The following is a 46,975-nucleotide window of genomic DNA, read 5'->3' as shown; positions in this document are numbered from 1 at the left end:
GAAGGAAGTGCGCACTAAAGTAGCGTAAACAAGACACCGGTTTGAGGCCGGTGTCAGGTGATAACTAGATCTGTACACACCTGGAGTGGTTTGTAAGCCTGCAATATCTGGGAATACTGATTGCGCACCAGTATTGATGAAAATTTTCTCTCCATGCAGTTCCAACTCTCCATCATCTTTCACTACCCGCACTGTATGCGTATCAATAAACTCCGCTCGCCCGTTTATCACTTCAACATTGTCTAGGTCTGCGAGATTGTGGAAGTTTTTGTCGCGTAGAAAATCAACTACCGCTGATTTACGCTGCATTGCACTTGCGAAATCCAGTTTTTCATGCGCATCGTGCACCAGTGTTTTCGTAGGGATACAACCGACATTGATGCAGGTACCACCATACATGGTATTCGACTGCTCGATCATCGCCACGCGCCAGCCCACTTTCGCAAGCGTTGCCGCAAGGGTTTTTCCCGCCTTGCCAAAGCCAATAATAATTGCCTGATAGCTATTCATTCTCGTTGCCGCCTATCGCTGTAAGATCCTATTGGTGGCAATAAGTATGAACCAAATTCACCATTTCCCTCTTGTCCGCAATGCGATGTTTTTTGTCTTATCGTCTAATTTTGATATAGATAGCTCCCACACATTGACTCTATAGTTGTCCCTTACTGCGCCACGATGAACTGGAGTCTTTTATGGATGTGCTCAGTCGTCTACTGATGCTCAATACACCACAGGGATCAATTGATAAAAACTGTCTGCTCAACGGTGACTGGCATTTGCCACATGCAGCAGGCGAAATCTCGGTGATCCGCTGGCATAGCGTGACGCAAGGAGCTGCCTGGCTTGAAATGCCCTCCGGCGAACGACTGATGCTACACCCAGCAACGGTTGTTTTTTTACCGCAGAACTCAGCTCATCGTCTATGCCGGAAGGGAGATATTGATACCCATATCGTCTGCGGCAGACTGCGCCTTTCCGTCTCTTCACGCCATTTATTAACAACACTACCGGAAGCGTTGATGCTGGTTCCTGAGCTCAACAGTAAGCAATATCACTGGCTACTGAACACCATTACACTTTTACAAGATGATGCCTCAAGCGGTTTACCCGGCCTTACGGCACTTTGCAGCCTACAATGCGCAGCGATGATGACGCTGGCAATACGTAACTGGCTACATAATGCGCCGCAACAACAGCATCTGTTGAACCTGCTATTGCACCCGCGCCTCGGCGGAGTAATGCAGATAATGCTGTCAACCCCCGCCTTGCCATGGTCGGTGAAATCCCTCGCACAGGAGGCCAACATGTCACGCGCCAGCTTCGCCCATCTGTTCCGTGAAGTGTCTGGCAACACACCCGCGGCGGTACTGACATTGTTGCGCTTGCAAATGGCTGCCCAGCTGCTATCTCGCGAGCGAGTCGCGGTTGCAACGATTGCAGAAACTGCCGGATATTCAAGCGAGTCATCATTCCATAAAGCCTTCGTCCGGGAGTTTGGCTGCTCGCCGGGTGAATATCGCAGGCGTGTTCATGCTTTGGAACAGTAAAGGCCTTGTTACCTTGGTTGGGGAGCCATCATCAACTTCGGTAAGCCAAAGTTGTCGAGTCTCCGAAGGCATCAAATGAGCAAGCCCAAGATTTTATCCACTGGAAACCGGAAATGTGCAACCAAACCATAGCTAAGCGAGATTTGTTAGCCACATGTACATGTGGCTAGCTGACTATTAAGCAGTCACGCACAGGTTTTTTAGCAGCAAGCAATTGAAATTGATATAAAAAAGGCTTCTTTTGTGATCTGATTTTATCGCCAAACAAAATCAACTCATGCGAAGCCTATGACAATTATCAATACTAATCACTATCTGAGCACTACTGTGAAACATCAACCAGATTGTCCAACAGGGTACGAGATAGTTCCGTACTAGCCAACATCAATTGGCATAGTGGATGGCATAACAAAAATCACACATAAATAAAAATCCCAATCAATTCAATTGATTGGGATTTTTATTTGGCGGAGAGACAGGGATTCGAACCCTGGGTGGCATTGCTGCCACAATTGATTTCGAGTCAATCCCGTTCGGCCACTCCGGCATCTCTCCGTGGGGAGAGAGTTTTACCCAAGCTGGGCCGAGGATGCAACAAAAATTTCTTATATATCAAATGGCTGAATCAGATATCTGAGAGCAGGCTCACATTGCTTTACGCACGGCTTACGTTGCGAGGCCACTCTTGTATGGCCCTGTATCCACCCGCTCGCACACCCGGCCATTATCCACGTCGTGATATTGCCCCATTGCCATCAGGCGTCTCTTTTTCCTGCTTGGCGCTCAAATTTATGGGTGATGCCGATTTTGGCCGGTTTCCTATGTATCCCCACATCATTGCTTGTGCGCGACAAGCTGGTAATCATGGGCGGATTGAGGAACAATCGCGCCATTCTGGCGGCTGTGTTGATGATGTTCCGCCCCGATTGAACTGATGGATCTCCTTATGCGATTGCCGAAACTCAAGCCCCTACCCTTAACGCCCGCCCTTTCCATGCTACTGGCAGCGATCCTGCTCTGCGCCGCGCCGGCAGAGGCCAAACGCTACCCGCTGCCACCTGCCGGGAGTCGCCTTATCGGTGAGCTGGAGGATTACATCATCCAACAGAATGAACATCTGGAACTGGTTGGCAAAAATACGCAAATTGGATTTTTGGCGCTACTTGAGGCAAATCCGGGTGTAGATCCCTATTTACCCAATCCAGGTACCCGCTTGACGCTGCCCACCCAGATGCTGCTGCCTGATGTGCCTCGCGAGGGGATCGTCATCAATCTGCCCGAACTGCGCCTCTACTACTTCCCCAAAGGGAAGAACGAAGTCATCGTGCTGCCCATCGGGATTGGTGATATCGGCCGCGAGACTCCGGAGATGACCACCACCGTCATCGAGAAGAATCCCAACCCGACCTGGGTACCCGGCCCCATGGTGCGCAAATCCTGGCTGGAGCAAAAAGGGATCACCCTGCCCGCCGTGGTGCCCCCCGGCCCGGAGAATCCCCTCGGCAAGTTCGCCATGCGCCTTGGTTACGGCAAGCGTGACTACCTGATCCACGGCACCAACAAGGATTTTGGCGTTGGCCTGCGGGTAAGTGCAGGCTGCATCCGGCTGCGACCTGACGATATCGAGGCCCTGTTCAAGATTGTGCCGATCGGCACGCCGGTACGGGTCATCAATCAACCGGTCAAGGTAGCCATCGAACCGGATGGTCGCCGCTGGCTGGAGGTACACTCCCCGCTCTCCCGCACCGAAGAGGAGCTTGAAAATGGCGCCCCGCTGATGCTATCACCGGCCATAGAGAGCTTTATCAGCGCACCTGATGTGATGCAGGATGAGGTGACGGCGGCGCTGGAGAGCAAAAATGGCCTGCCCCGCCCCATCAGCAGCCAGCTTGTCAGTGGCTAAGTCAGCAGCGCCCGAGTCGCACCGGAGTCACCTTACCTCATGAAATACCTGCCTCTCCTACTCCTGTTGGCCTGTCACTCCTTGTGGGCCAAGGACATTCTCTGGATGAACAATGGCGATCGTCTGACCGGTACCATCGAAGAGATTGGCGAAGAGTCGGTACGCATCTCTTTGCCCTATACCGGTGCCGTTACCGTCAAGCGGGATGCCATCAAGCGCTGGCGGCTGGAGCATCAGGATAAACCCAAGGCGACCGCCAAAGGTGGATTCACCCTCTTCAAGGATGAGCAGGATGAACGCAAGGCCTGGCTCTGGACCGGTAGTGGCGATCTCAACATCAAGCTCAAACACAAGGACAAGCACACCAACAACGTCAACTTCAAGGGCAAGACCGAGTTGGCCAATCTGGACTGGCGCTACAGTTTCTCCGGAGAGTACTCCTACGAAACGTCTGACAGCGTCACCGATAACCACGACTACAAGCTGAACCCGACCATTGACTACTTTTTCGATCAGCAGTGGTTTGTGCGCAGCTCGCTCAATGCCGAATATGACATGCTGGAGAGCAACTACCTCAGCCTCGACTATGGTACCGGGCCGGGTTACCGCTTCTGGAACGAGAAGCGCCGTCGGCTGGAGTTCGTAGCACAAGGGGGTCTGCGCAAGGCCTACTTCAGGGAAGAGAGCGGGATTGGGTTGCTCTTCAAAGGTAACCGGATCATCGACTATCCCTTTGCCAGCATGAACTGGGATTATCGCCAACCCATCCCGATATGGCGGGAAAAACTGGAGCTGTTCAGTCAGGGGCGCTATCTGCTCTATCTGGATCAACCTTCCCCCTATATCACGCTGAATCGAGATGTGACCGGCAGCGTGGGCCTGCGCTACTACTTCAACGACCACCTGCGCCTCTCCTGGTCGAGCGAAATGGAGTGGGAAGATGGCGAAGTGCATTTCGTCGGTCTCGAGCAAAAGTACAAAGAGACCGAATTCAGGCATTTTCTCAATCTGGGTGCCAGTTTCTGAGTCGCTCGCAAACAGCATGCACGCTCTATCGCCTCAAAAAATAGAAAAATGCATTTTTCCACTAAAACTTGCATTGGTTTCCCCCACTCTTCAAGGAGGCGATAAGGCCCCCCGCCTCCAGCAAGCGAAAATCAGCAACTCCTTCACTGTCAGTTGGTAAAGAAATTGAGCGCGGTCATCTTTATCCGCACTTGTTCAGCTGATCCGCCCTTAATTTGTCCCCACGGCCTTCATCAGTGAGTTTCCCTTCCTATACTCTCAGAGCAAAAAGCCTTGCCAGCCATTGACTTGGCGATGCTCCATACGACACTCAGCCATAGGGAAAGGACGCCCATACCATGGAACAGAACAAGCCCGCCTTTCAGCTCAACCTGCTGCTATCCGTCATCACCCTGATCCTGCTGTCACTGGTGTTTTTCGCCTACAGCTGGGCGGGGAAACAACTGGAAGAGAGTTATCGACAACAATATGTCTCCTACCTGCTGGCCGATGAGCTGCGCCAATCCTCCGATGACCTGACCCGACTCGGGCGCACCTACGTCATCACCAAGGATCCAGCCTACGAACAGCAGTACATGCGGATCCTGGCCATTCGCAACGGCGAACAGCCGAGACCGGATGGCTACAACCGTATCTACTGGGACTTTGTCGCCGCCAACGGCCAGAATCCCCGCCCCGACAGCAATGTTCGCCGTGGCCTGATCGACCTGATGAAGGATGCCGGTTTCACCGACGGTGAGCTCGCCAAACTGAACGAGGCCAAAAACAACTCGGATGCGCTGGTCAACACCGAGGTCGCCGCCTTCAAGCTGGTGCAGCAGAGCGATGGCGATCCGGTTGCCAACCAGCAAAAAGCCATCGCCATGATGCATGACAAGGCCTATCACCAGAACAAGGGGCGCATCATGTCCCCCATCGATGATTTCTACGTGATGATGGAGCAGCGCAACCATGAGGCAGTCGAGAGCGCCATCGCCAATACCGACATGCTGCGCTATCTCTTTATCGCCCTCGGTCTGGTGTTGATGTTCTTCCTCTGGCGCACCTATCGCTCCCTGCTCGATCTGGTGGGCACCTCGGTCGAACAGCTCAAGACCGATCTCCATATGATGGCGGAAGGTGACTTCTCGCGCCCCATCAAGGTGCCGCCAGGATCGAAAGAGAGCCTGATCGGTCTGCTCGGCGGCATGCAGACCACCCTCAAAGGGATCATCGCCAAGGTCTCCCACTCCACCGAGGAGCTGTCCCACTCTGCCGACAGCATCGCCCAGATCGCCGAGCAGACTGCCCAGTTTGCCACCGATCAGCAAACCAGCACCCAGACCATGGCCGCCGCCATCGAGGAGCTGGTAGTGAGCATCAGCCACCTCTCCGACAACGCCACCCATGCCGACGAGCTGAGCAAGGTCTCCGCCAATACCCTGGAGGAGGGGTCAGGGGTCATTAAAGAGACTCTCGGCAGCATCGAGAATATCTCCACCACAGTGGGGGATGCAGCCGGCACCATCTCCGAGCTCAACGGCCATACCCAGCAGATTTCGGAGATCATCGGGGTGATCCGCGGCATCGCCGATCAGACCAACCTGCTGGCTCTCAACGCGGCCATCGAGGCGGCGCGGGCCGGTGAACAGGGTCGCGGCTTTGCGGTGGTGGCCGACGAGGTGCGCAATCTGGCCAGCCGCTCGGCGGCCTCAACCCAGCAGATCACCGGGATGATCAGCAAGATCCAGAGCGGGGCCGATGCCTCCATCCGCAGCATGGAGAACACGGTCAACAACGTCTCTCGCGGGGTCACGCTGGCCAACCAGACCGGCGAGGCGATCGCCAGCATCCAGAGCCACGCCTCCAACCTCACCGGCCTGATGGGGGAGATCAGCCACACCCTGCGCGAGCAGTCCACCGCCGCCAACGAGGTGGTCTCGACCGTCGGCAACATCACCTCTCTCTCCGAGCAATCGGGGGATGCCGCCCGCCATGTGTCGCAAGAGGCGGCCAAGCTCAAGCAGCTGTCACGGGTACTGCGCCAGGAGATGGGGCACTTCAAGCTTTAAAGAATGCTGCAAAGCAAAACGGCTGCTCGAAGGCAGCCGTTTTTTATTCGGGGTATCCCCGTCATTCAGTATCTATCAACCACGCAGGGCGGCGATACGCTGCTCGATGGGCGGGTGGCTCATGAACAGCTCGCTCATGGAGCGCTTGCCGTTGATGCCAAAGGCCATCATGGAGCCTTCCAGCTGCGGCTCGGCACCGCGGGAGAGGCGCTCAAGGGCGGCAATCATCTTGTCGCGACCGGCCAACTTGGCGGCACCGGCATCGGCACGAAACTCACGCTGACGGCTGAACCACATGACGATGATGGAGGCCAGAATGCCGAACAGCATCTCCAGCACGAACACGGTGATCATGTAGGCAAAACCGCCGGTGCTGCTGCTCTCTTCCTCGTTGTTGGAACTGAAGAAGTTGCTGATGACGCCAGCCACTATCCGGGCGAAGAACATCACGAAGGTGTTCACTACCCCCTGGATCAGGGTCAGGGTCACCATGTCGCCGTTGGCTACGTGGCTAACCTCGTGGGCCAGTACCGCTTCCGCCTCGTCACGGCTCATGCTGTAGAGCAGGCCGGAGGAGACAGCCACCAGCGAATCATCGCGGCGGGCGCCGGTCGCAAAGGCGTTCATCTCGGGAGAGTCGTAGATCCCCACTTCCGGCATCTTGATACCCGCTTCGCGGGCCTGACGGGCCACAGTGCTCACCAGCCAGTGCTCGGTCTCGTTACGGGGTTGCTCGATGACCTGGACGCCATAGCTGCGCTTGGCCATCCACTTGGACATCAGCAAGGAGATAAAGGAACCCCCAAAACCGAACACGGCACAGAACACCAACAGCCCGGAAATGCTGGACTTGTTGATCCCCAGAACCGAGAACAGGATATTGAGTACCACCCCCAGCACCAGCATGACGGCCAGGTTGGTCACCAGGAATAGCATAATTCGCTTCATATAGACTCCTTGTGAAGATAAGGGACATGACCGGGGATCACTCGGGATCCCCACCTGATCATGTTAATGTCGACATTCTAGGGAGATTCGATGAATGTTCGCTGAATATGCCGTCAAAGTAGCGGCGAGATATCGAGACGCCCCTGCAAATCGGCTTCAAGCGGATTGTTTATAAACGGAATTTCGCCGAGGAAGGGGGCAGGCAGCAAGCCCCTCAGGGTGTCCAGATTTTCCTGATAATGGCTCATGGAACCATGGAGCCGATTAATTACCCACCCCGCCACCGGCAGCTGATCATTGCGAATGGCGGCAAAGGTGAGCAGCGCATGGTTGAGGCAACCCAGCTTGGCCCCCACCACCATGATCACCGCCATGTTCTCCTGCTTGACCCAGTCCGACAGCAGATGCTTGCGATCGAGCGGCAGATACCAGCCCCCCGCCCCTTCCACTACCGCCAGTTCGGCCCCGGCCTGTTCAATCTTGCGTAGCCCCTCGCTCAACCCCTGCATGGTGATAGGCTGGCGTGCCTCACTGGCGGCGATGTGGGGCGCAATCGGCGGCTCATAGGCGAACGGATTGACCACCTCATAAGGCAGCGGCAGGCTCGCCGCCTCCTGCAACAGAACGGCATCCAGGTTGCGCAGCCCGTCCGGAGTGCGGGCACATCCGGCCGAGACCGGCTTGTAGCCCGCGCACTTGATTCCCTGTGCGCTGAATTCACGCAACAAGGTACGCGCCACCAGCGTCTTGCCCACATCGGTATCGGTGCCGGTGATAAAGAATGATTTCATACGGTTCTCTCCTTGGCAGGGCCCGTTGACTACCCTGCACACAATGCGATTCCCGGCGCTCAGCAAGGCTTGCTGAGACGGCCGAGGCACACCCGATAACTGGCGACCAGCCTGCCATCTGGCTGGCGAAACGCCTCATACGCCTGAGCCAGCTGCTGCAATCTGGCGCGACCACTCAGACCGGCCGGGGCGGCACTCCCCTGATTGTCATTGACCTGATTGGCCCCAATCCCCTTGAGATCGCGCAACAACTGCGGCAATTCAAGATAGGCGAGATCCCAGGTGATACAACGCAGCTCGGGAGCAGATACCCCGGCGCTCGCCAGCGCCTGCTCCAATTGTGGCAGGCTGAGGAAGCGATTGACATGGGCGCGACCATCAAGCTGCTGCCAGGCGGCTCGCAACTGCCAGAGCGACTCATCGAGCAGGGTCGAGAAAAAGATCTGGCCGCCCGGTTTGACCACCCGCAGCAGCTCGCCAAAAGCCTGGGCCGGACGCTCGCACCACTGCAGCGCCAGACTGGAGAAAACCCAGTCGAACGCGTTATCGGCGAAAGGAAGCTGCTCCGCATCGCCGCAGAGCAGGCGAGCACCGCTGCCACGCAAGGCGGCCTGCGCCAGCATGCCGGGGGCGAGATCCAGCCCCACCAGCTGGTGACAACAATTCGCCAGTTGGGGCAAGAAAAAGCCGGTGCCGCAGCCCAGATCCAGCCCGCTCACCGTCAGATCAGTGCCAACCAGCCTGTCTGGCATCCATTCCAGCAGCGCCTGACCCACCTCCTGCTGAAAGTGGGCATGGGCATCGTAATGACGAGCGGCGGCGCCGAAACGGCGAGCAAGCTGCGCCTTGTCGACCGTTTGAAAACGCTCAGCCATGGCAAGCCTCCCCAACCGTTGTCACAGCAGGGCAGACCCCCAAGGCATCGAGCAAGCGATCCACATCCTGCTCGCGGTGAGCCGCGCTCAGGGTAATGCGCAGCCGGGCCGTAGCGACCGGCACAGTGGGCGGGCGGATGGCGCTCACCCAGACGCCGCGCTCCCGCAGCCGTTCTGCCAGTTGCAGGGCAACACTGCTCTCCCCCACCAGCAGCGGCTGGATGGGGGTGTTGCTCGCGCCAAGCTGCCAACCCAACGCCTGTGCCCCTTGCCGGAAGCGAGCGATCAGCTGGCCAAGATGGGCGCGGGACTCATCAGCCGCGCGCACCAGTTCGATGCTCTTGCTGACCGCGCAAGCCTGCGCGGCGGGCATATGGGTGCTGTAGACATAGTGGCGAGCGAAGTTGACCAGATAATCCACCAGCTCGCGGCTGCCGCCGACAAAGGCGCCAGCGACGCCAAGCGCCTTGCCAAAAGTGCCCATCTGGATGTGTACGCTGGCAGAAGGAACCCCCTGCGCCGCCAGAGTGCCGCGCCCCTCGGCTCCCAGCACACCAAGACCGTGGGCATCGTCGATCATCAACCAGTTGCCGCTCTGGGCTGCGAGGGTTGCGAGCTCGCGCCAGGGGCCTTGATCCCCGTCCATACTGAACACCCCTTCCGAGACAATCAGTCCGCGATTTGGCTCAAGCTGCCGTTCAAGGGCCGCCATATCGTTGTGACCGAAGCGTTTCATCTTGCAGGGGAGCTGGCTGCCCATTTCCTGCAAAGAGGCGTGGTTGAGTTTGTCCTGCCACAGCAGGTGCTCCTTGCCGAGCAGCGCTTTGAGCACCGCCTGATTGGCAGAAAAGCCGCAGTTGAACAGCAGCACCGCCTCCACCCCGAGCCACTCGGCCAGGGTCTCCTCAAGCTGTTGGTGGGCACGGCTGTAACCGGTCACCAGTGGCGAGGCGCCGGAGCCCGCACCATAGCGCTCAATCCCCGCGTTGAAGGCGGCCTTGATGGCGCCGTGATCTGCCAGTCCCAGATAGTCGTTGGCGGAAAAGTTGAGGTAGTCGCGCCCTGCAACCCTGAGCCGCCCGCCACTCGCCCCGTCGGTCGCGATGCGGTTGCGCAGCAGACCCACCTGCTCGCGCCCGGCCAGCGCCGCGCCCAGCGCAAAGGGGCCCGTTACTGCAGGGCCCTTCATGATCTGGCGGCCCCAGCACGGGGGCGGGTGGCGTCATAAAACATTTCGGCAGGTTCGCTCTGGCGGCTCACCTCGGCCAGCAGCTCCTCTTCTTGAACCTGATCCGGCTTCTGGGCCCGCTGGGCGGGGCGAATGCCGAGCCGCTTGAACAGCTGCATATCGCTGTTTTCGTCCGGGTTGGGGGTGGTCAGCAACTTGCAGCCATAGAAAATGGAGTTGGCCCCGGCCATAAAGCACATCGCCTGCATCTGCTCATTCATCTTCTCCCGCCCGGCTGAGAGACGCACATGGGAGGCGGGCATCATGATCCGTGCCACCGCGATGGTGCGGATAAATTCGAACGGATCGAGGTTCTCCTGATCCTCCAGCGGCGTTCCCTTCACCTTGACCAACATGTTAATCGGCACGCTTTCGGGGTGGCGCGGCAGGTTGGCGAGCGCCATCAAGAGGCCCGCCCGATCTTTCGCCTGCTCGCCCATACCGACGATGCCGCCGGAGCAGACCTTCATGCCGGCACCGCGCACATGCTCCAGGGTATCGAGCCGATCCTGATAGGTGCGGGTGGAGATGATCTCGCCGTAAAACTCCGGCGAGGTGTCGAGGTTGTGGTTGTAGTAATCAAGCCCCGCGGCCCCCAGACGCGCCGCCTGATCGGCGGTGAGCATCCCCAGGGTCATGCAGGTCTCCATCCCCAGCCCGCGCACCTCCTCGATCATCCGGATGATGTAGGGCATGTCCTTCTCTTTGGGGTTGCGCCAGGCGGCCCCCATGCAAAAGCGTGACGAGCCGTTGGCCTTCGCTTCACGGGCCCGCTCCAGCACCTTTTCCACCTCCATCAGCCGCTCGGCCTCAAGACCGGTGTGGTAACGGGCGCTCTGGGGGCAGTATTTGCAATCTTCCGGGCAGGCGCCGGTCTTGATGGAGAGCAGGGTGCTCACCTGCACTTCGTTCGGGTCGAAATGGGCACGATGGACGGTCTGGGCCTGAAACAGCAGATCGTTGAATGGCAGGGCAAACAGGGCCTGAACCTCGGACAGGGTCCAGTCGTGACGAAGGGCGTGACCGCCCGCGGTGAGAGCATTCATACATGGCTTCCGGTTGTTATTAGTGGGATCCTGCGCCCGCCATCTTGGGATGGACGGCCACAGAACCCGCCGCCGGGCCCGCGCGCTCAAGGTGATGCGCAGTGCCAAGTGGCTGAAATTGTTGGCTAGTGTAGAGAGCACGCGTAGACTGTCAACACCGACCAGATCAAACTAATTGACAACAGAACAACAAATGACCAATCGAGAATTCGACCTGCACCACATCTGGCACCCCTATACCTCCCTCACTCACCCTCTGCCCTGCTATGAAGTGGCCAGCGCCAAAGGGGTGACCATCACCCTCAGCGATGGCCGTGAACTGGTGGATGGCATGAGCTCCTGGTGGGCTTGCGTGCACGGCTATCAGGTGCCGGAGCTGGATGCTGCCGCCACCTCCCAGCTCGGCAAGATGTCCCACGTGATGTTTGGCGGCCTCACCCACGCCCCGGCGGTCGAGCTCTGCCGCAAGCTGGTGGAGATCACTCCAAAGGGGCTTGATCGGGTCTTTCTGGCCGATTCCGGCTCGGTGGCAGTGGAAGTGGCGCTCAAGATGGCCCAGCAGTACTGGCACGCCAAGGGAACGCCCAGAGCCAAATTTGTCGCCCTGCGCAGCGGCTATCACGGCGACACCTTTGGCGCCATGAGCGTCTGCGATCCGGACGGCGGCATGCACGAGCTCTACAAGGGATTCCTGCCGGAGCACTATTTTGTCGAAGCACCCAGCTGCCGCTTCCACGCCGAGTGGGACGAGCAGTGCGTGGTGGAGCTGGCGACACTCATGGCGGATCATCACGAAGAGATCGCCGCCATCGTACTTGAGCCCATAGTGCAAGGGGCTGGCGGCATGCGCTTCTATCACCCCCGCTACCTGCAGTGGGTGCGCGCCCTGTGCGACGAGTTCGGTGTGCTGCTGATTGCCGACGAGATCGCCACCGGCTTTGGCCGTACCGGTCAGCTGTTTGCATGCGACTGGGCGGGGATCAGCCCCGACATCATGTGTCTGGGCAAGGCGCTTACCGGCGGCTACCTCACCCTCTCGGCGACCCTGACCACCGAGCATGTCGCCCGCACCATCTGTGACGGCAAAGCCGGCGTCTTTATGCACGGCCCCACTTTTATGGGCAATCCCCTCGCCTGCGCGGTGGCCAACGCCTCCATCGATCTGCTGCTGGCCTCACCGTGGCAGGAGCGGGTGCGCACCATCGAGCATCAGCTGCGAACAGAACTGGTAGAGCTGACCCTGCACCCGGCGGTCGCGGATGTGCGGGTGCTCGGCGCCATCGGGGTGGTGGAGATGAAAGAGCGGGTGGATGTAGCGCGCATCCAGCGCAAGTTTGTCGAACTGGGCGCCTGGATCCGCCCCTTTGGCAAGCTGGTCTACCTGATGCCCCCCTTCGTCATCACCCCTGAAGAGCTACGGGTATTGACCGGCGCCATCCGTCAGGCCATCGCCGAAGGCGAGTTTTAATGCATGCAGCGGGCGGCCATCGCTGCCGCCCGTTTGACTACCGGCATTTGATATATAAAGAGGGCAACTTTATCCACTTCAGTGCGCTTTCACTTGCCGTAATGTGAGCAAAACACCAGACCTGAGGCCCCAAGAGGGGTAAACTGCTGCGGTTTTACCATCAAGAAAGACTGCTCATGCGCCTCTCCATTGCTGCCAAAATCAACTTTTTCCTGCTCTTCATCTTCTCCATGGTACTGGTCTTCTCCGCCGCCTATCAGGCGGTGCGCGAGCGCGATCTCATCCTGACGCTCATCAAGGAGCAGAGCCGCGAGCAGACCGAAGCCTATTTCGACGGCCTCAACATGCTGATGCTGACCGGCAAGATGGATGCCCGCGATACCCTGCGCGGCAAGTTTCTCGACCACGCCCATGTGGAGGATGCACGCATCGTTCGTGGCGACGCGGTGAGCAAACAGTTCGGGCCGGGACGGGAGACCGAACAGGTAAAGGATGAGTTTGATGAGCTGGCACTGGCGGGCAAAGGGAGCCTGGAGGTGGTGCACAACGGCATGCACAGCCGTCTGGTGGTGACCCGACCGCTGCTGGCCAAGAAGGATTTTCGCGGCACCGACTGCACCAGCTGTCATCTGGTGCCGGAGAATACCGTGCTTGGTGCGGTGCGCTTTGACTACTCCCTCGATTCGCTGTTTACCCGGGTCGAGCAGAATATCCTCACCTCGGCGCTGATCCTCACCGGCATCTTCGGGATGGGACTGCTGCTGACCCTCTGGGTCATCCGCACCTGGATCGTGCGCCCCCTCAACCAGTTGACCCGCTCCATGGAAGAGGCGACTGACCTGCACGACTTCGGCCACCGGCTGGAGGGGGATGACGGCGACGAGATTGGCCGAGTGGCGGTTGCCTACAACCAGATGCTCGACAGTGTGGAGCGCCAGCTCGGCAAACGCACCAAGGCCAGCAGGCAGGAGCCGGATCAGCCCCGCTGAGGCAGGCGCTTAACCGACGTAGTAAAAGAGCAAGCTGGCGATCAGCACCAATAGCAGGATGGCCAGATTGACATGCCGGGAGTCATCCTGACGGCGGCTGCGCTTGCGCTCCAGCAGCAACACCGCCAGGGTCAGGGCGCAGCAGCTCCAGAGCCCGTAGACCAGCCAGGGGGTAAGGGCCGGGTCCCAATAATCGCGCACCTCGATCCCGCCATAAACCAGAAAACCGTAGGCAATTTCGGGCCGGGCATAGTGGTAAAGGGAGAGCAGCACGATAAAGCCGCCCCAGCAGAGCATCACCAGCCCCTGTAACACCCGTGTCAGCCAATCTGGCCCATGCCGCCGATCTTTCACCCACCTCTCCTGCGCCCGTGACACTCTTGTTGAGTGAACCATGCCGAAAACCCCACCAGAGTCCGACATTTTTGCTTGTTTATCAAACCCGCGCGGGTAAGATTGACGGCTTAGTCTGCCATGGTGGGCCATCTGTGCCCGGGCCAGACTCCCTAGTGTTGCAAATAGCGCTGCAAGAACAAGCTGGAGACAATATTTCGATGACGCACGCATCCGTAGTAGATGTGCTGGCCGGTAAGTATCCGGTCGGCACCACCCAAACTGTCAAAGGGTGGATCCGGACTCGCCGTGATTCCAAGGCGGGGATCTCATTTTTGGCCATTTCCGATGGCTCCTGTTTCCATCCGGTACAGGCAGTTGTCCCCAATACCCTGGCCAATTACGAGAATGAAGTGCTGCGTCTGACCACTGCCTGCTCCGTGGAAGTGACCGGCGTGGTTGCCGCCTCTCAGGGCAGCGGCCAGGCTTTCGAACTGCAGGCGACCGAGGTGAAGGTAGTCGGTTGGGTCGAAGATCCGGACACCTACCCGATGGCTGCCAAGCGCCACAGCATCGAATACCTGCGTGAACAGGCCCACCTGCGCCCGCGCACCAACATCGTTGGCGCCGTGACCCGCGTTCGTCACTGCCTGGCGCAAGCCATCCACCGCTTCTTCCACGAAGAGGGTTTCCTCTGGGTTGCGACCCCGCTCATCACCGCCTCTGACACCGAAGGTGCCGGCGAGATGTTCCGCGTCTCCACCCTGGACATGGAAAACCTGCCGCGCACCGACGCCGGCAAGGTGGACTATAACGAAGATTTCTTCGGCAAAGAGGCTTTCCTGACCGTATCCGGCCAGCTGAACGCCGAAACCTATGCCTGCGCGCTCTCCAAGGTCTACACCTTCGGCCCGACCTTCCGTGCCGAAAACTCCAACACCAGCCGCCACCTGGCCGAGTTCTGGATGGTGGAGCCGGAAGTGGCCTTCAACGATCTGGAAGATAATGCCGCACTGGCCGAAGCCATGCTGAAGTATGTCTTCAACGCCGTACTGACCGAGCGTCGCGACGATCTGGAGTTCTTCGCCCAGCACGTGGACAAGGATGCCATCGGCCGTCTGGAGCGTTTCGTCTCCTCCGACTTCGCCCAGATCGACTACACCGATGCCATCGAAGTGCTGAAAAACTGCGGCAAGAAGTTCGAGTTCCCGGTCTCCTGGGGTATCGATCTCTCCTCCGAGCATGAGCGCTATCTGGCCGAGGAGCACTTCAAGTCTCCGGTGGTGGTGAAGAACTATCCGAAAGATATCAAGGCCTTCTACATGCGCCTCAACGACGACGGCAAGACCGTTGCCGCGATGGACGTACTGGCACCGGGCATCGGCGAGATCATCGGTGGTTCCCAGCGTGAAGAGCGTCTGGACGTGCTGGATGCCCGCCTGGCCGAGATGGGCCTGAACAAGGAAGATTACTGGTGGTATCGCGACCTGCGTCGCTTCGGTACCGTGCCGCACTCCGGCTTCGGTCTGGGCTTCGAGCGTCTGGTAGTCTACGTGACCGGCATGGGCAACGTCCGCGACGTGATCCCGTTCCCGCGTACTCCGCGTACCGCCGAGTTCTGATCAGCGGCATCTTGCCACTGCATTGCAAAAGCCGACCTGTGGGTCGGCTTTTTTATTGTCACCATTATGGGTGATACTCAGGATCAATCGGCACAAGGAACTCGTCGCCTATGGGATATCGCCTGCTGCTTTCGCTATTGCTGTCCTGCATGCCTGTTCAACTGTGGGCCGAGCCCGTTCGTCTGACCACCCTGGAGTGGCCCCCCTACACCAGCCAGAGCCTGCCCGATGGCGGCCTCACCGGTCATATCGTCAAGCGCGCCTTTGCCGAAGCGGGACTGGAGGTGACGTTCGACTTCTACCCCTGGCAGCGGGCGGTGCGGCTGGCGGCCGATCCAGCCCAGCCTTATAGCGGCTATTTTCCCGAGTATCTCTCCGACACCCTGCCCACCCTGTGGCGCAGCTCCCCCAGCGTGGGGGACAGCGTGCTGGGCATGGCGCAGCGCTCAGGCCCCCCCATCCCCTGGCAGCAGCTCACGGATCTCGCCCCCTACCGGATCGGCGTGGTGGAGGGGTACGTCAACACCCAGGAATTCGATGCTCTGATGGCCAGCAAGCGCCTCAACACTGCCGCCGTCGATTCCGACCTGCTCAACCTGCGCAAATTACAGCGCGACCGGCTCGATCTGGCGGTGATCGACCGGGATGTCTTTCACTGGCTCATCAACCATGATCGCAAGCTGAGCAGCGCCGGATTGCAATTTCACCCGAAGATCCTCGAACACAAGAGCCTGCACATCATGTTTAGTCCCGATCAGCAGGCATTGCAGCAACGGGTGGCACAGGCCATTGCCAGATTGGATATTGCCAAGCTGAGCGAGGATTATCAGCGCCGCTATCTGCAGCAAGCACCTGCGGCCAAGTGAGCCAACCCGCCGAAGTCAGCCCTTGTTGGCAAAAATAGCCTGAGCGCTGGCTTTTTCACCCTCTTCTGCCGCAATCGAGCCCTTTTTATGCCCCTCCCCTGCAGCTCTGTTGCCGCTCTGTGCTGCCACCATGACCACCCGATGGCTTGGCCCCGAGTGATACCACTTGGTGACAAAAATGATGTTTTTGTTAGTACGTGGTTTTTAAGTGGTTTAATCAAAAATTCATCGAGTTATTGAAGTAACTCAATTTTTTCACTTTTTCAGGGGAGCAGAATAGCAACTAACCCTTTTGGGCTAAATAAAACAGACAATGACAATTCATGGTTCAGGCTACCCGCGGCAATATGGGTTGAATCACACGAGGTAACGGAATGATCTTGATGGAATTTTTAGTGGTACTCGGCTGCTTGCTGCTGGGTACCCGCTTTGGGGGCATGGGACTCGGTCTCATCAGTGGTATCGGTCTCTTCCTGCTGACCTTCGTCTTCGGCCTAGTGCCGGGCGAACCGCCTGTTCAGGTGATGCTGACCATTCTGGCGGTGATCGGCTGTGCCGCCACCCTGCAGACTGCCGGTGGCCTCAACCTGATGATGCAGGTAGCCGAGCGTCTGCTGCGCCGTCACCCGCAATACATCACTATACTGGCACCACTCACCACCTGGACCCTCACCTTCCTGTGCGGTACCGGCCACGTGGTCTACACCATGTTCCCCATCATCGCTGACATCGCGCTGCAGAAGAACATCCGTCCCGAGCGCCCGATGGCCGTGGCCTCCGTTGCCTCCCAGATGGCCATCTGCGCCTCCCCGGTCTCCGTTGCCGTGGTCTCCATGGTCTCCATTCTGGCGGCCGGTCATGGTATCGGTCAGGCTTACGGCCTGCTCGACATCCTGATGATCGCCATCCCCTCCTCCCTGACCGGTGTCATCGTGGCGGCACTGTGGAGCCTGCGTCGCGGCAAGGATCTGGACAAGGACGAAGAGTTCCAGACCAAGATCAAAGACCCGGAGCAGCGTGCCTTCATCTACGGTGGTGGTGAAACCCTGCTCAACACCAAGTTCCCGAAAGAGGCCTACTGGTCTACCTGGATCTTCTTCGCCGCCATCGCTGCCGTGGTATTGCTCGGTGCCAACGAAGGTCTGCGTCCGGTGTTCACCATCAAGGACAAGACCGGCCCGCTCTCCATGAACCTGGTGATCCAGATGATGATGCTGATCGCCGGTGCCATCATCCTGATGCGCTGCAAGGTCAAGCCGGGCGAAATCGCCAACGGTGCCGTCTTCAAGGCAGGTATGGTCGCCATCTTCTCCGTGTTCGGGGTGGCATGGATGAGTGAGACCTTCTTCCAAGCCCACATGCCGCTGCTCAAAGAGACCCTGGCCCATGTGGTACAGGCCCAGCCCTGGACCTACGCCCTGGTGCTGTTCCTCATCTCCAAGCTGGTAAACAGCCAGGCCGCTGCCCTGACCGCCATCGCCCCCATGGGTCTGGCGCTGGGTGTCGAACCCAAGCTGCTGATCGCCTTCCTGCCGGCCAGCTACGGCTACTTCGTGCTGCCGACCTACCCGAGCGATCTGGCCTGTATCGGTTTCGACCGCTCCGGCACCACCCGCATCGGCAAGTTCATCATCAACCACAGCTTCATCATTCCGGGGCTGATCGGGGTGGTGACCTCCTGCTCGCTGGGCTTTATCCTCACCAGCATCCTGCTCTAATCGCAGCGGCATTTACCACGCTATTGCAATACAGGCCCCCGCTTCGGGGGCCTGCTCTTTTCCCCGCTCTGTTATCCCAACCATTTCCCCGCAGCCATTTCCGGACACTATGCCTTTACCTCTGCCCCCGCCGCTGGGTAGCATGCCCCCTCGTTCATCACCGGAATCTCATTCATGTCTCGCGTCATCCTGCTCTGGAGCGGTGGCAAAGATGCCATGCTGGCCCTCTGTCATGCCCGTCAAGCGGGCCATCAGGTGGTGGCACTGGCCACCTTTGCGCCACCAGAGCCCCGATTTCTCGCTCACCCCTTGCCGCTGGTGCGTCTTCAGGCGGAAGCCCTCGAGCTGCCCCATCTGCTGGTCACCATAGAAGCGCCGTTCGAGCAGAGCTATGAGACGGCGCTGAGCAGCTTGCAGCAGGAGTGGAACCTCGACGGGGTGGTGACCGGCGATATCGACAGCGTGGGCGGCGCACCAAACTGGATCCGCGAACGCTGCCGCCCGCTGGGGCTCACCGTCCACACCCCGCTCTGGCAGCAATCTCGTCAAGCCTTGCTGGCGGATATGCTGGCGCGTGGCATCGTCGCCCACCTCTCCTGCGTCGATACCCGGGTGCTGGCCCCCGAGTGGACTGGCCGCACCCTCGATGCCGCCACCCTCGCCGAGTTACAACAACTGGCCGAACGCGAGGGCTTCGATGCCTGCGGCGAGCAGGGGGAGTACCACACCATGGTGACCGACGGCCCGGGCTTTGCCGCCCCGCTGCGCCTCGATGGCTGGCAGGTGGCGCGGCAGGATTATCTGGCCTATCTGGCCTATCTGGCCGAGCCACAGGGGTAACGGCCTCAGACTATCTGGCCCGCTCCTCAACACACGGAAAATCGAGATAAAAAAACGGGAGGCAGCAGCCTCCCGTTTGGATTTGAACGGGCCTGTTTTAAGCAGACCAGTTTTGAGCGGGCAAATAACGACCCGAACAAGGGATAAACCGGCTTATTTCGCCAGCTTGCCCAACACCCGCTGCAGCAGGCGGATGCGCGGCTCGATGCTCTCCAGCAGCAGGAACTCCGCCTCCGAGTGGAAACCGCCCCCCATGGGGCCGAAACCATCGAGAGACGGCACACCTGCGGCGGCGGTGAAGTTGGCATCCGAGCCGCCACCGGCCTCCAGCCAGTTGAAGGGGATCCCCTCCTCTTTGGCTGCCGCCTCCACCAGCGCCATCAGCGCCTCGGTGTCACCGCTCGGGCGCATCGCCGGCTTGAAGGTCTGGCGATCCACCTTGACCCGGCAGCCCGCGAGGAAGGGGTTGTTGGCCATAAAGGTGAGCCGATCGTGCACCGCCGCAGCCTCTTCGTTGCTCCAGAAGCGCAGATCGACGATCGCCTCAGCAAAGTCCGGCACCACGTTGACACCGGTGCCGCCCTGTACCACGCCAACGTTCATGGTGGTGCCCGTGGTCATGTTGACCTGCTCGTTGATGGCCAGCACCCAATGAGCGAGTTCTGTGATGGCAGAGACCCCTTCGGTGAGGGCCGAACCGGCGTGGGAGGCCTTGCCGTGGAAGGTGATGCGGTACTTGGCATTGCCCTTGCGGGCGCTGATGAGATCCCCATTGGGACGGGCTGCCTCGGCCACCAGCACGCAGCCACTCTGTTTGGCTTTTTTCACCAGCCAATCCTTGGACCAGGGGGAGCCAATCTCTTCGTCGCAGTTGTAGCAGACCAGCACCTTGAGCTTGGCAAGCAATGCCGGATCCATCTCTTTGAGGGCATACCAGATAGAGAGCAGGCCGCTCTTCATGTCCGACACACCGGGGCCAAAGGCTTGATTGCCTTCGATTTTCAGCGGGCGCTTGGCCGCCGTCCCCTCGGGGAAGACGGTATCCATGTGGCCGCACAGCATCACGTCGTAGTGATCGGCACCCGGCGCATTGGTGATCTCGAGGCAGGGGCCGCACTCGGCAGCAAACTGGTGGCGAGTCACCTGCCAGCCGATGGCCTCATATTTCTCGGTCATGATGTCGGCCACCTTCGCTACTCCGGCCGGGGTGCGAGTACCGCAATCGAGGTTGATGAGCGGGGCCAAATCGGCCAGATAGTTATCGAGGGAAAACGGGCTCTTTACAACTGTCATTATCTTCTCCATGCAACAATCAGCGTTGATGGCCGATCGTCTATTGCAACAATGCGACACAGTGAGAAAAAGGCGGGCAGCCATGCCACCCGCCCGACCGGTAAATTCCAAACACCACTACATAACCCACATCACTACATGAACAGCAGATAGTTGAGGGTCAGCGCCGTCACCAGCGCCCCCGCCATCGGCACGCTGGTGCGCTTGACCACGGTAAAGGGCGACACCTTGGCAATCCCCGCACAGGCGATCAGCACCGCCGCGATGGGGGAGACGGTGCGGCCGATACTGGAAGCGAGCTGCATCGGCAGCAGCATGGTTACCGCAGGTACGCCAAACTTGGCCGCCACCGCCGGTGCCAGGGTCGAGAAGCTGAGGAACGCCGCGTTGCCGGAGCCCATGATGACCGCCGCTACCATGATCAGCGCCACCATCACCAGCGTCATCAGACCGCTGCCGATACCGGCATTGCTGGCAGAGTGCAGCAGGGTATCGATGGCGCCGATGGCCTTGAGGGATTCGGCAAACAGCTCGGCACAGACGATGAGCGCCACCACGGGGCCAAACACCTTGCCCATACCGTCGAGGAAGCTCGACAGCCCGGCAAACGCGGTACGCACCGAGCGGCTACGCAGCAGCTCGCACAGCATGCCGATAAAGACCGACAGCAGCATAGCCACCTCCACGCTCATCTTGATATCGCTCACCAGCAGCTTGGAGAAGGTCATCATCAGCACGAAGGGGATGATCGGCAGCAGGGCATACCAGGTAGGCGCCTGCACGCTCTCGGTGCCCTGCTCGTCCAGCTCGGCGTGATCGCCGCGATGCAGCGCCGGATCCCAACCATCCTTGCGATCGCAGTGACGCTGCCAGAAGAAGTGCAGCACCATGGTCACCAGCAGCATGGGGGCCACCAGCCAGATCTGGTAGTCGACGAAATAGCTGGTCGGATCCATGCCGGATTGGCCGGCGGAGAAGATGGCGTTGGTCTGGGTCGGGCCAATCTCGAACGCCTGGGAGGTGGCGATGACGCCACAAGCGGAGGCCGGGCTGATGCCGAGGTTGCGCATCACCGGATACATGGTGACCATCAACAGCAGGCCAAGGCCGGTAGCGGAGGTAACGAACAGAGAAACGAATACCGCCACCAGATAGCAGATAGATAGCATCAGGTAGCTGGACTGGATGCCCGCCACCGGTTTGACCGCCACCCGCACCAGCGCCTGGGAGGCCCCGATATGGGACATGTAGGTGGCAAAACCCGCCACCGCCATAATGGTGAGGCCGAGGCCCGCCGCGCGGTAGGAGAAGATCCCCTTGAACACTTCGAACAGGTCGAACAGGGCGAAACCGGTGCTCTTGTCAGCGGGGAGAATGGGGTGCAGCCCCAGCCAGTAGGCCACTGCAAAAATGGCCATGCCCGCCAGCGCCAGCACCGCCTGCGGGTTGTAATCTTTGATAATGCCGTAGACCACGGCGACCAGAACGAGCAAGACGAATAAAAGTTCCAATATTCACTCCTGATAAATTTATCGAAGAGCGAAATCTAGTGATCTGACCACTGTTTGCCTTTGATCCCTATCAATAAAGGTGCCGTCACCGTGATTCATTAGCATAATATGTCGGCCATGTAACAATTTTTCGTTATTTCAACTACCGAAAAACCTTTATCACCCCATATCCGGGAATTGTGTGACGCGACTCCCCTCTTTTTTGCGTTGGATCAACATCTGACGGCGCCGAACTGGCGAAGATGCGCTTCGACACATAGCGACCATTTCGCGCCGGAGAGAGTTATGACAAGCCAAGCCACCGCAGGTGCTTCGACCTGCGACTACAAGCTGTGGGACATCCTCGTCGAGTCTGCAAAGGAACGCACTACCATTCGTTACTCCAAACTGGCCAAGCAGGCCGGGCTGGAGCAGTGCCAGGATGAACTGCGCACCCTGCTGCAACGCATCCGCATGTACTGCACCGAAAATAACCTGCCGATCCTCTCCGCCATCGTGGTGGACGACGTGGGCAAATACACTGGCCTCTCTTCCAGCCTGCCTGATGCACCTTGGGAACGGGCCCGGGTCTTTGACCATGAGTGGACCACCCTGCACTGATTGAGGTGCTTGATGATGCCAACCAAAACGCGCCCGCTGGCGCGTTTTGGCTATCTGGCGTTTGCCCTTTCTCTTTTTCTCCTGCAAAAGCGGCTTTTCTCCCGCAATAGCCGCCCCATTGGGCACGCCCGCCCCACTGCTTCTGACCTTGTGCTCAAAATCGCCGTTCAGGTGTGACCAGTTCCGGTAAAACCCGCGAGCCGGACCATCGGCGTTGCCATGGGATTGCCACAATGCCAGAATCGGGCCCTTGCACTGCGTTGATTCGGATTTTCGGGCGCGGCCACGGCCAGCGCCCACAAGAGAAGGACTCCCCATGGCCATCACCCTCTATGGCATCAAGAACTGCGACACCATCAAGAAAGCCCGCAAGTGGCTGGATGAGGCCGGTATCGACTACCGCTTTCACGACCACCGCGCCGACGGCCTGAACCCGGACGATCTGGACAGCTGGCTGGCAAAACTCGGCTGGGAAGCCCTGCTCAATAGTCGCGGCACCACCTTCCGCGCCCTGCCGGATGAGGCCAAACAGGGGCTCGATACCGCCAAGGCGCGCGCCCTGCTGCTGGAACATCCGGCCATGATCAAGCGCCCGCTGCTCGACCGTGACGGCGAACTGACTCTGGGTTTCAAGGCTGATCACTACCAATCCCTCTTCTCCCGTTAAGGACAACTAAGGACAACTGATGTCGGATGTCATCGCACTGGCCAAGGATCTGATCCGCCGCCCCTCCGTTACCCCCCTCGATGAAGGGTGTCAGACCCTGATGGCGGAGCGCCTCGCCAGGATCGGGTTTGTCATCGAGCCCATGGTGTTTGAGGACACCACCAACCTCTGGGCCCGCCGTGGCAGCGAGGGGCCGCTGTTCTGCTTCGCCGGTCACACCGACGTGGTGCCCGCCGGGCCGCTGGACAAATGGCACACCCCGCCGTTCGAGCCGACCATCAAGGATGGCGTGCTCTACGGGCGCGGCGCCGCCGACATGAAGGGCTCGCTGGCTGCCATGGTGGTGGCGGTCGAGCGCTTCGTGGCCGAGCATCCGGATCACACCGGGTCCATCGCTTTCCTTATCACCTCCGATGAGGAGGGGCCCTTTATCAATGGCACCACCCGGGTGATCGACACCCTGGAAGCGCGTAACGAGAAGATCCGCTGGTGCATCGTCGGTGAACCCTCCTCTACCGCCGTGGTAGGGGATGTAGTGAAGAACGGCCGCCGCGGCTCCATCACCGGCGATCTGTTGGTTCGCGGAGTGCAGGGCCATGTGGCTTATCCCCATCTGGCTGACAACCCGATCCACAAGGCGGCGCCAGCGCTGGCGGAACTTGCCGCCACCGTGTGGGATGAGGGCAACGCCTACTTCCCCCCCACCAGCTTCCAGATCGCCAACATCTCGGCCGGCACCGGCGCCTCCAACGTCATTCCGGGCGAGCTGCAGGTCCAGTTCAACTTCCGCTTCAGTACCGAACTGACCGACATGGATATCCGTGAGCGGGTCGAAGCATTGCTGGATAGACATGGCCTCGATTATCAGCTGAGCTGGACTCTCTCCGGCCAGCCGTTCCTCACCGACACCGGTGCACTGCTCGATGCGGCTGTGGCGGCCATCGAGGCGGTGAACGGTCAGCGACCGGCCCTGCTCACCACCGGCGGCACCTCCGACGGGCGCTTTATCGCCCCCACCGGCGCCGAGGTGATTGAGCTCGGCCCCGTCAACGCCACTATTCACAAGGTGAACGAGTGCGTGAAGGCGGACGATCTGGATCTGCTGGCCGACATGTACCAAGGGGTGCTCGAGAGATTGCTGGCATGACGCAGGAACAACTGCTGGGGCTCGACGAGAGCCACCTTATTCTGGTGGGGCGAGGCCCTCATCGTCTGACTGCCGCCACCGCCGCGGCCTTCAACGACATGCAGGTGGCTGCCGCCTATGAGGGGTTCAACCTGCAGGCAGCCTCCAGCTGGCGCAGCTTCGAGCGCCAGCTCGCCATCTGGAATGGCAAGTGGCGCGGCGAACGGCCTCTGCTCGATGCCAACAGCCAGCCCATCGATGCCCTGCAACTCTGCGAGACAGAGCGGCTGCACGCCATCCTGCGCTGGAGCGCCCTGCCCGGCACCAGCCGTCACCACTGGGGGAGCGATCTCGATATCTACGACCCGGACTGTTTGCCTGCCGATACCAAACTGGCACTGGAGCCGTGGGAGTATGAAGCCGGGGGCTGGTTTGCGGATCTCAGCGAGTGGCTCAGCGATCATATGAGCGACTTCGGCTTCTTCCTCCCTTATGCCAAGCCGGTCGGGGCAGAGAGCGGGGTCGCCTACGAGCCCTGGCATATCAGCTTCTCGCTGGAGTCCGACGAGCTGCGACTCGATCCCGCGGCACTGGCGCTTTGCCTGCAACAGGCGGATATTGAAGGCAAGTCGACCATATTGGCCAACCTTGATGAAATTTTGGCCCGTTATGTCACCACCTGTCCTGACGAAAGGAAAATCCCATGAATCTCTGGCTGTGGATAGGGTTGCCGCTGCTGTTCCTGCTCGGGCTGTTTCTCAATGCCATCAAAGACATGAAACGGCTGGAGAAGCAGTTGCCCAACTACAAGGACAAGATCCGCGAAGTGAAGGATGACGAGGACGACTGAATCCCGCCCCATCCCTTGGGGAGCGCCCTTGTGCTCCCCTCTTCCTCTGCTGTGCCGTTTCACTTTTCCCCGCCATCTCCTCCCTGCGCATCCTGAAATCGACGCTCCTTTGACTCCGCTTTCGTTAACCCCGTCACTGTCAGAATATGGCGCGGCCATGCTGAAAAAAGGGATGAAAAATGTAAGAAAGTGCAAATTGATGCACAAATAAGCCACACAAGGGGGGCCTAACTGCATATAATGTGCCTACTTTGCACATTACCAGGAAGGAGTTCGCCCTTGGATGCCGCTACCATCAACAGTTTCTTTTTTGTCGCTGCCCTGTTGGTGGGAGCCAGCGTACTGTTGAGCGCCCTCTCTTCCCGCCTCGGTATTCCCATTCTGGTTATCTTCCTCGCCGTCGGCATGCTGGCCGGTGAGGATGGCCCAGGTGGCATCCACTTCGCTGACTACTCCATCGCCTATCTGGTAGGCAACCTGGCGCTTGCCATCATCCTGCTCGACGGCGGCATGCGCACCCGGGTCTCCTCGTTCCGGGTGGCGCTCTGGCCGGCCTTGTCGCTGGCAACGGTCGGGGTGGCCATCACCACTGGCCTGACGGGGCTTGCCGCCGCCTGGCTGTTTGACCTCAACCTGATGCAGGGGATGCTGATCGGCGCTATTGTCGGCTCCACCGATGCGGCGGCGGTCTTCTCCCTGCTTGGCGGGCGCAGTCTCAACGAGCGGGTGAGCGCGACGCTGGAGATAGAGTCAGGCAGCAACGACCCCATGGCGGTCTTTCTCACCGTCACCCTGATCGAGGTGCTCGCCACCGCCCAGCAAGGGCTGGATGGGGGCTTCCTGCTGCTGCAGCTGGTCAAGCAGTTCGGCCTTGGCGCAGGGATTGGCCTTGGCGGCGGCTGGCTGCTGTGGCGCCTCATCAACACCGCCCGCTTGGCGCCGGGGCTCTATCCGCTGCTCACCGTCAGCGGCGGCCTGCTGATCTTCGCCCTCACCACGGCGGTCGGTGGCAGCGGCATTCTCGCCATCTATCTCACCGGTCTGTTGCTCGGTAACCTCGCCCTGCGCAGCCGCAGCACTACCTTGTCGGTGCTGGACGGTCTGACCTGGCTCAGCCAAATCGGCATGTTTCTGGTGCTGGGGCTGCTCGCCTCCCCCCACAAGCTGCTGCCCATCGCCCTGCCCGCGCTGGCGCTGGCGATGTGGATGATCCTGTTTGCCCGCCCGGTGTCGGTCTGGATCGGGCTACTGCCGTTCAAGAACTTCGCCCCCCGCGAGCGCTGGTTTATCTCCTGGGTTGGCTTGCGCGGCGCCGTGCCCATCATTCTGGCGGTCTTCCCCATGATGGCGGGGCTGCCCAACGCCCAGCTCTACTTCAACGTCGCCTTCTTCGTGGTGCTGGTCTCGCTGATTTTGCAGGGCAGCTCGCTGCCGCTGGCCTCAAAACTGGCGCGGGTGGAGGTACCGGCCCCACCGTCACCCATCAACCGCTCCGGGCTCGAGATCGATCTCGACAGCCAGTGGGAGACCTTCGTCTACCAGCTGGGGGAAGAGAAGTGGTGCATCGGCTCGCCACTGCGGGATCTGCAGATGCCCGCCGGCACCCGGATCTGCGCCCTGTTTCGTGGCCGCGAGCTGCTCCACCCCTCGGGCAGTACCTGTTTGCAGGCCGATGACATCCTCTGCGTCATAGGTCACGAACGCGACCTCCCCGCCCTCGGCCAGCTCTTTAGTCAGGCGCCGGAGCAGGATCTCGGCCCCCGCTTCTTCGGTGACTTCCTGCTGGAAGCGGCGGCACGGCTGGTGGATCTCGCCCCTCTCTACGGGCTGGATGTGAGCGAGGTGGCGGATCAGACACTGGGTGATTTTATTGCCAGCCAGTTGGGCGATAATCTGGTGGTCGGTGACAACATCGAATGGCAGGGCCTGATCTGGACCGTGGCCGAAATGGACGAGAGCGTGCCGAGCAAGATCGGGGTGCGCTTTCAGGAAGAGGACCCGGTCTGACCGACCGTCCCGTATCAAGTCCCCAGCAAGAAGGGAGATAGTTATGCCATATCAAAGTTTGCTGTCCGGCCCCCTGCCCCCCGCTGCCAATCTGGGGGTGATTGAAGGCTTTTTTGGCAAGGGATGGAGCTGGCAGGCCCGCGCCCGCTACGCCCAGTGGCTGCCACGCCACGGCTACGGCTTCTATATCTATGCACCGAAAGAGGATGGCTATCTGCGTAAGCACTGGGCCCTCCCTTGGCCCGAGCAGCAGCTGGCCGCTCTCGCCGAGCTGGCGCGCCAGTGCCGCGCCAACGGACTCGCCTTCGGGGTGGGCTTGAGCCCCATGGGGGCTCATCACGACTACGATCGCAAACGCTCGGCGCTGCTTGAGAAAGTGCGCCTCATCGACGAGATGCTCCAGCCCGATATTCTGGCGGTGCTGTTTGACGATATGAAGGGGGATACCCCGGATCTGGCCCGTCACCAGCTCACCATCGCCCATGACATCGCGGCCCACAGCAAGGCGACCCGCCTCATCTTCTGCCCCAGCTACTACTCGACCGATCCGGTGCTGGAGAAGGTGTTTGGCGCCATGCCTCCCCGCTATCTGGAGGAGCTTGGCGAGCAGCTCGATCGCCGTTTCGAGATCTTCTGGACCGGCCCCAAGGTCTGCTCCAGCGAATATCCAGCCAGTCACCTCAAGCAGGTGACCGAACTGCTCGGCCGCAAGCCGTTCCTGTGGGACAACTACCCGGTCAACGATGGCAGCAAGGCGAGCAGCTACCTGCACCTGCGCGCCTTCGAGAATCGCCCTGCCGAGCTGGCAGAGCTGGTCTCTGGCCACGCGGTCAACCCGATGAAACAGGCGGCGCTCTCCGCCCTGCCCCTCGCCACCCTGCCAATGAGCTACCGACTCGGCAAACAGTACGATCCCGACAAGGCGCTGCATGCCGCCCTCAACGCCACCTGCGGCCCGCAGATTTCGGCGATGATCGAGGCCGACCTGCCGCTGTTTCAGGATCTGGGGCTGGCACAGCTCACCCCCGAGCAGATTGCCGCCCTCAAGGCGCGCTACCTGCCGTTTCGCGACCAATCCTGCGTTGACGAAATCGTGCGCTGGCTGGACGGGGAGTATGTGTTCGACCCCGACTGCCTGACCGATTAAACCACCCCCTGCGGGGGCAGAAAGGAGGTTGTATGGATGCACACCTGCTTTACCAGAATCTGGCGGTGATCGCCGCCTTCTTGCTGATCTACAGCCTGATCGCGGGGCGCTTCGAATCAAAGCTGGTCAACGGCCCCCTGCTCTTTCTGCTGACCGGCTGGCTACTGGGGCCGGGAGGGCTGGAGCTGCTCTCCCTCTCTATCGACAGCGCCGGCATCAAGCTGCTGGCCGAGCTGACGCTGGTTATCGTGCTGTTCAACGATGCCGCCAACACCAACTGGCAGGTATTGCTGGCCAACCGCCAGCTCCCCATCCGGCTGCTGCTGATTGGCCTGCCCCTCACCCTGCTTTGTGGCGCCCTGTTTGGCCACTGGATCTTCCCCGACCTGCCACTGCTGGAGATGGCCATCCTCTCCACCATTCTCGCGCCCACCGATGCGGCGCTCGGCAAGGCGGTGGTAAGCAACCCCGCGGTGCCGGCACCGGTGCGTGAAGGGCTCAATCAGGAGAGCGGCCTCAACGACGGCATCTGCGTACCGGTGCTGCTTCTGCTGCTGGCCCTTATCGCCCCCACCGAGCAGCATGCAGGCACAGCGACGCTGGCCATCACCCTGATGCTGGAGGAGATCGGCATTGGCCTGCTGGTCGCCTTTGTACTGACCAGCCTCACCATACGGCTACTGAAAATCTCCTATCTCAACGGCTGGCAACTGCCGCTCTGGCGCCAGCTCACCATGCCGGGGCTGGCCCTGCTCTGCTTTGCGCTGGCACAGACCCTGGGGGGCAGCGGCTTTATCGCCGCCTTTGTCGGTGGCCTCTTTATCGGCCACCGCCTCGGCGAGCACAAGCACGCCTATATGGACAGCTGTGAAGGGTACGGCGACCTGCTCTCCGTGGTGATCTGGATGGTATTTGGCGCGACCCTGATGCCCATTCTGCCGGAGCTGCTGCACTGGCAATACTGGCTCTATGCCACCGCCAGCCTTACCCTGCTGCGGATGGTGCCGGTTTGGCTGAGCCTCATCGGCACCGGCCTCAAGCCCGAACTCAAGCTCTTTATCGGCTGGTTCGGGCCGCGGGGCCTTGCCAGCATCGTCTTTGCGGTGATGGTGCTGCAAAACGAGCCTGCCCTGATTGGCCAGCGCCCCATCATCGCCACCGTGCTCTGCACCATCATATTGAGCGTCATCCTGCACGGCCTCACCGCCAACCCCTGGGTCGAGCGTTTCAAGCCTCGCTGAGCCACCCTGCGCCCATTAAAAATGCCACCGACCGGTGGCATTTTTCTTTTGTGGCGAGAGTCACTGACAGCTCTTACCCGAGCGCCAGCCAGACCCCCACCCCCAGCATCAGGGTACCGGCGATGCGGTTCATCAGGGTGACATTGCCGCTCTTGGCAAGGAAGTGGCGCAGGGTGCGGCCACCGCTGGCGTAGAGCAGCAGACAGGAGAACTCGATGACCAGGATCAGCGCCACCAGCGCGCTGATCTGCGGCGCCATCGGCTTGTCGGCAGAGATAAAGGGGGGCAGCAAGGAGATCATGAAGGCCCACCCTTTGGGGTTGGCGATAGCGGTGACGAAACCCTGCAGCGCCAGCCCCATGGCGCTGGTCTGTTGACCGGCCGAGAGATCCGCCGGAATGGCCATCTTCCCTTTAGCCTGCCACATCTGGATGCCAAGCCACACCAGATAGGCGCCCCCCACATATTTGAAGGCGGCGAAGATCCCCGGATAGTTGAGCATGATGGCAGCCACCCCGATCACCGACAGCACCGAGACCAGCCCGACACCGATCAGCTCCCCCCACATCATGTGCAGGGTGCGGCGCACCCCCAGGCTCATCCCCAGGGTCATCGACAGGGTCATGCACATGCCGGGGGTCACCGAGACAAAGAAAAAGGTCGGGATAAACAGAGCCAGAATGGCCGGATCGATCCAGCTGGACACAACACACCTCCATATGACGAGAGCGGGAAATCACGAAAACGGGACAGGATTGACACAATCCAGCCAGTTGTACCACATATTCAGGGGATAAAGCGCTCAATCATGCCTAAATGGCTCCTTTCTCACAAGAAAAAACCTTTTCTTCAGCACATTTCAGCAATAAAAGCCTGTGACAGCTCCTGACGTGCATGTGTAAGATGTCGGCTCCTCCAATTCCGGATTAGAGCCATTTATGTCATTGAATAATCTATCAATACGTGTCCAGGTCTTGATACCTTTGCTGCTGGCCAGCCTGCTGATGATGGTGATGATCGCCATCAGCAAACAGGGTCTGGATGAAGCCATCAATGACATAGATGAGACGACCCAGACCGTGGTCCAGCACAAGGACGATATTGCCAAACTGATCCACGCCACCTACCGGCTGCGCACCAGCGCCATCTATGGCCTCTACGATGCCAAGCTGTTTGCCGCACTACCCGCAAACCTCAACAGCGCCGAGCAGGAGATCAACACCATCCTCGGCCGTCTGGTGCTCCCCGGTGCCGAGCAGGATAACCGGCAGGTCGCTGCCGCCCTGCAGGCCTACCTCAGCCATACCCGCAGCAACATGCTGCCGCTGCTGGCGCAAAAACATCAGGGTGGCGGCGATCCGGTCGCCTACGAGGCGGCCCGCCTCCATTTCCGCGAGCTGGGTGAACAGCTGATCAAACAGATCGACAGCATGTCGGCCCACATCAACCAGCTGATCCAGCAAGAGCTGGCCGAAGAGCAGGCCCACTACGACGCCACCCTGCTGCGTACCCTGCTGCTCACCGCCGGTACCCTGCTGGCGGCGCTGATCTGCGGCTGGGTCCTCTCCGGGCGCATCGTCAGCCCCATCAGTCAGCTACAAGAGGTGATGCACGCCGTGGCGCAAGGGCGCTTCAACGTGCGCGCCAAAGCGGAGGGCAACAACGAGCTGACCCGTCTGGCCAAAGATATCAATCTCACTCTGGGGCAACTTGGTAGCACCATCGAGAACCTGACCGGGATCAGCAACAGCGTCGCCTCCGCCGCCACCGAGCTGGCCGCCGTGATGACCCAGTCCGAGGCCAATGCAAAGCAGCAGCACAGCGAGATCGAACAGGTCGCCTCCGCCGTGACCGAACTCTCCAGCACCGCTGACAATGTCAACCACAATGCCGCCATCGCCGACGAGCTGGCGCGGGATGCCAATGGCCGGGTCGAGCAGGGGCTCGCCCTCTTTACCGAAAGCATCGCCGCCAACAGCCGGATGGCAGGCAGTCTGGAAGATGCCGCCGCCATCGTGGCTCAGCTCAAATCCCAGTCCGAGCAGATCGGCAAGGTAATTGAAGTGATCCAGGGGATCTCCGAGCAGACCAACCTGCTGGCCCTCAACGCGGCCATCGAGGCGGCCCGTGCCGGCGAAACCGGACGCGGTTTTGCCGTCGTGGCCGATGAGGTGAGAATGCTGGCAGCCCGTACCCAGGACTCCACCAAGGAGATCCAGGCCATCATCGAGCGGCTGCAGAGCCAGTCCCAATCCGCCAACAACGGCGTGCAGGAAACTCTGGAGATCCTCAGCCATAACCAGCGCTTGTCCGCTCAGGTGCAGGATCTGCTGAGCGGCATTACCGGTGCCGTACGCCAGATCAACGACGCCAACGCCCAGGTGGCCACCGCCGCCGAGGAGCAGTCCTGCGTCACCGCCGACATCAACCGCAATATCACCAATATTCACGAGATTGTGAGCCAGAGCTCCGCCGGCATCAGCCAGAGCGCCAGTGCCAGCAACGAACTCTCCCAGCTCGCCGAGCAGCAACGCAAGCAGCTGGCCCAATTCCAGCTGTAAGCGCACAAAGTGAACCAGACAAAAAGGCCCGCAAGGGCCTTTCTTGTTGGTTAGCTGATACGGTATATGGCTTATACCTGATGAAAGTAAAAAGGCTCCCGCGGGTAATGCCGATAAGTTAAGGATCCATTGACCGCTCCTTCTGCTGTGTGAAAATCCGAAACCTGTTGATTGGTTTCGGATTTTTTTATGCGTATCGCCCAGGCTCTCGACTTCCTCCACGCCAGCAATGCAGCTCAGTTTGAGTCACTCTCAGACCTCATTGCTCCTGAGCTCATCACCACTCTGCTCGCCGAAGAGGATGTCGCGACCCTGCGTCGCCGCCGTATGCCCATGGAGCGTCTGGTCTGGGCCATTATCGGCATGGCTATCTTCCGCCAAGTCCCCATGACCCAGCTGGTCAATCAGCTTGATATCCTGTTGCCCGGCGACCGCCCCTTCGTCGCCCCCAGCGCCTTTCTGCAAGCTCGCCAAAAACTGGGGGACAAGAGCATCGAGCGGCTGTTTCACGAGACCGCCTCTCTCTGGCACCAGCAGGCCAATCATCCGGGTTGGGCCGGGCTGCAACTGCTCGCCGTTGATGGCGTGATGTGGCGCACACCCGATACCCCGGACAATGCCGCCGAGTTTGCCAAACCCGGCACCCAGCATGGCGAGACCACCTATCCGCAGGTGCGCATGCTTTGCCAGATGGAGCTGACCAGTCACCTACTTGTGCAGGCCGTCATGGAGAGCTGCGCCGTCAACGAGATGGTGTTGGCCGAGCAACTCATCGCGCGTACACCGGACCACTCGCTCACCCTGTTCGACAAGGGGTTTTACTCCCTCGGCTTGCTCCACGCATGGCAGAGTGCGGGCGTTGAGCGGCACTGGCTGCTGCCACTCAAAAAAGGCACGCAATACGAGGTGGTGCGCAAGCTGGGGCGTCAGGATGTGCTGGTGCGTCTCAAAACCAGTCCACAGGCGAGGAAGAAGTGGCCGCACCTGCCAGAGACACTAGAAGCCCGCTTACTGACCCGCACCATCAACGGCAAAGAGCGGCAAGTGCTGACCTCGATGGTCGACCCGATGCGCTTTGTGGGCGCCGATATCGTCGACTTGTATGGTCATCGTTGGGAAATCGAGTTGGGCTATCGGGAGATGAAGCACAGCCTGCAACAGCACCGGCTGACCCTGCGCAGCAAGAAGGCGGCGGGGATACGGCAAGAGCTGTGGGGTGTGTTGTTGGCATATAACCTGCTGCGCAGCCAGATGGTAAAGATGGCGGCGAGTCTGAAGGGATACACGGCGAGCCAGCTGAGTTTTCACATGGCGTCGGTCTATCTTATCCATGAACTGAGCTGCATGCCGTACCTGTCACCGGGGAGTATTCCGAAGCGGGTGGCAGAGCTGGAGAAACAGGCGGGGCAGTTTGTATTACCGGAGCGAAGGGAGCGAAGTTACCCCCCAGTGTGAAGGCAAGACCACAAAAGTATGCGGTGCAAAAAGCCAATAAAAACAATGCCAGTCAGGCTTAACTGACTGGCATTAGGCTCCCGCGGGAGCCTTTTTGTTATCTGTGGTTTTATCCGTGCCATCAGCCGTGCAGCAGGGCACCGGCCACCAGCACCGCCATGGTGATGAGAGCCACCCCGATGATGAAGGGCAGCACCCAGCGCACGAAGCGATCGTAGGGGATCTTGGCGAGCGCCAGACCCGCCACCAGATGGGCAGCGGTGGGGGCAAACAGGTTGATCCAGCCGGAGGCGGACTGATAGGCGGTGATCACCAGATCCCGGGAGATGCCGGAGAAGTCCGCCAGCGGCCCCATCAGCGGCATGGAGACGGTCGCCAGCCCCGAGGTAGACGGGATGAAGAAGCTCAGGATGATGTGCACCAGATAGGCCATCAGGATGAAGACCGACGAGGAGAGTCCAGTCACCAGCCCTTCGGCCCAGTGCAAGATGGTGTCGATGATGACGCCCTGCTCCATCACCACATAGATGCCGCGCGCCACCGCCACCACCAAGGCCACCCCGATAAGATCCCGAGCGCCGCTCAGGAAGGTCGCAACGTAGTTGGACTCCGGCATCCGGTTGATCAGCGCGATCAGGATGGAGGCGCTGAAGAACAGGGTAGAGAGCTCGTCAAACCACCAGCCAAAGGTGGGCAGCACATCGATCCCCAAATCCGACCAGGGCACCACCGCATAGATCATCAGCAGGAAGGTGCCGAAGAATACCAGCATGGTAAGCTTCTGCTTGCCGGTGAAGGCGAGGTTGCCGCTCTTCATCTGGGAGAACTCGTCGTCATAGACAATATCGGCCAGCACGGAGCGGGACTTGTCCTGCTGCAACTGCTTGGCGTAGCGCATCACGAACCAGGAGGCGAAGATCACCAGCAGCAGCCACTGGATGACCCGCAGGCCAATCCCCTCACCGATGGGAATGCCGGCAAAACCGGAGGCAATACCGGTAGCAAACGGGTTAACGGTGGAGGCGAGCACCCCGACCCCGGAGCCGAGCAGAATGATCCCCGCCGCCACCATGCGATCGAAGCCCGCCGCCATCATCACCGGCACGATCAGCGCCCAGAAGGCCACCGTCTCCTCCGCCATGCCGAAGGTGGAGCCGCCGAGGGCAAACAGGGCGATCAGCACCGGGATAAGCAACCGCTCACGGCCGGCAAAGCCGCGCACAATGGCCCCCACCCCGGCATCGAGCGCACCGCTTTGCATGGTCACAGCAAGAAAACCACCGATGATGAGCACGAACAGCGCCACGTCGGCCGCCTTGTGAAAGCCCTGAATGGGGGCCTTGAGCACCTCGAACACTCCTTGCGGGTGGGCGGGTAACTCGGTGTAGCTGCCAGGCACCGGCAACAGCCGCTCGTCGCCGCTGTAATCGGCCACGGCCGCTGCCGCAACCGGCTGCTGGGTCTTGGCGGTGACATAGTCATATTTGCCCGCTGGCAGCACCCAGGTGAGGGCGGCCATCAGGGCGATGATGATGAAAAGCAGGGTATAAACTGTGGGGAGTTGGCGCTTCTTGGGCGCCTCGTTTGGAGTGGTCATAGCTTCCGTACCTCGGCAATGCCGTCTGTGATCCGATCAGCGCAAGACTAGCGGGTTTGATATGGGAAAAAGGTGATCGCTGATAATAAAATTCCGCAAATTAGCGGAATGCTTGCCAAAAAAACAGGGCCCCGCGGGGCCCTGTTTTCACTTGAGTCAGACTCAGAGCTCGACCACGTCGAATTTCACATCCGGATTTACATCCGCATCGTAATCGACCTCGTCCAGACCGAAACCGAACAGGCGCAGGAACTCCTGCTTGTAGCCGGTGTAGTCAGTCAGCTCGGAAAGATTCTCGCTGGTGATAGATGGCCACAGGTCGCGGCAGGTCTGCTGCACATCTTCACGCAGTTCCCAGTCATCCATGCGGATGCGAGCCTGATCGTCCAGCGCCATGTCAGACGCGTAGAGACGGGTGCGCATCATGCGATCCACCTGCTCCATGCACCCCTCGTGAATACCCTTCTCCTTCATGATCTTGAAGGCCATGGAGATATAGAGCGGCATCACCGGAATGGCGGAAGAAGCCTGAGTCACCACGGATTTGAGCACGGCCACGTGAGCGGTACCGCCCTTGGCAGCCAGATCGCCACGGATGGCGGTGGCGGCGCGATCCAGATCTTCCTTGGCGCGGCCCAGAGTGCCATGCCAGTAGATTGGCCAGGTCAGATCGGTACCGATGTAGGAGTAGGCCACGGACTTGGCGCCGTCAGCCAGCACGCCGGCATCACGCAGGGCAGCCATCCACAGCTCCCAATCCTGACCGCCCATCACTGTGATGGTGTTCTGGATCTCTTCCTCGTTAGCCGGCTCGACGGTGGCGGTGATGATCTGGTCCTTGTTGGTATCGATGGCGGTGGTGGTGTAGACCTCACCGATCGGTTTGAGGGCAGAGCGCACCACTTCGCCGGTTTCCGGCATCTTGCGCACCGGAGAGGCCAGGGAGTAGACCACCAGATCAATCTGACCCAAATCCTGCTTGATGAGCTCGATCACCTTGGCGCGGCACTCGTTGGAGAAGGCATCGCCGTTGACGCTCTTGGCGTAGAGGCCCGCCTCTTTGGCTGCCTTGTCGAAGGCGGCAGAGTTGTACCAGCCGGCGGTACCGGTCTTGGACTCGGTGCCCGCTTTTTCAAAGAAGACGCCGAGGGTGGCGGCGCCGCTACCGAAGGCAGCCGCAATCCGGGAGGCCAGGCCATAACCGGTGGAAGCGCCGATCACCAGCACCTTCTTGGGGCCATTCTCGATGGTGCCCTTGGCCTTGGTATAAGCGATCTGGCGACGAACATTGGCTTCACAACCGACCGGATGAGTGGTGGTGCAGATAAAGCCGCGAACCTTGGGTTTGATGATCATATGGGGTCTCGGATCCGTTTAATGGATGAAATCGGGGCATAAGATACCTCATCTTGCCGCGATAAGGTGCTCTGATGTGTTGAACTGCGGCAAAAATGGGCATCCGAAGGTGGCAATCATGGTCCATGCCATGGTGCCACCTCACGGCAACTAGCAGGCAATGCGGGTGATGTGGCCATCCTGCAGCTTATAGAAGGCATCTTGCGGCAACTCCTGTGACCAGGTCGCCTCATAGTCGAGATCGGCATAGACGCCACGTAGCATGGCACCGAGCAGACCGTGGGAGATGACGATGGCCCGCTCGGTGATGGCGGGATCCTGCAACCACTGGTGTGCCCGGCGCTGAATGCTCTCGAAGCTCTCGGCCCCCGGTGCCTGCAGATACCAGTCCCCTTTGCCGGTATCAAGCTCGGGGTGGGCAAGACGCAGCGCCGGTATCTGGCAGCTCTCCCACTCCCCCATCCCCAGCTCCATTAACCGGTCGTCCCAGACGATGCGCTCTGCCGCCAACCCCAACTGCTCGCACACCAGCAGCGCAGTCTGGCGAGCACGGCCGAGCGGGCTGGCATAGACGGTCCAGCGGGCGGGTTCCGCCAGTTCGCCAGCAAGCCGCCGCCCCATGGCGATGGCTTGCGCCTCCCCCTTGTCGGTCAGATCGGAGTTGCAACGCCCCTGCAGACGCTGCTCGGCATTGAAGCGGGTCTGGCCGTGGCGCAGCAGATAGATGAGTCGAGACATGATTTCTCCAGCACGTTCAGAGAGATAGAAAAATAAAGGGGGAAGATGATAGCAGATGAGCCCGAACGATGACCCACACAGAGAGGCTAAAGCGGGCGTAAAAAACGGGTCAAGGCTGACCCGTTTGCTGCTAATTTGGCCAGATTAAACCGGCTCAGCCCTTCTTGATCTCCCGCAGATAGCGGTAGATGGAGTGGACCGAGATGCCGAGCTGGCGCGCGGCGATCTGGGCACTGTCTTTAAGCTCGAAGATCCCCATGTCGTGCAGCTGATTGACGATGACCCGTGTCTTCTGGGACGGGGGCACCGCCTCGTTGCCGCGCACCTCGGCACTGACGGTGTCGATGGTGCTGTTGAGCGCCTCGTCGATGTTGCGGGCGAACACCTCCGGGGTGGCATGGCTCTCGTGGGGATGCATGCACTCCGGCATCATGGTCCGCAGCACGGATTGCAGCGGGGCATCCATGTCGCTGTTGATACAGAGCAACCCGATGGCCCTGTGCTCCCCGTTGCGGATCACGGTCGTGATGGAGCGCAGCGTCTTGCCGGTGGCGCACTTGGTCATGTAGGGGCTGGAGATATCCTGCCCGCTCTTGAGCTTCATCATCGCCAGATTGGTGATGGGGGCGCCGACACTGCGGCCGGTGATATGGCCGTTGGCAATCTTGACGATCGAGGGATTGCGCGCATCCAGACTGTGGAGCAGCACTTCGGTGTGCGGGCCATACATGGCGGCGATGCCATCCACTATGTTCTCCATCGACTTGAGGATCTCAAAATCGCTCGGACTCAACTCTTGCAGCTTCACAATGGGACCTTCTTGCAAGGGTTGCTGCCGGACAATGGGCACCGGGCAGCAACCGACAGGGACATCAGGCGGACATGATATCAATAATGGTGCTGTCTGTGGCAGACATGCCCTCCTTCACCATCTGGCCGACGTTGCGGATGGTCTGATCCACGTCGCCGGCGACGATCCCCTGCCCCGACACTGAGTGGCTGTTGAGGGCCATCAGGAAACCGCGCACCGCCGCACCGGAGGAGGTACTCACCTTCATGGCGCAGGAGGCCTTCGCCCCGTCGCACACCATGCCGGCACTGTCGCTCAGCACGTTCTGGATGGCGAAGCAGGATTGCTCGAAGCTGCCACCCGCCAGATAGACCATGGCCATGGAGGCAGCCGCGCTGGTCACGGTATTGCCACAGAATGCCGACAGCGGCGGATAGTGGGACTTGATATAGATGGCCCCCAGATGGCTCATTATGAGGGCGCGAGCCAGCTGCTCTTCGCTGGCCGCAAAGCGCTCGGCAATCACCATCACCGGAATGGTGGCGGCAATGCCCTGGTTGCCGCTGCCGAAGTTGCTCATGGCTGGCAGGGTCGCCCCCCCCATCCGGGCATCGGAGGCAGCCGCCGTCATCATCACGATGCGGTTCATTACATCCTCGCCGATAAGACCGGCATTGATGTTCTGCTGCATGGTGCGCCCGATCTCGAGACCATAGGGGTTGTTCATCCCCTCGGCAGAGAGCTTGCCGTTGAGCTCGGAGGCTTTGAGGATGAACCGGATCTGCTCGAACTCCACCTGGGTGGCGAACTCGTAGATGGCGGCGATGCTGATATCGACGCCATCGCAGATGGAACCGGTGGCACCGCCTTGGCTCTGATCGGCGGTGAAGGTCATCTCGCCATCGCGGCGCTGCTCGACGATGCGGGTATGACCGCCGCACAGGGTCACTTCGGCGCTGTGCTCTTCACCCTTGTCATCAGTGCCATAAACGGTCACGCGGCAGAAGATAAACTCGGGGGCGGCGGTGCGGCTCACCTGCACCTTGCCGGCATCGATCATCTGCTGGGCACGATCCACCTGTTCTGGCTGGATCGCGGCCAGCACCTCCAGCCCGGCATCGGCGTTGCCGCCGATGGCACCGGCCGCGGCCGCAATGGCCAGACCGATCTTGCCGGTGCCCGGCACATAAACACCCATCGAGTTTTTATAGAGATTGTCCGACACCACAACCTCGAGGCGACCGGGCTCACAGCCCAGTTGCCGGGTGGCGACCGCTGCGGCATAGGCGGCGGCGATTGGCTCGGTACAACCCAGCGCTGGTTTGACAACCTGTTGAATAATCTGCAGATACTGCTGCCACGCTTGTTTCATCACTTGAACCTTTTTATCAGCATTAACGAGCGATATGGGCGATCGCTTCCACTTCAACCTTGACGCCCATCGGCAGATCCTTCACTGCGAAGCAGCTGCGCGCCGGACAATCTTTCTGGAAATAGGCTTTATAGACCTCGTTGAACGCGGCAAAATCGCTGATCTCGGCGAGGTAGCAGGTGGTTTTGAGCACGGTATCCAGCGAGCCGCCAGCGGCTTCCAGCACGGATTTCAGGTTTTCCAGTGACTGGCGGGTCTGGTCGGCAATGCCCCCTTCCACCACACCACCCTGCTGCTTGCAGACCGGCAACTGACCGGAGGTAAAGATGAGGTCGCCATAGGCAGTGCCGTGGCTGTAGGGACCGATAGCGTCAGGTGCCGCTGCTGCTGTGATGATGCGTTTCATATAGCCACTCCTGTTTGTGCAATTTTTTTTGCAATCATGAATCTCATTCCGTTCAACATTATTTGCTTTTTATTTTATCCATTCAACAAAAAGATACAAAAATGGCGTTTAAAGGCACCTTTCGGCCTCAATATAAACCGTGATCACCATCCTGATTTGAACAAAAGTACTCTTATGGGCATTGTTTATGACAGTTTTATTCAACTATATTTGCGCCGCTTTCCCACATCCCTACAAAAAAGAAGGTTTTAATGGACGCGCATAGCACTACACTCGCCAGCCCCGTGATGGGCACGCTGGAATGGAAAGAAGCGGTTCGCTTCGACAGCACCGACTGGGGCTGGATCATCATGAGCATCGGCATGGCCATCGGCGCGGGGATCGTCTTCCTGCCGGTACAGGTGGGTCTGATGGGCTTGTGGGTCTTTCTGCTCTCGGCTGTGATCGGCTACCCCGCCATGTACATGTTCCAGCGCCTCTTTATCAACACCCTGGCCACTTCGCCGGAGTGCAAGGATTACCCCAGCGTCATTACCGGCTACCTTGGCAAGAACTGGGGTGTGCTGCTCGGCGCGCTCTACTTCGTGATGCTGGTGATCTGGGTCTTCGTCTACTCCACCGCCATCACCAATGACAGCGCCTCCTTCCTGCAGAGCTTCGGCGTCACCGACGGCCTGCTCTCCGAAAACCCGCTCTACGGTCTGGTGCTGATCTGCGGTCTGGTGGCACTGGCGTCGCGCGGCGAAAACCTGCTGTTCAAGATCTCCACCTTTATGGTGCTGACCAAGATCAGCGTGGTGGCCGTGCTCGGCCTTATGATGGTGGACAAGTGGGATGCGGCAAACATCACCGCCATGCCCACCGCCGGTGACTGGATGAAGGATGCCATCATCATGCTCCCCTTTACCCTCACCTCCATCCTCTTTATCCAGAGCCTGAGCCCCATGGTGATCTCCTACCGCTCGCGGGAAAAGTCGCTGGAAGTGGCCCGCTTCAAGGCGATGCGCGCCATGAATATCGCCTTCGGCATCCTGTTTGTGGTGGTGTTCTTCTACGCGGTCTCCTTTACCCTGGCCATGGGCCACGATCAGGCGGTCAAAGCCTCCGAGGAGAATATCTCCGCGCTGGCGATGGTAGCCCAGGGGATGCCCGGCCAGACCCTCAAGCTCCTGAGCCTGACCCTCAATATCTTTGCGGTAATGACCGCCTACTTCGGCGTTTATCTCGGTTTCCGTGAAGCCTGTCAGGGTCTGGCGATGAACCTGCTGCGCCGCGTCATGCCGGAAAACCGCATCAACAAAGGATTGGTGGGCAAAGGGATCATGGTGTTCACCGTCATGCTCTCCTGGGGTGCCATCGTGCTCAACGCACCGGTACTGAGCTTCACCTCCATCTGCAGCCCCATCTTCGGCATGGTGGGTTGCCTCATACCGGCCTATCTGGTTTATCAGGTACCGGCGCTGCACAAGTACAAGGGCACTTCTCTTTACATCATCATCGTCACCGGCCTGCTGCTCTGCGTCTCGCCCTTCCTGGCGTTCAACTGACGGTTGCAGGCGGATATCCCCTTATCGACCACGGGTCACCTTCGGGTGGCCCGTTTTCTATTGGTGCGGCTGACCGCGCCCGGAAGTAAAAAGCCAAGGGGATCACAACTTGCAACCGGCCATCACCCAAGGGAGGCCGCTCGGAGTACTATTCAGGCAACACGAATCACGCCCGCACTCAGGTATCGAGGCTTAACATGAAATGGATTTTCAACCCCGCCATCCGGCTGGGCAATCAGCTCTCCTTCAAATACAAATTTCTGCTCTGGTCCTGTCTGATGCTGCTGCCGCTGGCCTACAGCATGGCCAATCTGCTCGGACGGCTGCAGGATGACAACGTCCAGGCCAACCGCGAGCTGGCGGGAGTGGCTAATCTCACCCCCGTGCCCGCTATCGAGCAAGCCCTGCTCACCCATCGCAATCTGGTAACCCGTCACGCCTATGAAGTGGATCCGGTCGGTGACGATCAGGTCAAGGAAGCCGCACAAGCCGTTGATCAGAGCCTGCAAGCCTTTGCCGACACCCGCCAGAACAACCCCTCCTTTGAGGTGATCCAGCAGGGCTGGGCCGCCCTGCAGAGTGAAGCGGGCAAGCTGGAAGTGGAGCAGAGCAACCTGCACCACGACAAGCTGCTGACCGAGGTGCGCCACCTCTACAAGCACATTACCGCCAGTAGCAGCCTGATCCAGGATCCGGCGCTCGGTACCTACTACATGGTGATCCTCGCCAGCGAGCGGTTGCCGCAGCTGCGCGACCTGCTGGCTCAGGTGCGGGATCGCGCCGCCACCATCGCCGATTTCGGCCTGTTTCAGGCAGAGGGCTACAGCGGCCTGCGTTTTCGTCTCGACCTTATCAGCGCCACTCTGCAAGAGCTGGAGGCCGATCTGACCCTGCTCTACCAGATTGAACCGGCCTACCGCGCCGAGCTGGGTCAGCAGACCGATGCTCTGATACAGCTGGTGCGTCAGGGGGTCGAGACCATGGAAAACAAGATGATGAAGGATCAGCTGGTGCAACTCTCCACCAAGGAGGTGCAGGCACTGGGGGATAAGATGGACGAGGCCATCACCGCACTGGCAGGCCAGGTACGCCAGCGGCTGGAGGCCGATCTGCGTCAGCGGCTGGCCGCCAACCAGCGTCACTTCTGGTGGGTCACCGCACCTCTGACCGCCAGCTTGCTGCTCTACCTCTACCTGATGATCGGCGCCTATCTCTCCCTGCGCGAAACCGTGGCGCGAGTGCGTGATATCGCCGCCCGGGTCAACGCCCAGGATCTCAGCCAGCATATCGAGATCGTTGGTCAGGACGAACTGGCCGCCATCAGCCGGGATTACAACGTGACCCTGGAGACCCTGCGCACCCTGATGCTGCGAGTGCGGGAAAATGGCGTCACCGTGGTGGAGAGCGCCACCGACATCGAAGCCCGCACCTGCCGCTCGCAGGAGGTCATTGCCGATCAGCAAGGGGAGACCCATCAGGTCGCTACCGCCATCAAGGAGCTGGCCGCCACCTCACAAGACATGGCGGGCAACGCCCTGCAAGCGGCCCGCATGACCCAGGAGGCGCAGAACGTGGTCGGTCAGGGCGAGGATGTGGTGGAGCGCACCATCAAGGCCATCGACCATATCAACCGCGAAGTGCTGCGCACCGCCGACACCATCGGCCAACTGGAGCAGCAGTGCAGCCAGATTGGCGGCGTCATCAGCGTGATCCGCGGTATCGCCGAACAGACCAACCTGCTCGCCCTCAACGCCGCCATCGAAGCGGCCCGGGCCGGTGAGCAGGGTCGCGGCTTTGCGGTGGTGGCCGACGAGGTGCGCTCTCTTGCCAACCGCACCCAGGGGGCTACCGTCGAGATCCAGCAGATGATTGAACAGCTGCAATCCGGCGCTCGCGCCTCGGTCACCGCCATGTCGGCGGCCAGCCATGAAGCGCAGGAGGGGGTCGGGCTGGCGCAGGAGGCAAAACAGGCTTTCGGCGCCATCACCGAGAAGGTGGATCGGATGGTCGATACCAACGCCATCATCGCCAGCGCCATCGAGCAGCAGGGCACCGTGGTCAACGAGATCGAACGCAACGTGGTGCGCATCTCTGATGGCAGCGACGAGGCGCTGCAAGTGGCCAACGCCGCCCGCGATGCCGCCCGCCAGATCCACCAGCTCACCGAACAGCTGCGCGCCATGGTACAGAGCTTCGTGCTGTAACAGAGCGCTGACAAGCCGGGCTCAACGTGAGCCCGCCATTATCTCGGTCTCGCCCCTGCCCACAACATCTCGGTTGCACGGATCATCCAGAAAATCTCTGCGACCCACTTGCCGGGCAAACGCCAACAAAGTAGTCTCGAACGAAAACAAAATGCGGCATTCCCGACACGCACGGTCTGCGACGTCGAGGCAAGCAAGCCGCCTGCGAGCCACAGATTAAAACCAGCGTCACGTCATCTATCACCCGCTTCAAGCGAGGATTTACCCATGGCCAGATACCAGTTTTTTACCATTCCGGCGTCCAATCGGCAGCAATACACCTTTATCGACATGGCATCTCCGACTTTTCTGAGTGAAAAGGCGGCACTGCTGACCCAAGGATTCGAGGTGGAGGAGGACTTTATTGACGCGACCAGTCCACGGGAGGCCGTCGAGAAGTACCAATCCAATTTTCTCTATGTGGCGGATGAGATAGGCAAGTCCGATAGCAGCTACGCCGCGGCCGTCGCCATGCTGGAGATTGGCAAGGGGTTATTGGGCAATAAAACCCGCCGAGATTAGGTGCAGCGGTAAAGAGTGGTGGCCATCGTGGCAACGCGCCCGATGGCCATATGGCAAGACATCAATTCGGTAGTCAGAAGTGCCCCAGCTGCTGGAGCATCTCGATCAACTCCTCTTCGCTGCTCGGCTCATAGGCCAGCTGAAGGCTCGGCGCAGCGCCTCCCATCAGCATGTAGACGTTGGTGCTGCAGTGGTCGTAGTGATACCACTTACCGTCGATACAGACGTCGGTATAGCATCTCGGGTCCCTTTTCAGTTCCATATGCACATCCTTTTGTTGCATCCCATCAACATCACTCCTGACCGTAAGACAACCCGCTGCGACCTATCTTGATACAGATCAAGATGTGCAACGGCTGTGCTCCTGCGGACGCAATTCCCGCAGTTTTCCTCCCGGATGGCGTTGTGTAGCGCAAGTCCTCCTTTCTTCTCTTCCCTGACTTGAGCCTGACTACACTGAGCCCTGTCGACCCACACCACCATCTGGAGTCATACCGATGAAACCGAGGCTTTCCACCCCCACGATTTTCTCGCTTTTGCTCTGTGGCACACTGCTTATGCAACCTGCTCTTGTGCAGTCGGCCAAGGCCGCCATCGACCCCAAGCCTGCCAGCGAATTTACCATCAAGGCAAACCAGCAGGTGCTCAATACCCTGCCCTTCAATGACAAGCAGGATTTCGAGGATGCCCAGCGTGGCTTTATCGCCAAACCGGAGACCCTGACCATCAAGGATGACAAGGGCAACGTGGTGTGGGATCTGGAGCAATACAAGACCTACATCGGCCTCGACAAGGCCGCGCCGGAGACCGTCAACCCCAGCCTGTGGCGCAATGCCCAGCTCAACATGCAGTACGGCTTGTTCAAGGTCACCGACAAGATTTACCAAATTCGCGGCTTTGATCTCTCCAACATCACCTTTATCGAAGGCAACAAGGGATGGGTGGTGTTCGATCCGCTGATCTCCCCGCAAACCGCCAAGGCGGCGCTGGCCTTCATCAACAAGACCCAAGGGGAGCGCCCGGTCACTGCGGTGGTCTACAGCCACTCCCACGTGGATCACTACGGCGGTGCCGCCGGTCTGTTCAACTCGCTGGACGAGGTGAAAAAGAACGGCGTCGAGATCATCGCGCCGGAAGGATTTACCGAACACGCGGTGTCGGAGAACGTCATCGCCGGCAATGCCATGGCCCGCCGCGCCGTCTACATGTACGGTGCCCTGCTGCCGCGCAACCCGCAGGGGGGCGTCAATGGCGGTCTGGGGCAAACCACCTCCACCGGCGTGCCCTCGCTGCTGCTGCCGACCCGCTTTATCACCAAAACCGGTGAAACGCTGACGGTCGATGGCGTCAAGATGGTCTTCCAGATGACTCCAGGCACCGAAGCCCCGGCCGAGATGAACACCTGGTTCCCGGACAGCAAAGCATTGTGGATGGCCGAAAACACCACCAACACCATGCACAACATCCTCACCCTGCGCGGCGCCCAGGTGCGCGATGCGCTGAAGTGGGCCAGCTTTCTCAACGAGACCATTGAAACCTGGGGTGATCAGGCCGAAGTCAAGTTCCAGAGCCACCACTGGCCACGCTGGGGCAATGCCAATATCGTCGACTATTTCAAAAAGCAGCGGGATCTCTACAAATACATCCACGATCAGTCGGTGCGCCTGATGAACATGGGCTACACCGGCGAGGAGATCTCCGAGCAGATCACCCTCCCCCCCGAGCTCAACGACTTCTGGCCGAACCGCGGTTATTACGGCACCCTGCGCCACAACAGCCGCGCCATCTATCAGCGCTATATGGGCTGGTACTCCGGCAACCCCTCCGATCTCGACAACCTGCCCCCAGAAATGGTCGGCCCCAAATATATCGAGTTTATGGGGGGCGAGCAGGAGGTGCTGAAAAAGGCCAAGGCCTCGTTCGACAAGGGGGAATATCGCTGGGTAGCAGAAGTGCTCAAGCATCTGGTGTTTGCCAACCCGAACAACACAGAGGGCAAGCTGCTGCTGGCAGATGCACTGGAGCAGCTGGGCTATCAGGCTGAATCCGGCCCGTGGCGCTCCGTCTATCTGCAAGGCGCCTATGAGCTGCGCAATGGCGTTCCTAATGTTGGCGGAACAGTCACCGCCTCACCGGACACCATCCGGGCCATGAGCCCCAGCATGCTGTTTGACTATCTCTCGGTGCGCATTAACCCCGAGAAAGTGGCGGGCAAGAAGATGGTCATCAACATGGCGTTCACCGACATCGGGGAGAAACATACCCTGAGTCTGGAGAACTCGGTGCTCAACCACACAACCCGCTATGCCGCCAAGCCTGATGTGACCATTACCCTGAGCAAGAAGACGCTGGATGATATCCAGCTCGGTCAGGGCACCATGGAGCAGAAGATCGCCAACGGCGAGATCAAGATCGAGGGTGATCAGCAGACGTTCAGCGACTTCATCAGCCTGCTCGACAAGTTCAACTTCTGGTTCAACATAGTGACGCCATGATGCAACGCACCTTGCGCGCATGCATGGTCCTGCTCTGCCTCATCCCCGGGATGGGGCAGAGCTGTGGTTATGATGCCCTTTATCCCAATCCGTTCGAACAGAGCTGGCCTGGCACGGTCAATATGCATATTCCGGCCGATCATGAACACCGATTCCGGTTCAACGTGAACACCATTTCCGGACCAATGTGAACGCTCATT

Annotated in this window: 42 protein-coding genes, 1 tRNA gene and 1 pseudogene; 26 read left to right on the top strand and 18 right to left on the bottom strand. The window is 59.7% G+C overall.

All coding sequences use genetic code 11. From position 1 onward, the window contains the following. Positions 1-510 (bottom strand): FAD-dependent oxidoreductase (locus NOM06_RS18040; protein WP_255912629.1); only part of this gene is annotated, 510 nt, incomplete at its 3' end. Positions 511-692: 182 nt separating this feature from the next. On the opposite strand from NOM06_RS18040, the gene rclR reads away from it, so the two are divergent. Beyond that, positions 693-1,547 (top strand): reactive chlorine-specific transcriptional regulator RclR, encoded by an 855-nt coding sequence (gene rclR / locus NOM06_RS18035; RefSeq protein WP_255912628.1) that lies wholly within the window; start codon positions 693-695, stop codon positions 1,545-1,547. 465 nt (positions 1,548-2,012) lie between these two features. Here the strand turns inward: rclR and NOM06_RS18030 are convergent. Then, positions 2,013-2,102 (bottom strand) — tRNA-Ser (locus NOM06_RS18030). Positions 2,103-2,541: 439 nt separating this feature from the next. On the opposite strand from NOM06_RS18030, the gene NOM06_RS18025 reads away from it, so the two are divergent. The 3 genes from NOM06_RS18025 to NOM06_RS18015 all read left to right on the top strand — a co-directional run bounded on the left by NOM06_RS18025 (position 2,542) and on the right by NOM06_RS18015 (position 6,527). After that, on the top strand, positions 2,542-3,450 hold the full coding sequence (locus tag NOM06_RS18025) for a L,D-transpeptidase family protein (RefSeq protein ID WP_255912630.1): 909 nt from the start codon (positions 2,542-2,544) through the stop codon (positions 3,448-3,450). Between the two features lie 39 nt (positions 3,451-3,489). Continuing rightward, complete coding sequence (locus NOM06_RS18020) at positions 3,490-4,476, top strand: DUF481 domain-containing protein (RefSeq protein WP_255912627.1); 987 nt, start codon at positions 3,490-3,492, stop codon at positions 4,474-4,476. A gap of 338 nt (positions 4,477-4,814) precedes the next feature. Then, positions 4,815-6,527, top strand: coding sequence for a methyl-accepting chemotaxis protein (locus NOM06_RS18015; RefSeq protein WP_255912625.1), 1,713 nt, complete (start codon positions 4,815-4,817; stop codon positions 6,525-6,527). A 75-nt stretch (positions 6,528-6,602) separates the two neighbouring features. On the opposite strand, the gene htpX is transcribed toward NOM06_RS18015, so the two are convergent. From htpX to bioB, 5 genes are all read right to left on the bottom strand, one after another. Next, complete coding sequence (gene htpX / locus NOM06_RS18010) at positions 6,603-7,475, bottom strand: protease HtpX (protein ID WP_005337890.1); 873 nt, start codon at positions 7,473-7,475, stop codon at positions 6,603-6,605. 113 nt (positions 7,476-7,588) lie between these two features. After that, positions 7,589-8,266: a dethiobiotin synthase gene (gene bioD / locus NOM06_RS18005; RefSeq protein ID WP_005337893.1), complete on the bottom strand. Its 678-nt coding sequence runs from the start codon at positions 8,264-8,266 to the stop codon at positions 7,589-7,591. A gap of 59 nt (positions 8,267-8,325) precedes the next feature. After that, positions 8,326-9,141 carry a malonyl-ACP O-methyltransferase BioC gene (gene bioC / locus NOM06_RS18000; RefSeq protein WP_255912624.1) on the bottom strand — a complete coding sequence of 272 codons (816 nt, stop codon included), beginning with the start codon at positions 9,139-9,141 and terminating at the stop codon, positions 8,326-8,328. Beyond that, positions 9,134-10,330 carry an 8-amino-7-oxononanoate synthase gene (gene bioF, locus NOM06_RS17995; RefSeq protein ID WP_255912623.1) on the bottom strand — a complete coding sequence of 399 codons (1,197 nt, stop codon included), beginning with the start codon at positions 10,328-10,330 and terminating at the stop codon, positions 9,134-9,136. Before bioF ends, bioC begins: the two co-directional genes overlap by 8 nt. Further along, positions 10,327-11,415 (bottom strand): biotin synthase BioB, encoded by a 1,089-nt coding sequence (gene bioB / locus NOM06_RS17990; protein ID WP_255912622.1) that lies wholly within the window; start codon positions 11,413-11,415, stop codon positions 10,327-10,329. The genes bioF and bioB overlap by 4 nt, the downstream gene beginning before the upstream one ends. A 193-nt stretch (positions 11,416-11,608) precedes the next feature. Here bioB and bioA point away from each other — a divergent pair, with 193 nt between their 5' ends. Both bioA and NOM06_RS17980 read left to right on the top strand, forming a co-directional pair. After that, positions 11,609-12,883 carry an adenosylmethionine--8-amino-7-oxononanoate transaminase gene (gene bioA, locus NOM06_RS17985; RefSeq protein ID WP_255912621.1) on the top strand — a complete coding sequence of 425 codons (1,275 nt, stop codon included), beginning with the start codon at positions 11,609-11,611 and terminating at the stop codon, positions 12,881-12,883. 176 nt (positions 12,884-13,059) lie between these two features. Then, a complete protein-coding gene (locus tag NOM06_RS17980; RefSeq protein WP_005350472.1) occupies positions 13,060-13,872 on the top strand; it encodes a HAMP domain-containing protein in 813 nt (270 codons plus the stop codon). 9 nt (positions 13,873-13,881) lie between these two features. On the opposite strand, the gene NOM06_RS17975 is transcribed toward NOM06_RS17980, so the two are convergent. After that, positions 13,882-14,226, bottom strand: coding sequence for a hypothetical protein (locus NOM06_RS17975; protein WP_005359354.1), 345 nt, complete (start codon positions 14,224-14,226; stop codon positions 13,882-13,884). Between the two features lie 200 nt (positions 14,227-14,426). On the opposite strand from NOM06_RS17975, the gene asnS reads away from it, so the two are divergent. From asnS to NOM06_RS17955, 4 genes are all read left to right on the top strand, one after another. Then, positions 14,427-15,827, top strand: a complete 1,401-nt coding sequence (asnS, locus tag NOM06_RS17970) for an asparagine--tRNA ligase (RefSeq protein WP_043818544.1) — start codon at positions 14,427-14,429, stop codon at positions 15,825-15,827. A 110-nt stretch (positions 15,828-15,937) separates the two neighbouring features. Then, a complete protein-coding gene (locus tag NOM06_RS17965; protein ID WP_255912620.1) occupies positions 15,938-16,693 on the top strand; it encodes an ABC transporter substrate-binding protein in 756 nt (251 codons plus the stop codon). A gap of 374 nt (positions 16,694-17,067) precedes the next feature. Next, on the top strand, positions 17,068-18,411 hold the full coding sequence (locus NOM06_RS17960) for an anaerobic C4-dicarboxylate transporter (protein ID WP_255912619.1): 1,344 nt from the start codon (positions 17,068-17,070) through the stop codon (positions 18,409-18,411). 174 nt (positions 18,412-18,585) lie between these two features. Continuing rightward, on the top strand, positions 18,586-19,251 hold the full coding sequence (locus tag NOM06_RS17955; RefSeq protein WP_255912618.1) for an adenine nucleotide alpha hydrolase: 666 nt from the start codon (positions 18,586-18,588) through the stop codon (positions 19,249-19,251). A 153-nt stretch (positions 19,252-19,404) separates the two neighbouring features. On the opposite strand, the gene NOM06_RS17950 is transcribed toward NOM06_RS17955, so the two are convergent. Together NOM06_RS17950 and dcuC are read right to left on the bottom strand one after the other, a co-directional pair. Further along, entirely contained in the window at positions 19,405-20,544 is a 1,140-nt protein-coding gene (locus NOM06_RS17950) for a M20 family metallopeptidase (protein ID WP_255912617.1), read from the bottom strand. Positions 20,545-20,678: 134 nt separating this feature from the next. After that, entirely contained in the window at positions 20,679-22,055 is a 1,377-nt protein-coding gene (dcuC, locus tag NOM06_RS17945) for a C4-dicarboxylate transporter DcuC (protein WP_005350454.1), read from the bottom strand. A 285-nt stretch (positions 22,056-22,340) separates the two neighbouring features. Between dcuC and NOM06_RS17940 the strand changes: the two genes are divergently transcribed. The 9 genes from NOM06_RS17940 to NOM06_RS17900 all read left to right on the top strand — a co-directional run bounded on the left by NOM06_RS17940 (position 22,341) and on the right by NOM06_RS17900 (position 29,693). Further along, entirely contained in the window at positions 22,341-22,655 is a 315-nt protein-coding gene (locus NOM06_RS17940) for a hypothetical protein (protein ID WP_005337929.1), read from the top strand. A 12-nt stretch (positions 22,656-22,667) separates the two neighbouring features. Further along, entirely contained in the window at positions 22,668-22,832 is a 165-nt protein-coding gene (locus tag NOM06_RS17935; RefSeq protein ID WP_255912616.1) for a hypothetical protein, read from the top strand. Positions 22,833-22,971: 139 nt separating this feature from the next. Then, positions 22,972-23,322 (top strand): ArsC family reductase, encoded by a 351-nt coding sequence (locus NOM06_RS17930; protein ID WP_005337930.1) that lies wholly within the window; start codon positions 22,972-22,974, stop codon positions 23,320-23,322. A gap of 19 nt (positions 23,323-23,341) precedes the next feature. After that, positions 23,342-24,469 (top strand): succinyl-diaminopimelate desuccinylase, encoded by a 1,128-nt coding sequence (gene dapE, locus NOM06_RS17925; protein ID WP_255912614.1) that lies wholly within the window; start codon positions 23,342-23,344, stop codon positions 24,467-24,469. Continuing rightward, positions 24,466-25,155 (top strand): M15 family metallopeptidase, encoded by a 690-nt coding sequence (locus NOM06_RS17920; protein ID WP_255912613.1) that lies wholly within the window; start codon positions 24,466-24,468, stop codon positions 25,153-25,155. Before dapE ends, NOM06_RS17920 begins: the two co-directional genes overlap by 4 nt. Next, complete coding sequence (locus NOM06_RS17915; RefSeq protein ID WP_005337933.1) at positions 25,152-25,298, top strand: hypothetical protein; 147 nt, start codon at positions 25,152-25,154, stop codon at positions 25,296-25,298. The genes NOM06_RS17920 and NOM06_RS17915 overlap by 4 nt, the downstream gene beginning before the upstream one ends. Before the next feature lie 279 nt (positions 25,299-25,577). Next, positions 25,578-27,305 (top strand): potassium/proton antiporter, encoded by a 1,728-nt coding sequence (locus NOM06_RS17910; protein ID WP_043818568.1) that lies wholly within the window; start codon positions 25,578-25,580, stop codon positions 27,303-27,305. A gap of 43 nt (positions 27,306-27,348) precedes the next feature. After that, entirely contained in the window at positions 27,349-28,452 is a 1,104-nt protein-coding gene (locus NOM06_RS17905) for a beta-N-acetylglucosaminidase domain-containing protein (protein WP_255912612.1), read from the top strand. A gap of 32 nt (positions 28,453-28,484) precedes the next feature. Beyond that, a complete protein-coding gene (locus tag NOM06_RS17900; RefSeq protein WP_236316666.1) occupies positions 28,485-29,693 on the top strand; it encodes a sodium:proton antiporter in 1,209 nt (402 codons plus the stop codon). A 73-nt stretch (positions 29,694-29,766) separates the two neighbouring features. Here NOM06_RS17900 and NOM06_RS17895 read toward each other — a convergent pair whose 3' ends face one another. Further along, entirely contained in the window at positions 29,767-30,399 is a 633-nt protein-coding gene (locus tag NOM06_RS17895) for a LysE family translocator (RefSeq protein WP_005344345.1), read from the bottom strand. 232 nt (positions 30,400-30,631) lie between these two features. Between NOM06_RS17895 and NOM06_RS17890 the strand changes: the two genes are divergently transcribed. Next, entirely contained in the window at positions 30,632-32,254 is a 1,623-nt protein-coding gene (locus tag NOM06_RS17890; RefSeq protein ID WP_201997944.1) for a methyl-accepting chemotaxis protein, read from the top strand. A 189-nt stretch (positions 32,255-32,443) separates the two neighbouring features. Beyond that, positions 32,444-33,771, top strand: a pseudogene (locus NOM06_RS17885) (IS4 family transposase). A gap of 59 nt (positions 33,772-33,830) precedes the next feature. Here NOM06_RS17885 and NOM06_RS17880 read toward each other — a convergent pair. The 6 genes from NOM06_RS17880 to NOM06_RS17855 form a co-directional block, all read right to left on the bottom strand. Then, positions 33,831-35,306, bottom strand: a complete 1,476-nt coding sequence (locus NOM06_RS17880) for a YfcC family protein (protein ID WP_255912611.1) — start codon at positions 35,304-35,306, stop codon at positions 33,831-33,833. A 162-nt stretch (positions 35,307-35,468) separates the two neighbouring features. Then, a complete protein-coding gene (fabV, locus tag NOM06_RS17875) occupies positions 35,469-36,662 on the bottom strand; it encodes an enoyl-ACP reductase FabV (RefSeq protein ID WP_108541956.1) in 1,194 nt (397 codons plus the stop codon). A 150-nt stretch (positions 36,663-36,812) separates the two neighbouring features. Then, entirely contained in the window at positions 36,813-37,400 is a 588-nt protein-coding gene (locus NOM06_RS17870) for a histidine phosphatase family protein (protein ID WP_255912610.1), read from the bottom strand. 154 nt (positions 37,401-37,554) lie between these two features. Continuing rightward, complete coding sequence (locus NOM06_RS17865) at positions 37,555-38,208, bottom strand: PAS domain-containing protein (RefSeq protein WP_255912609.1); 654 nt, start codon at positions 38,206-38,208, stop codon at positions 37,555-37,557. Between the two features lie 64 nt (positions 38,209-38,272). After that, positions 38,273-39,562, bottom strand: coding sequence for a serine dehydratase subunit alpha family protein (locus tag NOM06_RS17860; RefSeq protein WP_255912608.1), 1,290 nt, complete (start codon positions 39,560-39,562; stop codon positions 38,273-38,275). Between the two features lie 22 nt (positions 39,563-39,584). After that, complete coding sequence (locus NOM06_RS17855) at positions 39,585-39,968, bottom strand: Rid family detoxifying hydrolase (RefSeq protein WP_019445949.1); 384 nt, start codon at positions 39,966-39,968, stop codon at positions 39,585-39,587. Between the two features lie 251 nt (positions 39,969-40,219). On the opposite strand from NOM06_RS17855, the gene NOM06_RS17850 reads away from it, so the two are divergent. From NOM06_RS17850 to NOM06_RS17840, 3 genes are all read left to right on the top strand, one after another. After that, on the top strand, positions 40,220-41,515 hold the full coding sequence (locus NOM06_RS17850) for an amino acid permease (RefSeq protein WP_255912607.1): 1,296 nt from the start codon (positions 40,220-40,222) through the stop codon (positions 41,513-41,515). A gap of 197 nt (positions 41,516-41,712) precedes the next feature. Further along, positions 41,713-43,719: a methyl-accepting chemotaxis protein gene (locus tag NOM06_RS17845; protein WP_255912606.1), complete on the top strand. Its 2,007-nt coding sequence runs from the start codon at positions 41,713-41,715 to the stop codon at positions 43,717-43,719. A gap of 267 nt (positions 43,720-43,986) precedes the next feature. Then, positions 43,987-44,280, top strand: coding sequence for a hypothetical protein (locus NOM06_RS17840; protein ID WP_042054618.1), 294 nt, complete (start codon positions 43,987-43,989; stop codon positions 44,278-44,280). 73 nt (positions 44,281-44,353) lie between these two features. Here the strand turns inward: NOM06_RS17840 and NOM06_RS17835 are convergent, their stop codons facing one another. Next, a complete protein-coding gene (locus NOM06_RS17835; RefSeq protein WP_179902131.1) occupies positions 44,354-44,542 on the bottom strand; it encodes a hypothetical protein in 189 nt (62 codons plus the stop codon). A gap of 235 nt (positions 44,543-44,777) precedes the next feature. Between NOM06_RS17835 and NOM06_RS17830 the strand changes: the two genes are divergently transcribed. Together NOM06_RS17830 and NOM06_RS17825 are read left to right on the top strand one after the other, a co-directional pair. After that, positions 44,778-46,775, top strand: coding sequence for an alkyl/aryl-sulfatase (locus NOM06_RS17830; RefSeq protein ID WP_255912604.1), 1,998 nt, complete (start codon positions 44,778-44,780; stop codon positions 46,773-46,775). Further along, positions 46,772-46,966, top strand: coding sequence for a hypothetical protein (locus NOM06_RS17825; protein WP_255912603.1), 195 nt, complete (start codon positions 46,772-46,774; stop codon positions 46,964-46,966). The genes NOM06_RS17830 and NOM06_RS17825 overlap by 4 nt, the downstream gene beginning before the upstream one ends. Positions 46,967-46,975 lie beyond the last annotated feature (9 nt).

This window comes from Aeromonas sp. JL9, from assembly GCF_024436075.1.
Classification (GTDB): Bacteria; Pseudomonadota; Gammaproteobacteria; order Enterobacterales; family Aeromonadaceae; genus Aeromonas; species Aeromonas veronii.
Note: the sequence above shows the minus strand (reverse complement) of the source record. Positions and strands in the feature narration are given on the sequence as shown.

Coding starts and splice junctions, on each gene's coding strand:
- rclR (WP_255912628.1), top strand. CDS start 693: ATGGATGTGCTCAGTCGTCTACTGATGCTCAATACACCACAGGGATCA.
- NOM06_RS18025 (WP_255912630.1), top strand. CDS start 2,542: ATGCTACTGGCAGCGATCCTGCTCTGCGCCGCGCCGGCAGAGGCCAAA.
- NOM06_RS18020 (WP_255912627.1), top strand. CDS start 3,490: ATGAAATACCTGCCTCTCCTACTCCTGTTGGCCTGTCACTCCTTGTGG.
- NOM06_RS18015 (WP_255912625.1), top strand. CDS start 4,815: ATGGAACAGAACAAGCCCGCCTTTCAGCTCAACCTGCTGCTATCCGTC.
- htpX (WP_005337890.1), bottom strand. CDS start 7,475: ATGAAGCGAATTATGCTATTCCTGGTGACCAACCTGGCCGTCATGCTG.
- bioD (WP_005337893.1), bottom strand. CDS start 8,266: ATGAAATCATTCTTTATCACCGGCACCGATACCGATGTGGGCAAGACG.
- bioC (WP_255912624.1), bottom strand. CDS start 9,141: ATGGCTGAGCGTTTTCAAACGGTCGACAAGGCGCAGCTTGCTCGCCGT.
- bioF (WP_255912623.1), bottom strand. CDS start 10,330: ATGAAGGGCCCTGCAGTAACGGGCCCCTTTGCGCTGGGCGCGGCGCTG.
- bioB (WP_255912622.1), bottom strand. CDS start 11,415: ATGAATGCTCTCACCGCGGGCGGTCACGCCCTTCGTCACGACTGGACC.
- bioA (WP_255912621.1), top strand. CDS start 11,609: ATGACCAATCGAGAATTCGACCTGCACCACATCTGGCACCCCTATACC.
- NOM06_RS17980 (WP_005350472.1), top strand. CDS start 13,060: ATGCGCCTCTCCATTGCTGCCAAAATCAACTTTTTCCTGCTCTTCATC.
- asnS (WP_043818544.1), top strand. CDS start 14,427: ATGACGCACGCATCCGTAGTAGATGTGCTGGCCGGTAAGTATCCGGTC.
- NOM06_RS17965 (WP_255912620.1), top strand. CDS start 15,938: ATGGGATATCGCCTGCTGCTTTCGCTATTGCTGTCCTGCATGCCTGTT.
- NOM06_RS17960 (WP_255912619.1), top strand. CDS start 17,068: ATGATCTTGATGGAATTTTTAGTGGTACTCGGCTGCTTGCTGCTGGGT.
- NOM06_RS17955 (WP_255912618.1), top strand. CDS start 18,586: ATGTCTCGCGTCATCCTGCTCTGGAGCGGTGGCAAAGATGCCATGCTG.
- NOM06_RS17950 (WP_255912617.1), bottom strand. CDS start 20,544: ATGACAGTTGTAAAGAGCCCGTTTTCCCTCGATAACTATCTGGCCGAT.
- NOM06_RS17940 (WP_005337929.1), top strand. CDS start 22,341: ATGACAAGCCAAGCCACCGCAGGTGCTTCGACCTGCGACTACAAGCTG.
- NOM06_RS17935 (WP_255912616.1), top strand. CDS start 22,668: ATGATGCCAACCAAAACGCGCCCGCTGGCGCGTTTTGGCTATCTGGCG.
- NOM06_RS17930 (WP_005337930.1), top strand. CDS start 22,972: ATGGCCATCACCCTCTATGGCATCAAGAACTGCGACACCATCAAGAAA.
- dapE (WP_255912614.1), top strand. CDS start 23,342: ATGTCGGATGTCATCGCACTGGCCAAGGATCTGATCCGCCGCCCCTCC.
- NOM06_RS17920 (WP_255912613.1), top strand. CDS start 24,466: ATGACGCAGGAACAACTGCTGGGGCTCGACGAGAGCCACCTTATTCTG.
- NOM06_RS17915 (WP_005337933.1), top strand. CDS start 25,152: ATGAATCTCTGGCTGTGGATAGGGTTGCCGCTGCTGTTCCTGCTCGGG.
- NOM06_RS17905 (WP_255912612.1), top strand. CDS start 27,349: ATGCCATATCAAAGTTTGCTGTCCGGCCCCCTGCCCCCCGCTGCCAAT.
- NOM06_RS17900 (WP_236316666.1), top strand. CDS start 28,485: ATGGATGCACACCTGCTTTACCAGAATCTGGCGGTGATCGCCGCCTTC.
- NOM06_RS17890 (WP_201997944.1), top strand. CDS start 30,632: ATGTCATTGAATAATCTATCAATACGTGTCCAGGTCTTGATACCTTTG.
- NOM06_RS17880 (WP_255912611.1), bottom strand. CDS start 35,306: ATGACCACTCCAAACGAGGCGCCCAAGAAGCGCCAACTCCCCACAGTT.
- fabV (WP_108541956.1), bottom strand. CDS start 36,662: ATGATCATCAAACCCAAGGTTCGCGGCTTTATCTGCACCACCACTCAT.
- NOM06_RS17870 (WP_255912610.1), bottom strand. CDS start 37,400: ATGTCTCGACTCATCTATCTGCTGCGCCACGGCCAGACCCGCTTCAAT.
- NOM06_RS17860 (WP_255912608.1), bottom strand. CDS start 39,562: ATGAAACAAGCGTGGCAGCAGTATCTGCAGATTATTCAACAGGTTGTC.
- NOM06_RS17855 (WP_019445949.1), bottom strand. CDS start 39,968: ATGAAACGCATCATCACAGCAGCAGCGGCACCTGACGCTATCGGTCCC.
- NOM06_RS17850 (WP_255912607.1), top strand. CDS start 40,220: ATGGACGCGCATAGCACTACACTCGCCAGCCCCGTGATGGGCACGCTG.
- NOM06_RS17845 (WP_255912606.1), top strand. CDS start 41,713: ATGAAATGGATTTTCAACCCCGCCATCCGGCTGGGCAATCAGCTCTCC.
- NOM06_RS17840 (WP_042054618.1), top strand. CDS start 43,987: ATGGCCAGATACCAGTTTTTTACCATTCCGGCGTCCAATCGGCAGCAA.
- NOM06_RS17835 (WP_179902131.1), bottom strand. CDS start 44,542: ATGGAACTGAAAAGGGACCCGAGATGCTATACCGACGTCTGTATCGAC.
- NOM06_RS17830 (WP_255912604.1), top strand. CDS start 44,778: ATGAAACCGAGGCTTTCCACCCCCACGATTTTCTCGCTTTTGCTCTGT.
- NOM06_RS17825 (WP_255912603.1), top strand. CDS start 46,772: ATGATGCAACGCACCTTGCGCGCATGCATGGTCCTGCTCTGCCTCATC.